This is a genomic window from Pseudonocardia adelaidensis (genome assembly GCF_039543345.1).
Lineage (GTDB): Bacteria > Actinomycetota > Actinomycetes > Mycobacteriales > Pseudonocardiaceae > Pseudonocardia > Pseudonocardia adelaidensis.
Map to the genome: position 1 here is coordinate 1 of NZ_BAABJO010000022.1, position 56,464 is coordinate 56,464.

A 56,464-nucleotide genomic window follows, 5' to 3' on the forward strand; every position below is an offset into this window, starting at 1 on the left:
GGCGCTCACGACCGACCGGGGACAACGGGGCGTTACGGTGGAGCACGAGGGCCTCCTTGCTCGGTGCAGATGTCGCAATCCACACCGGACCTGGAGGCCCTCCCTCACATCAAGATCATCCCGGTCGTGTCGTTCCTAACCTCTGTGGTCAGTACAGCTAGTCGCCGGCCGCCTGCCCGCTGACCGGCACCCCGCCCACCGTGAACGACAGCTCGCCGAGGTTCATGTCCGGGAGGTGCACCCGGCAGGGGTACACGAGCGCCTCGCCCGGGCTCAGCTTCTTCCGCGCCGGCGCCATCTCAATCGCCACCGGCTGTCCCCGGAACGTGACGTCGTGGGGGCCCAGGGTCGCGTTGTCGACGGTGATCGGCGTGTCGCCGTGGTTCTGGACCAACAGGGTCACGTCCACGCCGCCTTTGATCTTGGTGAGCACCGACATCACCTCGAGGCCCTCGACGTTGACCGTCGGCTGCGCGAACCCGACCGGCGCCACGGGCGCCGACGTCGTGGTCGGGGCGGCGGGTGCGGTGGCGGGGGGCGGTGGTGCGGCGACGTCCGCGGCCCGCGTGCCGGCGCCGGCCAGTGTGGCGCCGACCCATCCCAGCCCGAACGCGACGAGAACCGACACCAGCAGCGCCGGCGAGACGCCGGCGTAGCCCCCGCGACGGTGTGTGGGGTGGCCCACGTCACAATCATATTCCTGCGGGAAGGCGTGGGCCCGGCCACCGCCGGAAGCGGGCCCCGGGGGCGGCGGGGATACTGGGGTCGTGAGCGTCTCACTGGGCATGCCCGCACCGCCCGTCCCGACCCTTGCCCCCCGTCGCAAGACCCGGCAGCTGCACGTCGGGGCGGTGGGCGTCGGATCGGACTTCCCGATCTCGGTGCAGTCGATGACCACCACCCTCACCGCCGACGTCAACGCCACCCTCCAGCAGATCGCCGAGCTCACCGCGGCGGGCTGCGACATCGTCCGCGTCGCGTGCCCGAGCCAGGACGACGCCGACGCGCTGCCGGCGATCGCGAGGAAGTCGCAGATCCCGGTCGTGGCCGACATCCACTTCCAGCCCAAGTACGTGTTCGCCGCGATCGAGGCGGGCTGCGCCGCCGTGCGGGTGAACCCGGGCAACATCAAGAAGTTCGACGACAAGGTCAAGGAGATCGCGGCCGCGGCGAAGGACCACGGCACGCCGATCCGCATCGGCGTCAACGCGGGCTCGCTCGACAAGCGCCTGATGGAGAAGCACGGGAAGGCCACCCCGGAGGCGCTGGTGGAGTCGGCGCTGTGGGAGGCGAGCCTGTTCGCCGAGCACGACTTCCACGACATCAAGATCTCGGTCAAGCACAACGACCCCGTCGTCATGGTCCGGGCCTACGAGTTGCTCGCCGAGTCCTGCGACTACCCGCTGCACCTCGGCGTCACCGAGGCCGGTCCCGCGTTCCAGGGCACGATCAAGTCGGCCGTGGCGTTCGGGGCGCTGCTGCGCCAGGGCATCGGCGACACGATCCGGGTCTCGCTCTCGGCCCCTCCGGTCGAGGAGATCAAGGTCGGCGCGCAGATCCTGCAGTCGCTCAACCTGCGGCCGCGCAAGCTGGAGATCGTGTCCTGCCCGTCGTGCGGGCGGGCGCAGGTGGACGTCTACAAGCTCGCCGACGAGGTCACCGCCGGCCTCACCGGCATGGAGGTGCCGCTGCGCGTCGCCGTCATGGGCTGCGTGGTGAACGGCCCGGGCGAGGCCAGGGAGGCCGACCTCGGCGTGGCGTCCGGCAACGGCAAGGGGCAGATCTTCGTCAAGGGCGAGGTGATCAAGACCGTGCCGGAGCACGCCATCGTCGAGACCCTGATCGAGGAGGCGATGAAGATCGCCGAGTCGGTGGAAGGCGAGGGCGCCCCTCAGGTCACCGTCGGCTGAAGGGGCCGATCCCGTCGTGGGCACGAGCACGAGCGTCTGGCATCGTTGGGGGGTGCTTCGTCTCGCCGGAGCGCGGCTCCTCGACGACCGGGACCGCGCAGGTGTGCGTGCCGTCCTGGACGACGATCCGGTGGCCGCCTGCATGGTCGCCGCTCGCGTCGAGTTGGCGGGTCTCGACCCGTGGCGCCTCGGGGGTGAGCTGTGGGCCGTCGGCCCGCGCTTCGACGGGCTCTGCTTCTCCGGGGCCAACCTCGTCCCGCTGCGCGGTGACCGCGCCGCGCTGCGGAGCTTCGCCGACCGTGCGCGCCGCCACGGCCGCACCTGCTCGTCGCTGGTGGGGCGGGCGGAGCTGGTGCTGCCGCTGTGGGACGACCTCGCGCCGCACTGGGCGCCTGCGCGGGAGGTGCGCGCCGACCAGCCGCTGATGGCGCTCGCCGGGTCGCCCGCCGTCGTGCCCGACCCGTACGTGCGCCCGGTGCACCCGTCCGAGCTGGACAGCTACCTGCCGGCCGCCGTCGCGATGTTCACCGAGGAGGTCGGCATCGACCCGCGGCTGGGCGACGGCGGGGTCGGCTACCGGGCGCGCGTCGCGGAGCTGGTGTCGGCCGGGCGGGCCTTCGCCCGGTTCGAGAACGGCGAGGTCGTGTTCAAGGCCGAGATCGGGGCGTTGTCCGGGCAGGTCGGGCAGATCCAGGGCGTGTGGGTGCACCCGGACCGGCGCGGGCACGGGCTCGGCACCGCCGGCACGGCCGCGGTCGCCGAGCGGCTGGCCGCCATGGGACGGGTGTCGAGCCTCTACGTCAACGGGTTCAACCGGGTGGCGCGGGCCGCGTACACCCGGATCGGGTTCACGCAGATCGGCAGCTTCGCCACCGTCCTCTTCTGACCCACGGGCGGCGACCAGCGATAACGTTCCGCGGGTGAGCATCCACGAGCCGCCCGCGATCGACACCACGGTGGCCCACTCGCCGCGGGTCTGGAACTACTGGCTGGGCGGCGAGGACCACTACGAGGTCGACCGCAGGGTCGGCGACCACTTCCGCCGGATGTTCCCGCCCATCACCGACATCGCCCGTGGGTCGCGCAGCTTCCTCGGCCGGGCGGTGCGGCACCTCGCGGGGGAGGCGGGCGTCCGCCAGTTCCTCGACATCGGCACCGGCCTCCCCACCAAGGACAACACCCACGAAGTGGCGCAGCGGGCCGCGCCGGACGCGCGCGTCGTCTACGTCGACAACGACCCCGTCGTGCTGGCGCACGCCCGCGCGCGGATGCCGGGGGCCACCACGCACATCGACGCCGACCTCCACGACACCGCCCGGATCCTCGACGTCGCATCCAGGAGCCTCGCGTTCGAGCGCCCGGTCGCCCTGATGCTCATGAACATCCTCGGCCACGTCCCCGGGTTCGGCGACGCGCGCCGGATCGTCCATGAGCTGATGTCCGCGCTGGCGGCCGGGAGCTACCTCGTGGTGGCCGACGGTGTCACCGACGGCGGCCCGTTCGACGCGGCTGTCGACATGTGGAACCGGGCGGGGTCGCAGCCCTACGTCCTGCGCACCCCGGAGCAGATCGCGCAGTACCTCGACGGCCTCGAGCTGCTCGAGCCGGGGGTTGTCTCCTGCCCGCTGTGGCGTCCGGAGCCGAGCGGGATCGGTACGGCCGTGGCGGTCGACGAGTTCGGGGCCGTCGGCCGGAAGCCGTAGGGTTTCTCGGCCGCTACCGGACGGGGCCGTCTCAGGCCGCCGGACACGGGTGCGGCACCTCGACCTACCCATTCGTCGAGGTCCTCTGCCGCTTCGAGCGGCTCACGCACCAGGTGGGCGCGCCACCCGCCGTCCGCGGAGCGCAGCCGTCGCCGGAAGCGGGCCTCGGCCGGGGTGAGGCGGTCCCGCGTCGCCGACGCGGACAGGCCGAGCATGTCGCCGATGCGCTGCCAGCTCGCGCCCCCGACCCGTTCGACGACCACGGCGGCGTCGAGGAACCGGCGCGCCGCCACGAGGACCTGTGCGGCGTCGGCGAGCGCGGTGGTGACGTCGTCGATCGGGACCATCCCGCGGGCGAGGTCGGAGAGCTCGCACGCCTCGAAGGACGTCGCGAGCCTGGCCCGGGACACGTCGGCGCAGGTCACGGGCTCACCCGCGCAGGAAGTAGAGGACGGTCATGGTAGCGGCGGTACCGAGCACGACGGCGCGCAGCAGCCCGGCGGGCAGGCGCCGGGCGACGGCGGCGCCCGCGACGCCGCCGGCGACCGCGCCGACCAGCATGCCGACCAGCAGGAGCGGGGCGCGCAGCACGTCGGACGCGCACAGGAACAGCACCGTGGCGGCCACGTAGACGGCCGCGACCTGCGTGACCCGCGTCGGGTTGCTCGCGGCCGGGTCGAGGCCGACCCCGATGGTCCACACGGCGAGCATGAGGATGCCGACCGCGCCCCCGAAGTAGCCGCCGTACACCGAGAGGACGAACTGCCAGGCGAGGACGGCCCGGGGGCCCATGCCGACGGGACGTCCCAGGACGCCGCTCACGGCGCGGAGGGCGTGGCGGCCGAACGCCAGCACGACGGTGGCGAACGCGAGGAGCCACGGCACCGCGGCGTCGAACGACGCCGAGGGCAGGACGAGCAGCAGGACCGCCCCGACCGTGCCGCCACCCGCGCTGGCCGCCGTGAGCGCCCACGTGGCCGTCGCGCCGACGGGCCGGACGTCCCGGCGGTACATCCACGTGCTGGCCAGGGAACCGGGCACGAGGGCGACGGTCGACGCGGCGTTCGCGGTGACCGGGGGCAGCCCGGCGGCTACGAGGGCCGGCAACGCCACGAACGTGCCGCCCCCGCCGACCGCGTTCAGGGCGCCTGCGGCGATCCCGGCCACCAGGACGAGCACCATCGCGGACACCGGCCGAGGATCGCCCGTGGGCGGGGAGATCCACAATGCGCGATCCCCGAATCCAGCCTCAGTCAGCGCCTTAGGCTGGCCGCGTGCGGTACGACCTGGACGACCTGCGGCTCTTCCTGCACATCGTGGCGGAGGGCTCGATCACCGCGGGCGCGCGGCGGATGCACCTCAGTCTGCCTTCGGCCAGTGCGCGGGTCCGGGCCCTCGAACACCACGCCGGGGTGGACCTGCTCGTCCGCGGGCGGCGCGGGGTGCGGCCCACGCCCGCGGGCACCACGCTGGCCCGCCACGCGCGCGACGTCCTGACCCAGGCCGCGCGCCTCGAGGGGGCCGTCGGCAGCTACAGCCGCCGTCCGGCCGCGTCGTTGACGCTGCTGGCAGGCGGCTCCGCGATGTACGGGCTCGTGCCCCGGGCGCTGGTCGCGTTCCTGCGCGAGCACCCCGACACCGACGTCGAGGTCCACGAGAGCCGCACCCCGCACACGCTGCGGATGCTCGCCGACGGCGCAGCCGACCTGGGGGTGGTGATCGACAACGAGGCAGGCGACGGCGGCGTCGAGACCGAGCTGCTCGGCGACGACTCCATCGTCGTGATCGGCCAGTCCGGCGGGATCCTCGCGGGACGGACCTCCCTCGCCTACCGGGAGGTGGCCGAGCACCCGCTCGTCGGGCTCGACGCGGAGTCGTCGCTGCGGCGCTGGATCGAGAAGAACCTCGGCCCGCACGCCCCCGCGGCGCGCTACCGCACGACCGTGGCCGACATCAACGTGCTCGTCGGCCTCGTGGCGGCCGGTGTGGGGCTCGCCATCGCTCCGCGCCGGGCCGTGGAGGGCGACCGGCGGCTGGACGTGTGTGCGCTGCAGGACCTGTGGTCCCGCCGCCACCACCTGCTGGCCTGGGGAACCGCGGAGCGGACGCCGGCGGTGTCGGCACTCGCGGGGAACCTGCGGTCGGCTGCCGCAGCACCATGAGCGTGCTCTACTGTGTACAGCGTACTGCTCGAGTCGTACAACGTATTCAATTCTAGGATGTCCGGCAATGCCACGAGACGAGACGGCGCGTCGGACCGACGGCGGTGCGGCCGTGCGGCGCAGCCTGCAGCTGATGTGGGGCGGCGCGCCCGAGCCGACCCGCGGTCCGAAGCCGGGCCTCTCGGTTGCGACCATCGTGCGCGCGGCGATCGACCTGGCCGACGCCGAGGGGCTCGTCGCGCTGTCCATGCGGCGCATCGCGGGCGCGCTCGGGGTCGGCGCCATGTCGCTCTACCGGTACGTCCCCGGCAAGTCCGAGCTCGTGGACCTCATGGTCGACGAGGTCTACAGCGAGGACATCGCGGACGCGGAGGCCGCCGAGGGCGGATGGCGGCAGCGGCTGGAGGCCTGCGGCCGCCAGGAATGGGCGCTCTACCTCCGGCATCCGTGGATGCTGCAGATCGCGCAGGGGCGCCCGATGCTCGGGCCGAACTCGATGCGCTCCACCGACATCGCACTGCGTGCCATCGACGGCATCGGCCTCTCCGAGGAGGAGATGCTCGGCGCCGTCGTCGTGCTCAGCTCGTTCGTCGCCGGCCTGGCGAAGACCACCATCGAGGCGATGCAGGCCGCCGACCGCACCGGCATCAGCGACGAGGAGTGGTGGGAGATCCAGTCCGAGTACGTCGGGCCCGCGGTGGTGGCGGGCGAGCTGCCGATGCTCACGAAGGTCGGCGAGGCCGGGGCGTTCAACTCGATGTTCGACCACTTCGAGTTCGGGCTCCAGCGCGTGCTCGACGGGCTCGAGGTGCTGATCGAGCACAGGCGGCCGACCGAAGGCTAGACGAGCATCTCCGAATCGATCAGTGGGCCGCCGCCGCCCACCCGATGCGCGGCGATGCCCCGGCGACCCGCGCACGCGCCCCGGCTCGCGTGGGCGAGCCCGCGCGCCTCGGGACGGATGCGATCGACACCCGCCCGTTGCGCCGGGTGCGGGCACCCAACCCAGCCACCCCTCGCCGCGGCGTCGATGCACCGATCCGGTGATCATGTGGGCCCGGATGCGGGAGCGGACACGACGTGCGGCGGCCTCGGGTACGGCGGAGCGGGATCACACGCCGCTGTCACAAAGGCTCGCCTAAGATGAACGCGCAACTGTTCAACGTTCACCTACGCGAGTCGAGGAGACCTCCGTGATCCGTGCGCTCCCCCCGTCCGCCCGCGATGCCGCGCTGCTCGTGGCCCGGCTGCTGCTCGGCGTGGTGCTCGTCGCGCACGGTTGGCAGAAGGTCCTCACCAACGGTCTCGGCGCCACCGCCGAGGGCTTCACGAAGATGGGCGTCCCGCTCGCGCCGGTCTCGGCCGCGTACGCGGGCGTCGTCGAGCTGGTCGGCGGGGCGCTGATCCTCGTCGGCGCGGCCACCACCGTCGTCGGCGTCCTCGTCGTGCTGGACATGCTGAGCGCAGCCCTGATCGTCCACGTCGGGAACGGCGTGCTGGTCACCGACGGCGGCTGGGAGCTCGTCGGCGTGATCTCCGCGGCAGCGCTGGTGATCGCCGCGGTCGGTGCGGGCCGCTACAGCGTGGACCACGCCCTGGCGTCGCGCCGCAGCCCGGCGACGGTCTGAGCGCCCGGCCCCCGAACGCCGGCATGGTGGCTCCACCGGCGGATTCGGCCGGTGAAGCCACCATGCTGCCACTCGAGGGGCAGGGGCCTCAGCCGAAGAGCTTCTCCTGCTCCTCGCGCAGCTGGTCGACCAGGCGCCCGGGGGGCAGCGTGACGTCGGCGTAGGTCAGTGCCTCGTCCTTCGCCACGTCGCGGGTGAGCACGCAGCCCTCGGCCACCCCCATCGGCAGGAGGCGCTCCGCGCGCGTCACCGGGGTGGACTCGGCCACGCCGTAGGTGTCGTAACCACCCAGCCCGTCGAGGGTGTGGCCGGCCTTGAGGTCCTGCTTCGCCGTCGCGACGACGTCCACGTGCGGGCCCGCGGGCGGGGAGAGCGCGGCGTCGGCGAAGTCGACCGCGCGCACCACCGAGTTGGGCACCTCGAAGTGGCACAGGTGGTAGGGCGTGTAGAAGCTGTACAGCGGGCCCTCGCCGAGCTTGTACAGGTTCAGGTAGTGGCGCTGCTTCGGGTCGTCGTGCGTGCCCAGCACGAACACGCCGGGACTCGGCTTCGACTTCACCACGTAGTCGACGATGCCGCCCTTCTCGCGCAGCTCGTCGACGTCGTAGCGACCGGTGAGCTCGTCGACGTGGCCCTCGTGGTCCCAGCCGTTCATGCCGCGCCTGGGCACCGTGAGCCCGAACGCGTTGGCCACGATCGCCTGCTCGAAGGAGATCTTGGTGCCGTCGGCGAAGCTCGTGACCATGTACGGGTCCTGGCCCCACTTCTCGGCGAACACCTTCTGGGTGGTGGGCGTGCGGTATTCGTCCTGGAGGCCCTTGATGTTGCCCGCCACCAGAGGGGTGACCCCCAGGCCCTTGACGAAGCGCATCAGGTTGGCCTGCACGCCCGGCTGGTCGCCGTCACAGCCGGTGAGCACCACGCCCGCGGCACGCGCCCGGTGGGCGAGCAGCGGGCCGACGGTGCCGTCGAGCTCGGCGTTCATCGTGACGATCGGCAGGCCGCGCTCGATGGCCGCGACGGTGACCCGGGCACCGAACTCCACGGCGCCGGTGACGTCGACGACGCAGTCCAGGTGCACGGCCTTGATCAGCTCGAACGCGTCCTCGAGGACGGCCGGGGCACCCTTCTCGATCGCGGCGTCGAGCTCCGTCGCGCCCTCCACCCGCACCGGCTCCACGCCGGCCTCGGCGTAGGCGCGCTCGGCGTTGGCGAGGGTCCGGTTGGCGATCGCGACGAGCCGCATCCCCGGCACCGAGTTCACGATCTGGTTGGCCAGCCCGCGCCCCATGAAGCCCGCGCCGATCATGCCGACGCGGATCGGGCGGTCCTCTGCCTCGCGCCGGGCGAGCGCGGTGTCCAGGATCAGCATCAGCGGGCCTCCACCGAAACTTCGGAGAGCAGCGGCCAGGCGGCGTCCTTCTCCGAGATCACCGCGGGCGGGCGTGGCCACTCGACGCCGATGGCCGGGTCGTCCCACCGCAGGCCGCGCTCCGCGCCCGGGGTGTAGGCGGTGGAGACCTGGTACATCACCTCGGCCTTGTCGGTGAGCGTGATGTAGGCGTGCGCGAAGTTGCGCGGCACGTACATCGCCGTCCGGTTGTCCTCGGTGAGCTCGGCCCCGAACCACTTCAGGTAGGTGGGCGACTCGGGGCGCAGGTCGACGATCACGTCCCAGATCGCGCCCCGGTAGCAGCGGATGAACTTCGTCTCGGCGTTCGGCTCCAGCTGGTAGTGGAACCCGCGCAGCGTGCCCGCCTTGTGGTTGAACGAGATGTTGGCCTGCTCGACCAGCGGTTCGAGGCCCGCGTCGATGAACTCCTGACGGCAGAAGGCCCGCGCGAAGAAGCCGCGGTCGTCCTCCAGGAGCTTCAGGTCGACCAGCGCCGAGCCGGGGAGCGGGGTGGTGTGGATCTGCATGTCGGGAGGCTCGTCCTCTTCACGTCGTCCTTCTGGTCCGCCCGCAGACTAGACCGGGCGGGCGATGCCCCTTCATCCGTCGTCGCCGGCGGTCGTGTTACGGCACCGTGGGGAGATGGCTGCATCGACACCCCCGTCCTGGACCACCGGCACGGTGCCGAACTCCTTCGCCGCGCTGCCGGCCGGGCGGCTCGGCACGCTCGGCGGGCAGCTCATGCGGCTGCTCAACCGGGCCCAGCAGCGCGAGATCGCGCAGCTGCTGGGGCCGCTCGACGGGCTGGACGTCCTCGAGGTCGGCCCCGGGCCGGGTGTGCTGCTCGGCATGCTCGCCCGCACGGCGCGGCACGTCACCGGCGTCGAACCCTCGCGCGAGATGCGGGCGCTCGCGATCCGCGCGCATGCCGGCGCGATCGCGGCCCACCGGCTCGACGTGCGGGCCGGAGACGCGGCCGCCACCGGTCTGCCCGACGCCGCGGTCGATCTCGTCGTGAGCGTGAACACGGTCGCGATCTGGCCCGACCTGGACGCCGGGGTGGCCGAGCTGCGGCGCGTCCTGCGCCCGGACGGGCGGCTCGTGCTGAGCTGGCACGGCGGGGAGCGGCCCGCCCGCACGGCCCGCGCGCTCGTGCTCCGCGAGGAGCTCCTGCACCGCATCGAGGATGCGCTGCGCGCCCGCTTCCGCGACGTCCGACGCACGCTCACCCGCCGGTGCACGGTCTTCGAGGCCCGCGACACGGCCGGGTGAAGCCCGGCGGCGTCGGGGCCCATCGGCATACTCGCCCCGTGCCGCGCGCCCGCCCGATCACCGCCCTGGCCGCCGTGCTCGGCGTGCTGCTCGCCGCAACGGGCTGCGGTCTCCTCACCGACACCGGGCCGGAGGACACCGCCACGGCGTTCCTCGCGGCGTGGTCGGCGGGCGACGACGCGCGCGCCGCCTCCCTCACCGACGACCCGGCCCGCGCTGGTGAGCTGCTCGCCGCCACGCGCAAGGCGCTCGCCCCCGAGGGCCTGGCCGCCACCCTCGGCCAGGTCCGCACCGACGCCGACGGCGCCACCGCGGCCGTCGACGTCACGTGGCAGCTCGGCAGGCAACGCAGCTGGCACTACCTCGGCGAGCTGGAGCTGAGCCCGGCACCCGACACGGAGGAGGGCTGGCGGGTGCACTGGGCACCCACCGTGGTGCACCCCGACCTTGCTGCGGGCCAGCGGCTCGCGCTGCGCACCGACGAGCCATCTCCGGCACCGGTGGTCGACCGGTCCGGGGCGCCGCTGCTCGCGGCCACCACGGTGGTGGCCGTGCTGCTGGACCGGCGCGCCACGGGCGACCTGCCTGCGGTCACGGGTGCACTCGCCGCGGCACTGTCCCCGTTCGACCCGCGGATCACCCAGGCGTCCATCGCCGACGGTGCCGCCCGCACCCCCGACGGGCAGGCCTACACCGTCGCCGTGCTGCGGGAGACCGACTACGCCCAGGTCAAGACCGCCATCCACCACCTGCCCGGGGTCCGGTTCACCACGTCGGAGCGGCTGCTCGCGCCCAACTCCGACTTCGGACGGCAGGTGCTGCCCGGCGTCCGGGACGAGACCGCGGAGCAGCTGGAGGGCGTGCCCGGGTGGTCCGTCTCGATCGTCGACGGCAGCGGCGACTCCGTCCGCACGCTCGCCGAGCAGGCGCCGCAGCCGGGCACCACCGTGGCCGTCGGGATGGACCGCACGATCCAGTCCGCCGCCGAGGACGCCGTGGAGCCGGTGGTGCAGCAGGCGATGCTCGTGGCCGTCTCGGCGTCCACCGGCGATGTGCTGGCCGTGGCGCAGAACCCGGCCGCCGACGCCGAGGGGCCGCTCGCGCTCACCGGGCGCTACCCGCCGGGGTCCACGTTCAAGGTGGTCACCGCCACGGCCGCGATGGCGGAGGACGGGGTCACCGTCGACACGCCCGTCGCGTGCCCGGGCACCACGGTGATCGGCGGGCGGCTGGTGCCCAACGCGGGCCGGTTCGACCTCGGCACGGTCCCGCTGCTCACGGCCTTCGCCCACTCGTGCAACACCACGTTCGCGCAGCTCGCGGTGCAGCTCGACCCCGGCGCCCTGCCGGCGGCCGCGCTGCGGCTCGGGCTGGGAGCCGACTACGCCGTCCCGGGCGTCGCCACGATCACCGGCTCGGTGCCGGCGTCCGCCGAGGAGGTGTTGCGGGCCGAGAACGGGTTCGGGCAGGGGCAGGTGCTCGCGAGCCCGTTCGGGCTCGCGCTCGCGGCCGCGGTGGTGGCGCGCGGCGAGCCGGTGGTGCCCCAGCTCATCCGGGGACGACCCACCGAGGTACTGGTCCCCGCCACCGCGCCCGACCCGGCGGCGCTCGCGCCGCTGCGATCGATGATGCGCGCGGTCGTCACGGACGGCACGGCCACCGCGCTGGCGGGCCTGGGGGAGGTCTACGGCAAGACCGGCACCGCGGAGTTCACCGCCGACGGCCGGGCCCACGGCTGGTTCATGGGCTACCGGGGCGACGTGGCCTTCGCCGTGCTCGTCGTGGACGGGGCATCGTCCACGCCCGCCGTGCAGGTCGCGCAGCGCTTCCTGTCCGCGATCGGCTGAAGCGTGTCGTGCGACACCAACGGGGGTCTTGCCCCGGCGCTTACGCTGGATGCCATGTCGCCCCGGCGGATACCCGCGCTCGCGATCGTGGCAGACGTCGTCGCCGTCGTGGTGTTCGCCGCCATCGGCCGGATGAGCCACGCGGAACCCGACGACGTGCTCGGCCTCCTCGCCACCGCAGCACCGTTCCTGGTCGGCGTCGCGGCGATGTGGGTCACCCCGGTCGTGCGCGCCAACCCCATCGGGATCGGGGCCACCCTCACGGTCTGGGCGGGCACCGTCGTGATCGGGCTGCTGGTGCGGGCCGGGTTCACCTGGAGCCTCCCGCTCAGCTTCGCCGTCGTCACCGCCGTCGCCCTCGGCGTGCTGCTGATGGGGTGGCGCGCGCTGTCGGCCGCCGTGTCGCTACGGGCCCGCCAGCGCGCCCTGCGCTGACCCGATCAGCCCGGGGACGCCCCGAGACTCACGGCCCGCCGCGCTCCGCCGACGTCTCGGCGGGCTGGCGCGCGGGGTTGCTGCGCCCACGCAGCGTCAGCATGACGACCCCGGCCAGCAGCAACGCCACCGCCAGGACGATCGACGTCGACAGGAAGCTGCCGCCGCTCAGGTCCTGCAGGGCGCCGCCGACGTACGGCCCGACGAACCCGCCCAGGTTGCCGAGTGCGTTGATCAGACCCATGGCGGCGCCCGCCAGCGCCACCGGCATCGCGCGGGACGCACTCGCCCAGAACGGGCCGTCGTAGGCGAGCGCCCCCGCCATCGCGAAGCTGATCAGCAGGATCGACAGCCACGGGATGTCGCCGAGCAGGATCGACGCCACCAGTGCGACCGCGGCGATGGCCATGGGCAGCATGACGTGGAAGGCGTAGCGGCCGTTGCGGTCGGCGGCGTGCGCGTTCAGGTAGAGCCCGACGATCGCGAAGATGTACGGGATGGCTGTGACGAAGCCGACGAGTGTCGAGCTGCCCCCGGTGATGGTCGTGACGACGTGCGGCAGCCAGAGGTTCAGGCCGTAGAAGCCCACCTGGATCAGGAAGTAGACCACGACGAGGCGCCAGACGACGCTGCTGCTGAACACGGTGCGGAGACCGGCGGCAGGCGGCGCGTCGGCCTCGTCCCGGGCGAGCCCCGTCTCGATGTACTCCCGCTCGGACCGGGACAACCACTTGGCGTCGGCCGGCCGGTCGGTGATCAGGAGGAACCAGAGCGGCGCGGCGATCACGAACGGGAAGACACCCTCGACGAAGAACAGCATCCGCCAGTCGGACCAGGACAGGATCCAGCCCGAGAGGGGAGCGGTGATGATCGAGGAGATCGCGATGTTCATCATCCACACGCCGTAGGCGCGTGCCCGCTCACGCGCCGGGAACCAGTGGCTGATGAGGACGAGGATCGCGGGCCAGATGCCCCCTCCGCCACGCCGAGCAGGAATCGGACGACGAGCAGCTGTTCGAAGTTCTGCACGAGCCCGGACACGACCGCGAAGACACCCCAGACGAGAATCATGATCCCGACGAACTTCTTGGCGCTCCAGCGCTCGGCGAGATGCCCGCCGGGGATCTGCAGGAACAAGTAGCCGATGAAGAAGATGCCACCGGCGAGGCCCTGCTGGGCCTTGTTGATGCCCAGATCGGTGCCCAGGCCCGCGAACGCGAATCCGTTGTTCGTGCGGTCCATGAACGAGATGATGTAGACGATGATCGCGATGGGAATGATCCGCCACCATCGCGCGTTCCCGACGTTCCTGACATTGCCTGCGATGTCAGCCATCGCTGGACCTCCTGTACCCGGCCGACGTTGGCCGCTGCCTGCTCGGGCGGCAGGTGGTCCGGCGGGCCGGGCGGGGCCGCTCCTCTCGTCGTGCGGCCCGGTTGTGTCCCGGTCCGGTGACTGCGTCGTTCCCTTCGGTCGTCGTTCCCTTCGGTCGCCCGATGGGGAATTGCTCGATTCGTCCCCCCGGGTCAGATGCCGCCCTGCGCGCCGCTTACCCGATGCTCGCGCGAATGAACCCGATACTTCTGCCTGTCCTGCCGGTCAGATGGCAATCATCGGGATTGCCCTTTCTGCGGCTTTTGTTCTGCCGGTGCGGAGCCTGGTCGACGTCGACGCAGTGCCTCGATCGGCATCGGTGCCGAGCCGGATGACCATTGCGCGGAGCCCGTGGACGTCACCGGGTGAGCGACCCGCTCCGGGGTCGCGCGGGCCTGCCTAGACTGGCGCCATGCCCGCCCGTACGCTGCTCGCCCCCGGTACCGTGTCGCCGATCCGGCCGGTGCCCGCGCACATCGCCCGCCCGGAGTACGTCGGCCGGAAGCGCCCGGAGCGCAACACCGATCCGTGGGTGCAGACGCCCGAGGTGATCGAGCGCATGCGGGTGGCCGGGAAGATCGCCGCGCAGGCGCTCGAGGCCGGCGGAAAGGCGGTGGCGCCCGGCGTCACCACCGACGAGGTCGACCGGGTGGTGCACGAGTTCCTCGTGGCCCACGACGCCTACCCGTCCACGCTGGGCTACAAGGGCTTCCCCAAGTCGTGCTGCACCAGCCTCAACGAGGTGATCTGCCACGGCATCCCGGACTCCACGGTCATCCAGGACGGCGACATCGTCAACATCGACGTCACCGCGTTCATCGGCGGCGTCCACGGCGACACCAACGCCACGTTCCTCGCCGGGGACGTGAGCGAGGAGGACCGCCTCCTCGTCGAGCGCACCCGCGAGGCCACCATGCGGGCGATCAAGGCCGTGCGCCCGGGCCGCGAGCTCAACGTCGTCGGCCGGGTGATCGAGTCGTACGCCAAGCGGTTCGGCTACGGGGTGGTGCGCGACTTCACCGGCCACGGCATCGGCCGCGCGTTCCACAGCGGCCTGGTCGTGCTGCACTACGACGAGCCCAGCGTCGACACCGTGCTGGAGCCTGGCATGACGTTCACGATCGAGCCGATGATCACGCTCGGCTCGATCGACTACGACATCTGGGACGACGGCTGGACGGTCGTCACCAAGGACCGCGCCCGCACCGCGCAGTTCGAGCACACCGTGCTGGTCACCGCCGACGGGGTGGAGATCCTCACGCTGCCCTGATCGGATGACGTCCTGCGCCAGGCGCACATTGGAGCCAATAGCGCTGTTCTGCAGCCGCTGTGAGTGCAGTACGGCTCCACGGTGCGGTCAGGCCTCCCGGTGGGCGGCTCGGTACTCGCTGGGGCTGCAGCCGTGCACGGTGCGGAACTGCCTCGAGAAGTAGAACGCGTCCGCGTAGCCGACGGCCTCGGCGATGTCGCCGATGTCGCGGGACGAGGTGATGAGCAGCTCGCGGGCCCGGGCCATCCGCAGCCGTTTCGTGTACTCGACCACCCCGCCGCCGGTGGCCGCGCGGAAGAGCGCCGAGAAGTGCGAGGGGGACAGGCCCGCCGTGCGGGCGAGCTCGGCGACGCTCAGCGGCTTGGCGAAGTTGCGGCGCAGGTAGTCCTGGGCCTGGCGCACCGGCTCGGTGCGCTGGCGCCCGCCCGCCACCACGTCGGCGGCCAGCTGGGCGAGCAGCGCCCACCCGGCGCCCGCCGCCGAGATCAGGCTGGGGAGCGTCTCGTCGCGTTCGAAGCAGGTGATGGCGTCGTCGATCGTCGCTACGGCCCGGTAGGCGTCGTGCAGCTCCACGAGGACCTCCCGCTCGTCCGGAGCGATGACGGCCAGCAGCTCCGGCACCTGGGTGCCGGCCGCGTGCAACCACCAGATCGTCCATGGGCGGTCCGGGTCGGCGAGGTAGACGTGCGGCCGGCCGGGCGGCACCACGAGCGCATGGCCCGGCCCGACGACGGTGGTGCGGCCGTCGGTCTCGCAGCGCCCGTTCCCGTCGACGCAGACGATCACGATCGCTTCTGGAGCGCCTTCCGCCCGACGTCGGCCGTGGTTCGCGGCGCGGGGGAAGTAGCCGGCGTCGGTGACGAGCAACCCCGACGTCGGCGGCCTGCGCAGGGCCGACGCGACGAGCGGCCGGGGGAGCACGCGCAGCCGCTGGCCGGGGAAGCCGTCGGGCAGGAACACCGGCCCAGCCTAGGCGGGTCGTCGAATCGTCCAGGCATCTCGGTCGATTCGCCCATGCCGCTGCGGAGCGCGCGCTCGTAGCGTCGCGGCGTGCTCGAAGGTGAGTCCCGGCTGCAGCTCCCGGACCGGCCCGCCGCGCTGGCGGACACGGGGGTCGCCGCGTGGCGGGAGCGGGTGACGATCGACAGCTACCTGCCCGAGCCGCCCGATCGCTACCCCGCCTACCTGGAGCGTCGCGTCTACCAGGGCTCGTCGGGCCGGGTGTACCCCTTGCCGTTCCACGACCGGATCAGCGCGACGAGCGTGCCGCACGAGTGGGACGCGGTGCACCTGGAGAACCGCTGGCTGCGGGTCATGGTGCTGCCCGAGATGGGCGGGCGCATCCACGTCGGGTACGACCGCAGCGCGGGCTACGACTTCTTCTACCGCAACGGTGTGATCAAGCCCGCCCTCGTGGGGCTCGCCGGGCCGTGGATCGCGGGCGGGGTCGAGTTCAACTGGCCGCAGCACCACCGCCCGGCCACGTTCCTGCCCACGGACGTGGAGATCGAGGAGGAGCCGGACGGGGCGGTGACGGTCTGGTGCTCCGACCACGACCCGTTCGCCCGCATGAAGGGCATGCACGGGATCCGGCTGCGGCCGGACCGCGCGACGGTCGAGCTGCGGGTGCGGCTGTACAACCGCAGCGAGGTCACGCAGACGTTCCTGTGGTGGGCCAACGTCGCGGCCCGCGTGCACGATCGGTACCAGTCGTTCTTCCCGCGGGACGTGCGCGAGGTGGCCGACCACGCCAAGCGGGCGGTCACCGGGTTCCCGGCGGCTGATCGCCCGTACTACGGGATCGACTACGCGGCCCGGCGCGCCACCGGCGGCGACCGCCTCGACTGGTACCGCAACATCCCCGTCCCGACCTCGTACATGTGCGTGGGCAGCCGGGAGGGCTTCTTCGGCGGCTACGACCACGCCGCCCGCGCCGGCTTCGTGCACGTCGCCGACCCGCACACCGCCGTGGGCAAGAAGCAGTGGACGTGGGGCAACGCCGCGTTCGGGCACGCGTGGGACCGCAACCTCAGCGACGACGGCGCCGCGTACGTCGAGCTGATGGCCGGGGTGTTCACCGACAACCAGCCCGACTTCTCGTTCATCGCGCCGGGCGAGACGAAGGTGTTCTCGCAGGTCTGGTACCCGATCCAGGAGATCGGCCCGGTGCACGCCGCGACCGTCGACGGCGCGGCGCGGGTGGAGGTGGAGCCGGACGGCGTGCGGGTCGGGCTGGCCGTGACCGCGGAGCGCCCCGGCTGCCGGATCCGCGTGGAGGACGGCTCCGGCGTCGTCCTGGCCGAGGTGGCGGCGGACGTGGCGCCGGGTGCGCCGCACCGGGCCCGGATCGCGCTGGACGTGCCGGACCGCCTCCGCGTGCGGGTCCTGCACGGCGACGCGGAGCTCGTCGCCTGGGACTCCCGCGTCCCGGAGACGCCGGACGTCGTCCCGGCCACCGAGCCTCCGGCTCCGGCCGACGTGGCCTCCGTCGAGGAGCTCGCGCTGATCGGCGCCCACCTGGAGCAGTACCGGCACGCCACTCGCTCGCCCGAGCCGTACTGGCGGGAGGCGCTGCGCCGCGACCCCGGGCACGTGGCGAGCAGCGTCGGGCTGGCCGGGCGGGCGTACCGGCGGGCCGAGTTCGCCGAGGCCGAGGCCCTGCTGAGCGCCGCGGTCGACCGGCTCACCAGCCGCAACGCCAACCCCGCCGACACCACCGCGCTCTACCTGCTCGGCCTCGTGCTGGAGCGGCTGGGCCGGCCGGACGAGGCCTACGCCCGCTACGGGGCCGCGGCCTGGGCGCGGGTCTGGCGGGCGCCCGCCGGCTACCGGATGGCCCGCATCGACGCCGCAGCAGGCCGGGACGCCGCCGCGCTCGCCCGGCTCGCCGACGTGCGGCGCGCCGAGCCCGAGCACCTGCAGGCCCGCGCGCTCACAGTGCTGCTGCTGCGCCACACCGGCCGCGCCGCGGAGGCGGCCGAGCTGCTGCGGGACACGCTCGCGCTCGACCCCCTCGACTGGTGGAGCCGCGACCTCGCCGGTCTCCCGCTCACCACCGACGCCCAGACCTGCGTGGACGTCGCGCTCGAGTACGCGGGCGTCGGCGAGACCGAGGCCGCGCTGCGCGTGCTCGACGTCGCCGCGGAACGAGAGGCGCATCGCCCGCTCGGGCAGACCGCGGCCGGCCCGCTCATCGAGTACCACCGCGCGTTCCTCGGGGGCGGGACGGCCCGCACCGCGGCCGCGACCTGGTGCTTCCCGTTCCGCCTCGACGACATCGCGGTGCTGGAGCACGCGGGTACGCGCGACGCGCGGGCCCTCGCCCTGCTCGGGCACTGGCGGTACGCCGTGGGCCGCGCCGACGACGCGATCGCGGCCTGGCGGGCGAGCGCATCGCTGGACCCGTCCGATCCCGTGGTGTGGCGCAACCTCGGCCTCGCGGCCTGGAACCACCTCGGCGACGCCGACGAGGCCCGGGCCGCGTACGACCGGGCCCTCGCGGTGGCGGGGGACGACGCCCGGCTCGTCTTCGAGAGCGACCAGCTCGACGCCCGCCGCGGCGTGCCGCCCGAACGGCGGCTCGACCGGCTGCTGGACGTCCGCGGGCTCGTCGAGACCCGGGACGACGCCACCGTCGCGCTGGCTCACCTGCTGCTCACCGCCGGCCGGCTCGAGGAGGCGCGCGCGCTGCTGCTCGGGCGCACGTTCCAGCCGTGGGAGGGCGGCGAGGGCGAGGTGCTGCGGGTCTGGGACCGGCTGTGCCGGCTCGCGGCGGCCCGTCCCGGCGCCAGCGCCGTGGCGGCGCTCGACGCCGCGCTCGACCCGCCCGCGTCCCTCGGCGAGGCCCGGCACCCCCTCGCCGGCACCGCGGCCCTGCAGCTGCTGCGCGGCGACGCGCTCGCGGCGGCGGGGGACGAGGACGCCGCGCGCGCCGCGTGGGAGCTCGCCGCTCGCGACGGCGACTTCCTCGCGATGTCCGCCGCCCCGCACTCCGAGGCCACCTACTCCTCGGTGCTGGCCCTGCGCAGGCTCGGTCGCGACGCCGAGGCCGCGCGCCGCACGGAGTCGCTGCGCGCGTGGGCCGACGCCCTCGAAGCCTCGCCGGTCACCGTCGACTACTTCGCGACGTCGCTGCCGTCGATGCTGTTGTTCGCCGAGGACCCGGTGGAGGCGCGCAGGCGACGCGTGCAGTTCCTGCGCGCGCAGCTCGACGTCCTCGACGGAGCTCCCGAGCGGGCCCGCGAGCGCCTCGACGCACTGCTTCACGACGACCCCCACCACCTGGACGCGCTGGAGCTCGCCGGCGCCCTGCACCCCCTCCTGGAGGAGGCTCGATGACACTCCCCACGCACCTGCCCGAACGCCTGACGATCACCCTGTGGGACTTCTCCTGGTACGTGCGGACCGGGCCGGGAGAGCCGTTCGAGGACCTCGACGCCGCCTTCGCCCAGGCCGTCGAGCGCGGCTACAACACGGTGCGGATCTGCGCGATGCCGTTCCTGCTCTTCGGGTCCGGCCTGGACACGTCCGCCGTGGCGCTGGAACGCCTCGGCGGCGAGTACGCGCAGCGCATGCGCTGGTACGACGTGAAGGCGCCGACCACGATCGACGCGAAGGCCCACCTGCTGGAGCTGTTCCGCGCCGCGCGCCGGCACGACTGCTACGTGATCGTCTCGTCGTGGGAGTACCAGCAGAGCTCGTCGTTCGCCGCCGAGTCGGCCTGGTGGGACGCGCTGCGCGCGGTGCCGCCGGCCGAGCGCCCCGAGCGCCTGGCCGCGGCGCACGCCGACCTGATGGACCTGCTGATCGCCGAGGGCCTCGACGACCGCGTCGCGTTCACCGAGATCCACAACGAGGTGCAGGTCGGGCACCTGGCGGAGGGCATGGAGCGCGAGCACGCCGTGGTCGAGCTCGGCCCGCTGCTGGAGAAGGCGGTCGACGCCTTCAAGGCACGCCACCCCGACCGGCCGTGCACCGTGAACTACGGCGGCGTGCCGCACGCGAGCATGCGCGGGATCCCGCGGAACATCGACGTGCTGGTCGTGCACCCCTACGTCTACGGGGTGCTCGGCGCGCTGATCGACGAGTTCGGGCTGCGCGGCCCGGTCGAGGACTTCCCACAGGAGTCCGCGGCCGCCCTGCTGCGGCCCGGCGCGCCACCCGTCGCCGAGTGGACCGTGGAACCGCAGCACCGCTGGCGGCTCGACGCGACGATCGTCAGAGCCGCGGAGGTCTACGTCCACGACTGGGCCGACCCCGACGCGTTCGACCGCTGGCTCTACGACCACTACGGCGAGCACCGCATCGCGATGGACGAGAAGCTGCGCCTGTGGCTCGACGTCGCCGCCGACTGGGCGGCCGCGCACGGCGTGCCGCTCGTCCTCGGCGAGGGCTGGGTCGGTTACACGCCGCTGTACGGCACGTTCGAGGAAGGCCCCGTCGGGGCGCAGATCTGCCGCGACGCGGTGCGCTACGCCCGCGACCGCGGCGCATGGGGCACGGTCGTCTGCTCCAACGCCGCGCCCCAGCACCCCATGTGGGCGGACATCACCCTGCAGCAGGAATGCAACTCCCTTTTCACCGGAACCCGGAGGTAGTCATGGCAGCAACGGAGCTGTCCCGTCGCCGTTTCCTGCTCGGGGCCGCGAGCCTGTCGAGCGTGCCGCTGCTGGCGTCCTGCGTCGGCTCGGGCGGCGGCGAGACCGGCGGCGGGCAGGCGTCCGCGACGATCACGCTGCAGTCATCGGTCCAGGACACCGCGCCGAAGGCCGCCCTCGAGAAGATCGTGGCCGACTACTCCGGCGCAGGCTCGCCGGTGACCATGAACTCGGTCGCCACCGAGCAGTTCCGGGCCCAGCTGTCCACCTATCTGTCCTCGGCCACACCGCCGGACGTGCTCACCTGGTACGCGGGATCGGTCGCGAACTCCTACGCCGCCGAGGGCCTGCTCCTGGACGTGTCGGACCTGTGGACGGGCGACGGCGCGTGCGCTGGTTTCTCCGGTGCGCTGCGGTCGCTGTCGACGTCGGCCAACGGCCAGGCGATCTTCGTGCCGACCACGTACTACTGGTGGTCGGTCTTCTACAAGAAGTCGGCGTTCGCGAAGTGGGGCATCGAGCCCCCGACGACGTGGGACGGGTTCATCGCGCTCTGCGACGACCTGAAGCGCCGCGGGATCCACCCCCTCACCAACGGGATCGGCACCACGCCGTGGATGGCGTCCGGGTGGTTCGACTACCTGAACCTCCGGATCAACGGCGCCGACTACCACCGCGCGCTGCTGGCCGGGCAGCGGTCGTTCACCGATCCCGAGGTCGTTGCGGTGCTCCAGGAGTACGCCCGGCTGATCCCGTACTTCCACCCGAACCAGACCTCGTGGGACTCGCAGCAGGCCGTGACGCCGATGGTGAACGACGAGGCCGCGATGTACCTCGTCGGGGCGTTCGCCACCCAGTACTTCCCGGAGGACCAGCGCGACGACCTGGACTTCTTCTCGGTGCCGCCGATCAACCCGTCCGTGCCGAGCGCCGAGGAGGCACCCACCGACGGCTACTTCGCGGCGGCCCGCACGGACAACCCGGACGGCGCGAAGGCGTTGCTGTCCTACCTCGCGTCGCCGGAGGTGCAGCAGCGCTACATCACCGAGTCCGGGACGTCGAACCTGCCGACGTCACCGCAGGTCGACACCTCGCAGTTCGCCCCGATCGTCCAGAAGGGCATCGAGCTGCTCAACTCCACATCGGAGATCACCCAGTTCTTCAACCGCGACTCCAGCGACGCCCTCCAGACGACGGCGGACACCGCGCTCACCCGGTTCCTCGCCGATCCGAGCGACATCCCGGGGCAGCTGCGGGACTGGCAGGCGGCCGCCCAGCAGGTCTTCACGTCATGACCGCCGTGCAGGACGCCCCGGTGCGGACGGGCGCGCCGCCGCGGCACGGAGGTCGGCGGCGGCGGGTGCCGCCACTGGTCTGGGCTTTCCTGCTGCTGCCGCTCGCCGTCGAGCTGTTCTGGGTGTTCTGGCCCGCGCTGAACAGCTTCTCGCTGTCGTTCACCGAGTGGAACGGCGTGGGCGCGGCGAAGCCGGTCGGGTTCGAGAACTACGAGCGCATGCTCGCCGATCCGATCTTCGCCACCGCCTTCCGCAACAACGTGATCTGGGCGATCGGGTTCGGCGGGCTCTCGGTCGCGGGTGGGCTCGCGCTCGCCGTGGCGCTCAACCGGCCCGGCCGCGGCGTCGGGATCTACCGCAGCGCGATCTACCTGCCGATGGTCATCTCGCTCGCGGTGACGGGCCTGTTCTGGCGGGTCATGTACCAGCCGGGCGGGCCGATCGACGCCGGGCTGGGCGCGATCGGGCTCGGTTCGCTGCAGCAGCAGTGGCTCGCCAACCCGGACACCGCGCTCTACGCCGTGCTCATCGCCGCGGTCTGGCGGCAGGTCGGCTACATCATGGTGCTCTACCTCGCCGGGCTGAAGGGCTGCGACCCGTCGCTCGAGGAGGCCGCCGCCGTCGACGGCGCCAACGCGTGGCAGCGGTTCTGGCGGGTCGTCATGCCGCAGCTGCGCGGCGTCAACACGGTGGTCTTCGCGGTCACGGTGATCGACTCGCTGCGCACCTTCGACATCGTGTGGGCGATGACCCGCGGCGGGCCCTACAACACCACGCAGCTGCTCTCGACCTACATGTTCCAGCAGGGGTTCACGCTCGTGAACCTCGGCTACGGCTCCGCGCTCGCCGTGGTGATCTTCGTACTCGCAATCGCGTTCATCATCACCTACCTGGTGCGCCAGGCCCGGGCCGAGGAGGGCTGACGTGCGCAGTCGATCGCCCTGGTTCCACGCCGTCATGATCCCGTTCACGCTGCTGTGGCTGGCACCGATCATCTTCGTCGTGCTCGTCGCGCTGCGCGAGTTCGACGACATCGCCGCCCGCGGCCTCGGCGCCCTGCCCGCGGGCCTGACGCTCGACGGGTTCGCCACGGCACTGGCCGGCGGCGAGGTGGCCACCGCGCTGGTGAACAGCGCGGTGGTGACGGTCTGCGCCGTGGTGGCGTCGCTGGCGCTCGCGGCGCTCGCCGCCTACGCCCTCTCCCGCCACCGCATCCCGGCCCGGCGCACGATCCTGCTCGTGATGCTGGCCGGCAACCTCCTGCCGCCGCAGATCCTGCTCATCCCGGTGTCCCGGATCGCCCAGGGCATGGGGATCTACGACACCCTGTTCGCGCTGGTCGTGGTGCAGGTCGGGTTCGGGTTGGGGTTCTACACGTTCGTGCTGCACGGGTTCATGCGCGGGCTGCCATCGGAGGTGTTCGAGGCGGCGCTGCTCGACGGGTCGGGCGCCGGGCGGACGTTCTGGAGCATCGTGCTGCCGCTCTGCCGTCCCGCGCTCGCCGCGCTCGCGGCGCTCGCGACGACCTGGATCTACAACGACCTGATCTGGGCGATGACGGTCCTCCAGACCGACACCAAGTTCCCGATCACCGCGGCGCTGCTCAACCTGCAGGGCGGCTACTCGAACTCGTGGAACGTGATCGCGGCCGGCTCGCTGGTGGCGGCCGTGCCGACGGCGATCGTGTTCTTCGTGTTCCAGCGGCACTTCGTGTCCGGGCTGCTGGTGGGCACCGGCAAGTGACGGACTGGGAGCTGCCGACGGCGACGTCGGCCTACGTCGTGCGCGCGACGGACGCCGGGCCGGTGCTCGCCCACTGGGGGCGACCGGTGCGGGTCGTCCCGCCGCGGGGCACGTTCGAGACGCCCGCCGACATCGCGCCGCTGGAGTTCGCGGCGGCGGGCACCCGGCACGCGCAGGGGAGCGAGCTCCTCGTGCCCGGCGGCGCGGCGCTGCGGTTCGTGCCCGGCTCGGTCGTGCACTCCGGCTGCCGGCTGCAGGCGCTGCTCCGCGACGACGACCTCGGACTCGAGGTGGAGCTGCACGTCCGCACGTCGCGGCGGCACGACGTCGTCGAGCGGTGGGCGCTGCTGCGGGCCTCCCGCGACGTCACGATCACGCGGGCGTTCGGCGCGGGCTGGAACGTGCCGGTCGGGCCGGGAGCGCGGGTGGGCACGCTGGTCGGGGCCTGGTCGCGCGAGTGCACACCGGCCGAGGTCGACCTGCCGGCCGGGCAGCTGTCGATCGGCAGCCGCCAGGGCATCACCTCCCACACCTACGCACCGGTGGTGACCCTGCGGTCCCGGGACGCCGCTGACGCCTACGGGATCGCGCTCGCGTGGAGCGGCTCGTGGCGGCTCACGGTCGACGCGGTGCCCTTCCGCGAGGTCGTGCGCGTGAGCGGCGGGGTGGACGACGAGGCCGCACCGATCATGCTCGGGCCGGGGGAGGAGTTCGAGACCCCGCACCTGCTCGGCGTGTGGAGCCCGGACGGGCCGGCGGGCGTCGCGCGCGCATGGCACGCCTACCAGCGCGGGCTCGCCCGCGGCCCCGAGCACCGGCCGATCGTCTACAACTCCTGGTACGCCACCACGTTCGACGTGCGGGTGGAGCACCAGCTCGCGCTCGCCGACGTCGCCGCGGACCTCGGCGTCGAGGTCTTCGTCGTGGACGACGGCTGGTTCCGCGGGCGCACGAGCGACCGGGCCGGGCTCGGCGACTGGTTCGTCGACGAGCAGAAGTTCCCCGACGGCCTCGGCCCGCTGGTCACGGGCGTGCTCGACCGCGGGATGCGGTTCGGGCTGTGGGTGGAGCCGGAGGCGGTGAACCCGGACAGCGACCTCTACCGCGCCCACCCCGACTGGGTGCACCAGCCGCTCCTGACCCTGCGCAACCAGTACGTGCTCGACCTCGGCAGGCCGGAGGTGGAGGCCTGGGCCGGTGCGATGCTGCGCAGGCTGCTCACGGAGCACCCGATCAGCTACCTGAAGTGGGACATGAACCGGGCGATCACCCTCGGCGGGTCGATCGCGCACACGCGGGCCTACCACCGGCTGATGCGCATGCTGCGTGAGGAGTTCCCGCACGTCACCGTCGAGGCGTGCGCCGGCGGCGGCGGGCGGGTCGACAACGCCGTGCTCGCGCTGTCGGACGTCGTGTGGCCGAGCGACGAGACCGGCCCGCGCGACCGGCTCGCGATCCAGCACGGCTTCCTGTCCGCCTACCCGCCGCACGTCATGAGCTCGTGGGTGACCGACGAAGCGGACCGGCTCGACACCGCCCGGACGAGCCTCGAGTTCCGGTTCGTCGTCGCGATGGCCGGGGTGCTCGGGATCGGGGCCGACCTGCTCGCCTGGTCGCCGGCCGTGCGGGCGCGGGCGCGCGATCTGGTGGCGCTGTACCGCGAGATCCGGCCGGTGGTGCACGGCGGCGAGGTGACCCGGCACGGTGCGCCGGGCGATCCGGCGTACGCCGTGCAGTACACGATGGACGACCGGGTCGTGCTGCTCGCGTGGGCCCGCCCCGGCGCAGGCCCGCTCCGGGTGCGGACCGGGGTGCGGTGCCGGGGCGCGGCCGCCGACGGGGTCGTCGAGGTGCCGTTCCGGCTCGCCCCGGACTGCGACGTGGTGGTCCTCGACCGTGCCTGACCTGGATCGGCGGCCCCGCCCCCTGACCGTCGAGGTCGACCTCGCCCACGGCGGTCGCTGGACGTCGCTGCGCACCCCGGAGCGCGAGTGGCTGTGGCGCCACCCCGACCCGGCGGTCGGGGCCGCGCGGGCCGCGGTGGGGCCGGGCGCCGCGTTCGTCGACGCCGGGGGAGTGGAGGAGTGCCTCCCGACCGTGCGCGGCGAGCCCGACCACGGCGCGGTCTGGAGCCGCCCCTGGTCGGCCACCGGCGTCAGCGCCTGCGGGTTCCGGCTCGACCGGCGGATCCGCGCCGACGGGGCGGTCACCGTCGACTACACGATCACCGGGCCGCCGCACGCGCCGGTCGTGCACGCGGTGCACGCCCTGCTCGACGTCTCGCCCGCGGCCCGGCTGGACGCCCCGGGCGTTCGCGCCGCACACCTCATCGATCAGGACGCGGTGGTGCCGTGGCCCGGCGGCCTCGACCGGCTCGGCCCGGACGACGGCACCGCGACCGCCGCCGTGCTGCCCGGCTGCGCGGCCGTGACCGTGGTGGACGGCCCCGACGCGCTCGAGCTCACCTGGCGTGCCGCGGACCCCGCGCTCCTGCTGTGGCGCAACCTGCGGGGCTGGCCGGCCGGGGCACCCTACCGCTCGATCGGGGTGGAGCCGATGATCGGGACGGCCGCTACCCCGTCCGGCCCGGGCGAGCCCGCGCGGCTGGACGCCGACGGTGTCCTGCGGTGGCGGCTCACGGTGCGGGCGTGGCGCGCGGTGGGCCCCTGAAGGTCAGGCCGCGGGGGAGCCGAAGATCTCGCGGAGCCGGCGCAGCGTGTCCCGGATCGACCTGGCGTTGCCCTTCGGGAAGCCGAGGAGCTCCATCCCCTTCGCCACCGGCGAGCCGCCGTAGTCGAACGTCTCGGTGACGCGGGTGCCGCCGGGAACGGCTTCGAGCTCGTAGCGCCAGATGGCCCTGGCGGCGTGGCACCACCCGATGCGCCGGTCCGGCTCGAACTCCACCACGCGGTTCGTGATCCGGTACGGCAACTTGATCTTCATGCGCATGCCGAACCGGTCGCCGAGCGCGAGCCGCTCCGGGCCGGACACCGCCCCGCGGACCGTCCCGGAGCCGTCGAACTCGTGGTGCCGGTGCGGGTTCGCGAGCAGCGCGAACACCTCGTGCGGCGGAGCGGCCACGACGGTCGATGCCATGACGGTGCGCCCGACGAAGGTGGCGCGGTCGTCGTCGCTCATGCCGCCCGTCCGGTGGTCGATGTCATGGGCGGGAGTCTCCCGGTCGCGGGCGGGGAGGTCGTGATCGGGCCCGGATCGGGCGTCAGCGCCGGGTGAGGGCGAACACCCCCCACCCCAGGTACTCGCGCTGGTAGCGCACGTGCCGCAGGGGCGCCGCGTCCAGCTCGGCGCGCATCTCGCCGACCAGCTCGTCGTCGGGGTTGGCGTCGATCCAGCGCCGGACGTTCAGCCATTGCGCGGCGGCGTACCGGTCCCAGCCGTCCTGGTCGGCCAGCACCATCTCGACGAGGTCCCACCCGAGGTCGCGGACGCTCTCCACGAGCTCCGGGAGCGACCCCAGCTCGTCCTCGTCGCGCACGTAGCAGCCCTCGACGGTGGCCCGGTCCGGCGGGTCGAGCCGCCAGTAGCACTCGCCGACCAGGACCGTCCCGCCCGGGCACAGGCTGCGTTCGAGGAGCCCGATGGTGCCCGCGGTGCCCCCGCCGATCCACGTGGCGCCCACGCACGCGGCGACGTCGACGGGCTCCCCGGCGACGTACCCGGCGGCGTCCGCGTTGCCGAACTCGACCCGGTCGGACACGCCCAGCTCCGCCGCCCGCGCCCGCGCGGCGGCCACGAACGTCTGGCTGATGTCGACGCCGACGCCGGTGACGCCGTGGTCGCGGGCCCAGATGCAGAGCAGCTCACCCTTGCCGCAGGCGAGGTCGAGCAGCCGCGTGCCGGGCCGAAGGTGCAGCGCCTCGCCGAGGGTGGCGAGCTTCTCGGGGGTGAGCGGGTTGATGATCCGATGGCTGCTCTCGCGGACGAGGAAGGCGCGGGGGAGCTCCACGGCCGGGACCGTAGCGGGAGGCGGTCCCCGGGGGCGACGCTTTTGCGGAGGTCCGTGGGACCGGGGTCACACACGGCCGAGTGCGATGATCGGGGTACCCCAGTCGAGCCGGAGGAGAACGTCGTGACGCAGGACCGACCGCTGTCGGAGTGGCAGAAGCTGCGCCTGACGTTCACCCGGCGGTGGCGGGACTCCGGGTTCTGGTACGGCCTCGCGATCGCGCTGATCTGGCCGTTCGCGATGTTCGGCACCAAGGTGGCGTTCCGCGGCGGTGAGCACGTCCCGCGCTCGGGCGGCGCGCTGCTCGCGATCAACCACGTGTCGTTCGCCGACCCGATCTTCGACGTGGCGTTCACGATCTGCCACGGCCGGATGCCGCGGTTCCTGGCGAAGTCCGAGCTGTGGAGCACCCCGGTCGTCCGCTCGGTGCTCGGGGGCGGCAAGCACATCCCGGTGTACCGGGCCTCGGCCCGCGCTGCCGATGCCTTCCGCGACGCGATCGCCGCCATCGAACGCGGCGAGATCGTGGCGTTCTACCCGGAGGGCACCTACACCGCCGACCCCGACGGCTGGCCGATGAAGGCCAAGAACGGGATCGGCCGGATCGCCCTGCTCACCGGCGCGCCCGTCATCCCGGTCGCGAACTGGGGCACCCAGGACGTCCTGCCGCCCGGCAGCGGCCGCCCGCGCCTCTTCCCCCGCCGGAGGGTCACGGTGGTCGCCGGCCCGCCGGTCGACCTGTCCGCCTGGCTGGGCGGCCCGCGCACCCGCACGGCCCTCGACGGGGCCACCAACGCGATCATGTCCGACGTCACGCGGCTGGTCGGCGAGATCCGGGGTGAGACCCCGCCAGAGGTCGCGTTCGACCTGGCGCGCCAGGGGCCCTCGCTGGAGGACGAGCGCCCGGCGAGCTGAGGCCGCCGGATGCGCGGTGATCGACGAGTGCGGTTGTCGAGCCGCAGAGGTGCGGGTACGTGACCATCCTCGCAGATCATGCGCACGAGTTGGGCGATGCAGGTGGCAGGTTGTCCGTCGAGCGAATGCCAGGGATACCGCAGGAGGTCCCAGCTGTTGCGCGTGAGCGCGTTGCCCTTCCTGCGGTCCGAGTGGAAACGCTCCGCGTCGACGTGCCACGCCCACCCATCGACCTCGATCGCCACCCGCTCGGCCGGGAAGGCGAGGTCGATTGCGGTTGCGGAGCCGCACCGATACGGCTCTGCAACCGCAGACGACGATCATGCGCGCCGCCCCACCGCCATCAGTTACGCGGCGGCGCGGGCCAGCTTGGCCAGCCGGCGCTGGGTGGGCCAGCGCACCGAGTGGGCCCAGCCCAGCTTCTCGAACGCCCAGATCACCCGCGCGGAGATGTCGACCTGCCCGCGCTGGACGCCGTGGCGGGCGCAGGTGGGGTCGGCGTGGTGCAGGTTGTGCCAGGACTCACCGAAGGACAGGACGGCCAGCGGCCAGACGTTGCGGGAGTGGTCGCGGGCGGCGAAGGGCTGGTCGCCGATCATGTGGCAGATCGAGTTGATCGACCAGGTGACGTGGTGCAGCAGCCCGACCCGCACCAGCCCGGCCCAGAAGAACGCGGTGAGCGCGCCCCACCACGACAAGGTCAGGAGCCCGCCCAGCGCGGCCGGCACGAGCAGCGTGAGGATCGACCACAGCCCGAAGAGGCGGTCGACGCCCCGGATGTCCTTGTCGGCCAACAGATCGGGGGTGAACCGCTCGCGGTTGGTCAGGTCGCGGTCGAACAGCCAGCCCATGTGGGAGTGCCAGAAGCCCTTGGCGAGGGCGGCCGGGCCGGTGCCGAAGAGCCACGGCGAGTGCGGGTCGCCCTCCTTGTCGGAGAAGGCGTGGTGGCGGCGGTGGTCTGCCACCCACGTGATGACCGGGCCCTGCATCGCGAGGCTGCCGGCCAGGGCGAGCGCGATCCGCAGGGGCCGCTTCGCCTTGAACGAGCCGTGGGTGAAGTAGCGGTGGTAGCCGACCGTGACGCCGAGCCCGCTCACGACGTAGAACACCCCGGCGATCGCGACGTCGACCCAGGTGAGGCCCCACCCCCAGGCGAACGGGATCGTGGCGACGAGCGCCAGCAGGGGGAGGACGACGAAGACGTAGACACCGATGTGGGGCGCAACGCCGCGCCGCCCGGCGAGGATCGGGCGGGCGGCACCCGCCGGTCGGGTCGGGCTGTCGGCAACGGTCATGGGCATGCTCCTCGGGCAGTAGTAATTAAGGGTCACCTTACCCGGTCGGGGTCGGATCTAAAGGTCGAGACCGAGCAGTGCGTTCTCCACCACTTCGGGCAGCGCCGGGTGGATCCAGTACTGGCCGGTGGCCATCTCCCGCGCGCCCAGTCCGAACGACATCGCCTGGATGAGCGGCTGGATCACCGTGGACGCCTGCGCGCCCACGACGTGCGCACCGAGGATACGGCCGGTGCCGCGTTCGGCGATCACCTTGCAGAAGCCGGTGGTGTCCTCCATCGCCCAGCCGTACGCGACGTCGCCGTACTCCTGGACCGCGGCGGTGTAGTCGAGGTGGCCGGCGCGGCACTCGGCCTCCGTGCGCCCCACGGCCGCGATCTGCGGCTCGGTGAAGATCGCCGAGGGCACGAACCGGTGGTCGCTGCTGCGCGGCGCGTCCGGGTGCAGCAGGTTGTGCGCCACCACCTTCGCCTCGTGGTTGGCGACGTGCTTGAGCTGGTAGGCGGAGCTGACGTCGCCGAGCGCGAAGATCCCCTCGACGGTGGTGCGCTGCCGGTCGTCGACCACCACCCGGCCGTCGGGATGGGTGGCCACCCCGGTCCGGTCCAGGTCGAGGCGGTCGCCGTTGGGGCGGCGGCCGGTGGCGACGAGCAGCAGGTCGCCGCGCACGGTGGTGCCGTCGGAGAGCTCCAGCGCGATGTCCCCGTGGTGCCCGCGCACGGCCGTGACCTCGTGGCCGAGGTGCACGTCCCAGCGGCCGTGGACGATCTCGGTGAAGCGCTCGCAGACCGTCTCGTCCTGGTGGCGGAGAATGCTGCTGCGCCCCACGATCGTGACGCGCGCTCCCAGCGCGGAGAAGACGTGTGCGAACTCCACGCCGATGTAGCCGCTGCCGAGGATCACCACGTGCTCGGGGAGCGCGTCGATCCGCATCACGGTGTCGGACGTCTCGTACGGCACGCCCGACGCCGCGACGACGTCGGGGATCACCGGCCGGCTCCCCGCGGCGAGCACGATCCGGTCGGCGGTGAACGCGTCGGTGCCGGACCCGTCGGTGCGGGAGACCGCGAGCTCCTTCGGCCCGGTGAAGCGGGCGTGACCCTCGTAGACGGTGACGTTCGGGCTGCGCTCCACGCGGTACTCGCGCCCACCCGCCGAGATCGGGTCGATCCGCCCGAAGACGCGGTCGCGGATGTCGGTCCAGCGCACCTTGTCCACCGTGGCGTCCACGCCGTAGCGGCTCGCGTGCCGGACGGCCTGCGCAATGTCAGCGGCGTAGACGTACATCTTGGTGGGGATGCAGCCGACGTTCAGGCAGGTGCCGCCGAAGACGCCGTGCTCGACGAGCGCGACGTCGAGGTGCGCGAAGCGGTCGTCGACGATCGAGTTGCCGGAGCCCGTGCCGATGACGACGAGATCGTGGTGGCGCACGGGCCCAACGCTACGTGCCCGTCTGCGAGAAGTGGTGCCGGTCCACCGGTGACTTCCAGCGCCCGCCCCACTTCCAGCCGATGCGTTCGAACGCCGCGACGACCGGGCCGCCGTCGACGATCATGCCCGGCAGGCCGCGGTCGCGGTCCAGGTAGGCGGACGCGAGCTCGGGCAGCACGAGGTCGCCCTTGCTGTAGGGGTTCTGGAACGGGTTCACGTCAACGGCGAGGCCCAGGGCGTGCGCCGACCACCGGGTGAGGCCGGTGGCGGGGCGGCAGACGAACGCCGTGGTGTTGTTGTCGTCGCCGGTGGGCGGGGCGGTGAGCTCGTCAGGCTCGACGACGCGCATCTCCTCGATCGGGAATCCGGCCTCGTAGAGGTCGCCGAACGCGGCCGCGACGTCGTCGGCGACCCGGGCGGCGACGATCAGCTCGCCGGTGTGCGGGGCTCCGTCGAAACCGTGGAAGGCGACGGTGACGTACCGGAGGTCGGCCGGCTGCACCGGGCATTCCGGCTTCCAGGTCGAGCGGGCGAGCACGTCGTCGGGCACCGGCCCGACCGTGGACGCGAACCGCCCGTCGGCGGGCGGCGGAAGGATGTCGCGGGTGGGCAGCCTGCGGTCCACCAGGTCGGGTGGCGTGGGCTGGGCGACGCCGTAACCGTCGGGGCGCAGGGGGAGCGGGGGACGCTCGGCGGTCGACGCGGTGACGGCGGCGACGGTGACTGCTGCGGCGGCGGCGACGATCACGGGTCGGAGCACCCGGCGAGCGTCGCACGGCCGTGGGCGGCGCGCGCTCCCCCGATCTGGTAGGCAATTCGGGATGAGCGAGCGTCAGCGAGCGAATCATAAGCACAGCGCCCGCGCGAAGCGCCGCCCGAGCGCCAGCGAGGGCGAGCGATGAGCAGCGAGACGGAGACGGCCACGGTGCACCGCGCCTGGGCGGCGGACCTGCGGCCGGGCACCCTCTACGAGCTGCTGCGGTTGCGGGTCGACGTGTTCGTCGTGGAGCAGGCCTGCCCGTACGCGGAGCTCGACGGGCGCGACCTCGAGGAGAGCACCCGGCACTTCTGGCTGGGCGGCGAGGGCACCCCGGAGCCCCTGCTCGGCTGCGTGCGGCTGCTGCGGGAGCCGACGGGCGAGTTCCGGATCGGCCGGCTCTGCACCGCGCGGTCGGTGCGCGGACGAGGGCTCGGCCGGCAGCTGATGGAGGCGGCGCTCGCCGAGGTCGGTGACCGGGTGTGCCTGCTGGACGCGCAGGAGCACCTCGCGGGGTTCTACCGCCGGTTCGGCTTCGGGCAGGTGGGCGAGGCCTACGACTGGGACGGCGTCGCGCACGTCCCGATGCGGCGGTCCTGAGCACCAGGATCGTCCTGAGTACCAAGATCGTCCTGAGTACCAAGATCGCAGAACGTCGCGTGAACGATGCTGTTGCGGGATACTCACGGACGGTGTCGAGCGAGCGAGGTGGGCGGATGACCGACGACCCGACCCGGGCGATGAACGTGCGCTCGCCCGCCTACGGCAGGGTCGGCCCGGCCGACCCGCACGCCGACCCGTCCACGCAGCCGACGATGCGCCCCGTCGTCGCCGACGGCCCCACGGTGCCGACGCCCAGCGAGCCGAAGGCGCGGGCGGGCTGGCCGCCGGAGGAGCCCGCGGCGCGCTCGCGCTCCGGTGTCCTGTGGACGGGCCTGATCCTCTCCGCGGTGGTGCTGCTGTTCCTGCTGATCTTCATCCTGCAGAACGGCACACCGGTGCAGATCAACTTCCTGGGCGCATCGGGCACCCTGCCCATCGGCGTCGCACTGCTGCTCGCGGCCGTCGCGGGGCTGCTGCTCGTCGCGATCCCGGGTGGCCTGCGGATCCTCCAGCTGAGAAGGGCCGCGCGCCGTCGCTGAAACGCCGTGCGCGGATACGAGTGCTCCAGCACCCGTATCCGCTCACGGGTGGGTGGTCAGGAGTCGCGGCCGCCGACCTCGATCTGCCATGGCGCGAGCTCCTTGCCCGGGGCGAGCTCGGTGGCGTCGGCGCTCAGGTTGACCACCACCACACCGTCGTCGGCCCGGAAGGCGAGCAGGTCGGGCCGGGACGGCGAGCGGCCGATCTCGACGTCGCCGGTGGCCATCCGCGGCACGAGGAACTGCCAGGACTGGGTGAGCGGGAGCGGCTGGCCGCCGTCGTCCTTGGTGGCGTCCGTCCACAGCGCGGGGGAACCGAGCTCGTCGGCCTGCGGGCCCCACAGCAGGGCGCCCGCCGTGCCGGACTCGGCCATGGCGGCGATGGCGGCGAGGTTGACGGCGGCGTTGGCCGGGCTGGCCGGGTCGTCGCTCTCACCCGCCGGGACCTCGGGGTAGTACTCGGCCCACCAGATCGGCAGGTCGGTGCGCTGCTGCAGCCAGCGGGCCAGGTCGGCGTACTTGCGGGCGCCGTCCAACGGGGGGAGGCCGTCCTTGTCCCGGATGTTCGAGGCGGCGTCGACCGCCAGGAAGTCGGCGCCGACGTTGTTCTGGAGCCAGTAGTCGACCACGTCGAGGGTGCGCTGGTCGGCAGCGCCCCACGGCCCGGTGACGGTGGTGGAGGTGTCCTGGGCTCCCTGGTCGAGGCTGATGAGCACGACGTACGGGCCGCCGACCTGCACGTCGGGCCGCACGTCCTTCACGGCCCGGTAGACCTGGTTGTAGAGATCGGTGTACCCCTCGTAGTCCCAACGGCCCTTCGCGTCGCTCCAGAAGCCCTTGAGCTCGTTCCACACCATCACCCGCTCGACCTGCGGGTAGCGCTTCACCGCCTCCGCGGCGAGCTTCGCGAAGTCGCCGAAGTGCTCCGGCTCCGGCGCCGCCTCGAGCTCGTCCCAGTCGGTCTCGCCCTCCTCGCCGCCCTTCATCCAGTCGGGCGAGCAGCAGAGCGTCAGCATGCTCTTCTGCCCGGTCTCCTCGGTGAGCTTCATGCGCCGGTCGAGCGTCTTCCAGTCGTACTCGCCCGGCTCCGGTTCCGGGTTGTCCGTGCCGAAGCCCATGAGGTGGTGGTTCTGCCAGATCGCGCTGTCGGCGGCGAGGATGTCGACCCCCCGCTGACGGGCCTCGGCGGGCTCGGTGTCGTCGAGGCTGTTCTGGGTGTGGGTGACGCCGAGCTCGAGCGGGGCCGCCTGCTTCGTCCACGTCCAGTCGCCCTCGAGCTCGATGGGCGGCAGCGTCGCGTTCGGGGAGGGCAGCATCGGCGACGCGACGGGGTCGGCCGAGCAGGCGGCCAGCGCCGCGGTGAGCACCGCCAGCACAGCGGCGAGGGAGCGGGGAGCGCGCACGAGCACCTCGGTGTCCGGTTCGAGTAGATCCGTCATGAAAGGTGGCAGGCGGTCACTGTGGAACGGCTGAGAAAACGCCTGCGCAGCGGCCGTTGCGGGCCGACCTCGGGATCACATCTTGGTCACGGCGTCAGGCGGCGGCCGCGCGCCTGCGCCGCCCGGGCCCGCCGGAGCGCCTGCCGCCGCCCCGCCGCGGGGTCTGCGCCTGCCGGGGCGGCTCGACGACCGGAACACCGGACGGCAACCGCGCACCCGTGATGCGGGCCAGCTCGCCGTCGCCCGCCCGCACCTCGGTCTGTGCCGCGCGCACCCCCGCGAGCCGCATCATCCGCTCGACGTCGCGCCGCTCGTCGGGCGTGACGAGCGTGACGACCGTTCCCGAGTCGCCGGCCCGCGCCGTGCGCCCGGCCCGGTGCAGGTAGTCCTTCGGGTCGGCGGGCGGGTCGACGTGCACGACGAGGCTGACGTCGTCGATGTGGATGCCGCGCGCGGCCACGTCGGTGGCCACGAGCACCGGGGTGCGGCCTTCCTTGAACTCGGCGATCGCCCGGTTGCGGGCGTTCTGCGCCTTGCCGCCGTGCAGCGCGCCGGCGGCCACGCCCTCGCGCCGCAGGATCTTCACGAGCCGGTCGACGCCGTGCTTGGTGCGGGCGAACAGGATGGTGCGCCCGTCCCGCGCGGCGACCTCGGTGACGATCCGCGGCTTGGCGGCCCTGTCGACGAGCAGCACGTGGTGGTCCATGGTGGCCACCTGGGCCGTGGCCGAGGCGACCGCGCGGGTGACGGGGTCGGTGAGGTACTGGCGGACCAGCGCGCCCACCTCGCCGTCGAGCGTGGCCGAGAACAGCAGCCGCTGACCGTCGGCCGGGGTGAGGTTCAGGATGGCCCTGACCTGGGGCAGGAAGCCCATGTCCGACATGCGGTCGGCCTCGTCGAGCACCGTGATCGCGACCTGCGACAGGTCGCACGTGCGCTGGTTGGTGTGGTCGGTGAGCCGGCCGGGAGTGGCGACGACCAGGTCGACGCCGCGCGCCAGCTCACTCGCCTGCCGGTTGAACGACAGCCCGCCCACGACGACGGCCGTGGACAGGCCGAGCGCCCGTGCGTACGGGGCGAGCGCGTCCTCGACCTGCTGGGCCAGCTCGCGGGTGGGGACGAGCACCAGCCCGCGCGGTTGCCGGGGCCGGGGACGCCCGGCGCGCAGCTCGGCGAGGCGGGAAAGCAGCGCGAGGCCGAACGCGAGCGTCTTGCCGGAGCCGGTCTGGCCTCGGCCGAGCAGGTCGCGGCCCGCGAGGGTGTCGGGGAGCGTCGCGGCCTGGATGGGGAACGGCTGCGTGAAGCCGCCCGCGGCGAGCGCGCGCACGACGGGCTCGGGCAGGCCGAGCTCGGCGAACGAGGGCATGCCCGACTCGGGAGCGGCCCACAGCTCCTCTGCAGGCGCGACGGGGGCGAGCGCGGGACGGTTCTGCGGGGTGCGGGAGCGGCCGCGGGGGGAGCGGGTGCGGCCGCCGTCGGAGCGACGCGACCGCGGGCTCGCCGAGTTCTCCGAGCGAGCCTGCGAGCGAGCAGACGGCGCGGCACGGCGAGGGGACGGGGATGACAAGAAGGACCTCCGGGACGTGGCACGTCGCACGGAGAAGCAGCGCCGGACGGCGGCTGGGATCTCGGGACGAGCCCGGGCGCGGTGTCGCGCCCTGATGGGTACTGCGGGCTGCGCCCGCTTCAGAGCCGTGACGGGCCGGGCGCTCGTGAACAACAGTAGCCGAGCGCCCGGCCGCGGACGTTGCCGTCGGCGGGCTATTCCTGTGACACCCCACCACCTCCGGGCATTCCCGCCTCCGCCCGCAGCTCCGCGAGGAGGGCGTCCGGTGTGCCGACCTCGCCCGGCAGCCCGCGGGCGGTGAACCACTCGCCGATCCGCCGGACGTCACGGGCCAGGTACTCGGGTCCCTGCGGGTTGCCCACGACGTCCACGACCTGCGGAAGGTCGATCAGTACCAGCCGCCCGTCGTGCACGAGGAGGTTGTACGCGGACAGGTCGCCGTGGGTGAGTCCGTGGCGGGCCATGCCGAGCAGGGCGTCGACGAGCTGGTGCCAGAGATCACACAGCTCGTCCCGGCCGGGACGCAGCTGGGCGAGCCGCGGCGCCGCCGTGCCGTCGTCGCTGCCGAGGAACTCGAGCAGGAGCTCGGTGCCGCTGCACTGCACGGGGTAGGGCACCGCGACGCCGTCGGCCCAGAGGCGCGAGAGCGCCGCGAACTCCGCGCTCGCCCACCGCCCGGCGAGGATCTCGCGGCCGAAGGCCGTGCGGTTCGCCATCGCCCGCGTCTCGCGGGACCGGCGCACGCGCCTGCCCTCGAGGTAGCCGGCGTCGCGGTGGAACATGCGGTGCTCCGGGGAGCGGTAGCGCTTGGCGGCCATCAGGCTGCGCCGCCCGGTACCCGGCACGGCGCGCTCGACGAGGTGGACGTCGGCCTCCTTGCCGGTCTTGATCACGCCGAGCTCGGTGTCGACCGCGGCGTGCTCGGTGACCACCCAGTCCGGACGCGGGTCCGGCCCGTGCTCGGCGCCGTCCCACGTCGACCAGCGGTCGCCCTCGGGCGGGCCGTCGGGGTCGATGCCGAGCCGCTCGTCCAGCGTGGACAGGTCGGGCTCGCGGCGCCGGGGCGCGGGGGCGTCGTCGTCGAAGCGGCGACGGCGCGGCTTGCGGGAGGCCTTGGATTCGTAGATCGCCTCGGATTCGTAGATCGCCTCGGATCCGTAGATCTCGGAATACGACTCGTGGTCGGGCAACGCGGGGCTCCAGGGGGAGTGTGCGCCCCGCCGATCGTCGTCAGCGCGGGGCGGGGATCGGACGAGGGCATGCCACGTCCCGGACAGGGATCGACATGTCGCACCTCCTCCTGATCACGCCGGCTCCGGCGACCTGCTGCGGGAGCCTTCCGGAGCCCGGGAGTCCCGCACAACCGGTTTACGCGGGGATCACGATCTCCAGGGCGTTCCCCCTGCGCTCCACCCGCATCCCCGCCCTGCGCGCGATCGCCGCGACGCCGGCGGCGTCCGCGGGCTCGGCGCGGGAACCGGCGAGCACGCGGGCGAGCCTGCCCTTGTGCGCCTTGTTGAAGTGGCTCACGACGCTGCGGCTGCCGTCGGGCCGCTCCGCGAGGACGTTCACCGTGACGGCACCCGGCACCCGGCCCAGCGCCGCGTAGGAGCCCGACCGCAGGTCCACCACCAGGTCCGACGCGGCGAGGGCCGCCAGCTCGGGCTCCAGCACCGGCTTCCACCGGGCGGCGAGGGTGCCCCCGGCCGGGAGCGCGGACCCGGCCGACAGCCGGTACGCCGGCACCGGGTCGTCGGCGCGCAGCAGCCCGAACAGGGCCGACCCGACGACGAGCCGGGCCCGCGCCCGCGCCGCCGCCGTGCCGCGCAGCGACCCGGCGTCGAGCGCGTCGTAGAGCACCCCCGTGTAGCGGTGCAGCGCGGGCATGGTGGGCGACGTCCACAGCGCGGCGTTGCGGGCGATCTCGGCGTCCTGGGCGGCGGAAAGTCCGAGGGCGGCCCGGCACGCGCGCTCGTCGGCGGCCAGGTCGACGAGCTCTTTCACCAGCGCCGTGCGCACCGCGTCCAGCGCCGGGTGGGAGAGCGCCTCGAGCCGCAGCGGCGGCCCGTCGCCGCCGTCACGCTTGGTCTCCGACGGGGGAAGCAGGACCAGCACGGGCTGGAGCCTAGGTTGTGCGGCCGACGACGCGCCGATTACCGTCGTCGACGTGATCGGGTTCGGGTACGTCGGTTCCACGCGGTGACCGCGGTCGACACCGAGCTCCCCCTCGCCACTGGTGCGTGGCGGGATGGCGACGAGCCAGGGCGCAGGCAGTGGATCACGCTTCCGGAGCCGTTGCCGCTGGAGGCCGGGGGCTCGCTGCCCGGCGTCCGGCTCGCGTACGAGACGTGGGGCGCGCTGAACGCGGACGCCTCAAACGCCGTGCTCGTGCTGCACGCCCTCACCGGTGACAGCCACGTGACCGGCCCCGCCGGGCCCGGCCACCCGACCCCCGGTTGGTGGGACGCGCTCATCGGGCCGGGCCGGGCGCTCGACCCGGCGCGCTGGTTCGTCGTGGCGCCGAACGTCGTGGGCGGCTGCCAGGGCAGCACCGGCCCCGCATCGCCCGCCCCGGACGGCAGGCCGTGGGGCAGCCGCTTCCCCCTCGTCACCGCGCGGGACACCGTGGTGGCCGAGCGCGTGCTCGCCGACGCGCTCGGCGTGGACGCCTGGGCGCTCGTGATCGGCGGCTCCATGGGCGGGATGCGGGCCCTCGAATGGGCGGCCACCGAGCCGGACCGCGTCACCCGGCTGTGCCTGCTCGCCTGCCCGGCGGCCACCACTGCCGACCAGATCGGCTGGGCCGCCCCGCAGCTCGCCGCGATCCGCGACGACCCGGGCTGGCGGGGCGGCGACTACCACGACGCCCCGCCCGGGCAGGGCCCCCACCGCGGGCTGGGCGTGGCCCGGCGGATCGCGCACCTGAGCTACCGCAGCGCGTTCGAGCTGGGCGAGCGCTTCGGCCGCGACGCCCAGGCCGGCGAGGACCCGTGGCACGGCGGGCGGTACGCGGTGGAGTCCTACCTGGACCACCACGCCCGCAAGCTCGTGCGCCGCTTCGACGCGATGTCCTACGTGCGGCTGACCGAGCTGATGAACGCCCACGACGTGGGCCGGGGCCGGGGCGGCAGCACGGCGGGCCTCGCCCGCGTGACGGCGCGGACGCTCGTGGCCGGCATCAGTTCCGACCGGCTCTACCCGCCGGAGCAGCAGGCCGAGCTCGTGGCCGGCATCCGGCGGGCCGCGCCGCTGCAGGTGATCGACTCCCCGTACGGCCACGACGGGTTCCTCGTGGAGGCCCCCGCCGTGGGTGCGCTCGTCACGGAGCTGCTGGAGAGCTGACCCCCTCGTGCTCGCCGATGCAGAACTCGTTGCCCTCCGGATCGGTGAGGGTGGTCCAGGCGAAGACCGACGGGTCCCCGCGCTCGCCGAGCTCCGTGGCCCCGAGCCGGACGAGCCGCTCCACCTCCGCCTGCCGGCCGCCCACCGGCGCTCCGAGGTCGAGGTGCAGCCGGTTCTTGCCCGACCGCGGCTCCGGCACCAGCTGGAAGGCCAGCAAGGGCCCACCCCGCGGCGGCGGGGCCAGCATGATGAACGCGTCGTCGTAGTTCTGGGCGACGGTGGTGTCGAGTGCGGCCGACCAGAACGTGGACAGTGCCGCCGGGTCTGCGCAGTCGACCGTGACCATGCCGATGGAAAGAGCCATGGCGCGGACGCTAGCGACGATCACCGCCAGAACGGGCCGCCCGGCGCCCCCGTGCCGGCTCGTGCGCACCGGCTCCGCCGACGCTGCCCGCCGACGGGTGGCGTGCGGCGGAACGGGGCGGGGGAGCGGACAAGGGGTGCGGCAGGTGGCGTGGAGTGGGCCGGAGGCCGGGCTTCCCGGGCGTGATCGATGTCTCGGCGCGAGAACGGGCGAACCCAACCCGGAACGCGCCGAACTGCTGATCAAGTCCGGCGTCGGCATCCGTACGCTTCTCGCGCCGCCGTGAGCCCGGCCGCGCGGGATGGGGCAGGATCGGTCCGTGCCCGACCGCCCCTACGTGCTGCTCTCCGCCGCCATGTCGGTGGACGGCCACATCGACGACACGGGGCCGGAGCCGCTGCTGCTCTCCGACGCCGCCGATCTCGACCGGGTCGACGAGGTGCGGGCGGGGGTCGACGCGATCCTGGTCGGGGCCACCACGCTGCGCCGGGACGACCCGCGCCTGAACGTGCGTTCCGCGGGGCGCCGGGCTGCCAGGGTCGCCGAGGGACGCGCCGCGTACCCGCTCAAGGTCACGGTCACCGGTTCCGGGGACCTCGACCCCGCGGCGCGCTTCTTCACCACCGGCGACGGGCCGAAGCTCGTCTACGCCGCGACACCGGGGGTGGGCACCGCGCGGAAGGCCGTGGGTGCGGTCGCCGACGTCGTGGACGCGGGCGACCCGCTCGACCTGCACCGGCTGCTGGCCGACCTCGCGGACCGCGGCGTGCGGCGGCTCATGGTGGAGGGCGGCACCGCGATGCACACGCTGTTCCTCACCGCGGGCGTCGCCGACGAGCTGCAGCTTGTCGTCGCCCCGTTCTTCGTGGGCGACGCGAGGGCACCGCGGTTCGTCGGGCCGGGGCGCTTCCCGCACGGCGCGGCGCACCGGATGCGCCTGGCGGAGGCCCGCCCGATCGGCGATCTCGTCCTCCTGCGCTACCTGCTGGGGGACGCCGATGAGTGACGACAGGGAACTGCTGGCACGGGCGGTCGAGCTCGCGCGGCGGAGCCCGCCGTCGGACACGGCGTTCTCGGTGGGCGCGCTCGTGGTCGACGCGGGTGGCACCGTGCTCGCGGAGGGGTGGTCGCGCCGCCGGCACCCGCACGACCACGCGGAGGAGTCCGCCCTCGCCGACCTGGGTCCGGGCTGGCGCGCCCCGCCCGGCACGACGGTGTACAGCTCGCTCGAACCGTGCAGCGCGCGGTCGTCCCGGCCTCGGACCTGCACCGAGCTGATCCTCGCCGCCGGCGTCGACCGCGTGGTGTTCGCCTGGCGCGAGCCGGGCGTGTTCGTCGACGGGGAGGGCGCCGAGCTGCTGCGGGCGGGCGGCGTCGACGTGGTGGAGCTGCCCGAGCTCGCCGACGCCGCCCGCGAGCCCAACACCCATCTGCGAGAGGCGCGCTGAGGGAAGCGGCGCTCGCACACGAACCGTGGTGCCGGCACACGAACTGCAGTTGGTGTGTGAACGCAGAGGTTGGTGTGCGAGCGTCCTGGCCCGCGCGCAACCGCCTCCACCGGGCGTCGCTACCCTTTCCCAGGTGCTGACCCGGATGTCGTCGCTGTTCCTGCGGACCCTGCGCGAGGACCCGGCCGATGCGGAGGTACCGAGCCACAAGCTGCTCGTCCGCGCCGGCTACGTCCGCCGCGTCGCGCCGGGCATCTACACCTGGCTGCCGCTGGGCCTGCGGGTGCTGCGCAACATCGAGCAGGTCGTGCGCGAGGAGATGGACGCCATCGGCTCGCAGGAGATCCAGTTCCCCGCGCTGCTGCCGAAGGAGCCCTACGAGGCCACCGGGCGCTGGACCGAGTACGGCCCCAACATCTTCCGGCTCAAGGACCGCCGGGGCGGGGACTACCTGCTCGGACCCACCCACGAGGAGCTGTTCACGCTCGTGGTGAAGGGCGAGTACTCGTCCTACAAGGACTACCCGGTGATGCTGTACCAGGTCCAGACCAAGTACCGGGACGAGGCGCGGCCCCGCGCCGGCATCCTGCGCGGCCGCGAGTTCCTCATGAAGGACTCCTACTCCTTCGACCTCAGCGACGAGGGCCTCGCCGAGTCCTACCGGCTGCACCGCGACGCCTACGTCCGGATCTTCGACCGGCTCGGCCTCGAGTACGTCGTCGTCGAGGCGACGTCGGGCGCGATGGGCGGCTCGGCGTCGGAGGAGTTCCTCGCGGTGGCTCCCACCGGTGAGGACACCTACGTGCGCAGCCCCGGCGGCTACGCGGCGAACGTCGAGGCGGTCACCACGCCCGCGCCGCCCGCGCGGTCGATCGAAGGGCTGCCCGCCGCGCAGGCGCACCACACGCCCGACACCCCGACGATCGAGACCCTCGTCGACTTCCTCAACGAGAAGGCGGACCTCGGGCGCACCTTCACCGCTGCCGACACCCTCAAGAACGTGCTGATCAAGACCCGGCACCCCGGGGCCGACGAGTGGACGCTGCTCGCGATCGGGGTGCCCGGCGACCGCGAGGTCGACATGAAGCGGCTCGAGGCCGCGCTCGACCCCGCCGAGGTCGCCCTGCTGGACGAGGCCGACTTCGCGGCCAACCCGTTCCTCGTCAAGGGCTACATCGGGCCTGCCGCGCTGGCCGCCAACGGCGTGCGCTACCTCGTCGACCCGCGGATCGTGCCCGGCACGGCGTGGGTCACCGGCGCCGACAAGCCCGACCACCACGTCGTCGACCTCGTCTGCGGCCGCGATTTCACCCCGGACGGCACGATCGAGGCCGCCGAGGTGCGCGAGGGCGACCCCGCCCCCGACGGCTCCGGCCCACTGGAGACGGCCCGCGGCATCGAGATCGGGCACGTGTTCCAGCTCGGCCGCAAGTACTCCGACGCGGCCCAGCTCGACGCGCTCGGCGCCGACGGCAAGCCGGTGCGGATCACGATGGGCTCCTACGGCATCGGGGTGTCGCGGCTGGTCGGTGCGATCGCCGAGCAGAGCCACGACGGGTCGGGCCTGATCTGGCCGCGCGCCGTCGCGCCCGCCGACGTCCACATCGTGATCGCCGGCAAGAGCGACGAGATCGTCGCGGGCGGGGAGCGGCTCGCCGCCGATCTCCACGCCGCGGGCGTGCGCGTTCTCCTGGACGACCGCAAGGCGACACCGGGCGTCAAGTTCGCCGATGCCGAGCTGATCGGTGTGCCGACGATCGTGGTGGTCGGGCGGGGCCTCGCCAACGGCGTCGTCGAGGTGAAGGACCGCCGCAGCGGTGAACGGCAGGAGATCGCGGTCGAATCCGCGGTCGCACACCTCGCCGAGGTGGCGGGCGCGCGCTGACCTGCACCTGCTGAGCGGCGACCGGTCTGGTCGGGTGTCACCCGTTCGTGGTCGACTGGGCCCGTGCAACGGTGGGTCGGGTCCGGTCACACACCGGACTCGCACCATCACCACCTGCAACGACGGTGGTGCGGCTGTGATCGTGGATCACGCGCCCCGTACCGTTCCCGTCGATCGTCTGCAGTAGTGCACGACCGTGACCGTCACCTGGCCGGTGGCGGACTGGCCGTCCCGCCGGTCCGCCTGCGGCCTCCGCGGGGGAGGTAGACCCAGTGGACTTCGACGCGCTGCGCGCCGCAGTCGTGCCCGGTGCCGGTGTCGTGGGGCGCTGGCCAGGTGTGGTCTGCGTGGCCGAGTGCGCCGACCGGAACGTCCTGCGCCAGCTCCTCGACGTGTGCGCCACCGCGTCCGGGCACGAGCCCGGCCGGGCGCTCGCGCGCAAGCTCGCGATGTGGCTCGGCGGCTCCGAAGCGCCCGGCGACGGGCTGCGCTTCGGCACCGTGGCCGTCACCGGGGGAGACCCGCGTGGCGGCTCCCAGCGCGGCGAGCAATGGGCGGTGTTCCTCTACGGCTCGGTGGGGCTGGTCGTGCCGGACCGGCAGGTGGCGCTCTCGGGCGCCCAGTCGGTGGCGTGGACCGACCGGCTGCTGCCGCGCCCCGACGCCCCGGTGGTGCTCGCGCTCGAGGGCGGGCCGATCCCACCCGGCCTCGTCGACGGCGTCCACGACCTGCGCGCCGGCGTCGTGCCCGGTGCGGGCGCCGTCCTCGTGCCGAGCGGGGACCACGGCTCGGTCGACGCCGCGGACGAGTCGGCGCGCGCCCGCCAGCCCGACTCGCGGTGGCTCGACGTCAGCGGCGCGGAGCGGCAGTGGGGCGCGGAGCCCGCGCCCACCCCGTCCGCCGAAGGGGTCTACCCCGGCGACGGCACGGGCAACGGCCTCCCGTCCCGGGGCGGCGTCGGCTCCCTCGAGAGCCACCAGGCCGCCGATCCCGGCACCGCCGCCGAGCGTCCGTCCGGCCGCCCCCACCTGCGCCCGGTGCCCTCGGGCACGAACGGTGTCGCGCACCGCGGGTGGATCCCGCGCCGCGGCTCCCTCGGTGATCTGGGCCGTGATCTGGGCCGTGATCTGGGCCGTGATCTGGGCGTCCGCGATCTCGGTCGCGACCTCGGCCGCGTGTCCGACACCGGCCGCGACCGGCCCGCCGGGCCCGTGGACGACTCCGGGGACGCCCACCAGGACCGTCCCGGGGAGCGTCCCGATCCCGACGCCCCCCACGAGGGCGGCCGCAACGGTGTCCGCAGTGCGGGCGGCCTGGTCAACGGCGCCGCGTACGACCTCCTCGGTGGGCCGGAGGCCCCGGCCCAGGAGACGGACCGCAGCCCGTGGAGCGACGACCGCGACCGGGACGCCGGCCGCCCGGATCGGATCGAGGGCTGGTTCGCCACCCCCACCGAGGGCGGCACGGAGTCCGGGCTGACCGCGATCGGGCCGTCCGACCGGCGTCGCCGCCGGCACCGGTTGCCCGACGACGAGGCCGCCGCCGGGGCCGAGGCCGCCGGCGGTGAGCCCGATCCCGGCGCGGACGATCGCGCGGAGGTCGCCGACGAGCGCGGGGCGGACGACTACGCGAACGTCGATCCCGGGTCCGACCCCGGCGGCTTCGGCTCGGGGTCGGCGGAGGAGACCCGGATCGGTTCGATCCCTCCGATCGCGCCCGAACCGGCCCCGCCCGCGGACGACGGGCCCCTCGACGACTCCGGCGACGGCACCCCCCGGCTCGGGGTCCCGGCCCAGGAGGCACCGGCGGCGGAACAGGTCCACCCGCTGGCCGACCCGGACGTGGACTCACCGCACACCACCGCGCTGCGGTCGGAACGGATCCTGGGCGCGGCACCCGAGGAGCAGGAGCACCCGCCGCTGGACGACGGGGCCGCCACGAGCGGGCTCGTGGTCGAGAACCGGCCGGAGGAGCACCAGCGGCCGCCCGTCGGCCTGCTCGTGTTCGACGACGGCGCCACCTACACCGTCGACGCCGAGTACCTGATGGGCCGGATGCCGGAGGCCGACCCGCGGGTCGCGTCCGGTGCGCTGCGCTCGCTCGCGCTCGAGGATTCCTCCGGCGCGGTGTCGCGCGTGCATGCGCAGATCGTGGTGAACGGGTGGGAGGCGCTGCTCGTCGACGTCGGCTCCCGCAACGGCACGTTCGTCTCGCCGCCGGGGGAGCAGGGGTGGACCCAGCTGCCCGCGGGGGAGACGCACCGGCTGGTGCCGGGCACCCGGGTGCGGATCGGGGGCCGCAGCTTCCAGTTCGAGGCGCCGTCCGGAGCGCGGTAGCCCTAGCGAGAGGAGGGCGCCGGGTTGGACCCGTCCACGACGCTCGCCCCCGCGTCGATCGCCGACTACGAGGTCGTGGGCCTGCTGGGCGAGGGCCCGCACGCGCGCTGCTACGTCGCCCGGCCGCCGGCCCGTTCCGGCGAGCTGGTCGCGGTGAAGGTGTTCACCGAGCGCGTGGGCGAGCCGGCGTTCGACCGGGCCGTACAGGAGCTGCGGGCGGTGGCGGCCGTCGGGTCGCCGCACGTCGTGCCCGTATTCGACGCGGTGCTGGGGGAGAACTTCGCGTACGCGATGGAGTACCTCCCGCTCGGCTCGCTCGCCGAGCAGCAGGCGATCCGGCCGGCCAGCGCCGAGGTACTCGCGGCCCTCGAACACGCCGCCCGCGGCGCGCACGCCCTGCACGAGGCCGGGATCGTCCACGGCGGGATCCACCCCGGCAACGTCCTGCTCGCCGAGGAGGCGAACGGCACGCTGGGCGGGCGGCTGGCCGAGCCGGGCCTGGCCCGGGTGCTGATGCCCGGCGCGGTGGTGCCGGGCGCGGGCCGCGGCGGCGTGCTGGAGTTCCGCGACCCGGATCTGCTCGACGGCGCGAGCCCGTCGCGACGCACCGAGGTGTGGGCGCTCGGGGCCACGATCCACCGGGTCCTGTCCGGTGGGGGCCTCTACGGCGAGCTGCCGGGACACCCGCTCGGGGCGATCCGCGAGCTGCGCTCCACGAGCCCGCAGGTTCGGCCCGGCCTCGAACCGGGGGAAGCCGCTGTGGTGCGCGACTGCATCGCCGAGGGCGCCGGTCGCCTCCGCACCGCGGCCGACGTGGCCGACCGCCTCGCCGCCCTCCGCCTGCGGGCTCAGCCGGGCAGGTAGGAGAGGCGGACGGAGCGCACGGGGTTGTCGCCGTTCGTGTCGACCAGGCACACCGACTGCCACGTGCCCAGCGCGGTGCTGCCGTCCAGCACGGGCACGGACATCGACGGCGCCACGAGCGCGGGCAGCACGTGGTCGCGGCCGTGGCCGGGGCTGCCGTGCCGGTGCGTCCAGCGGTCGTCCGCGGGGAGCAGGTCGCGCAGGGCGGTGAGGAGGTCGGTGTCGCTCCCCGCGCCGGTCTCGATCACCGCGAGGCCCGCGGTGGCATGCGGGACCCAGACGTTGAGCAGCCCGTCCCGGGCACCCGCGGAGCGGAGGAAGGCGGCGATCTCGTCGGTGAGGTCGACGAGGGTCTCGCGGCCGCCGGTCCGGACCTCGATCAGCTGGCTGTCCACGCCCGTAGTGTCCCCCGCGTGCGCGTGTCATTCGGCGAGGAGTTCGACGTTCCGGACGGATACCTGAACACGGCCAGCATCGGCATCCCCTCCGTCGCCGTCGGTGAGGCGGTGACCTCCGCGGTCGCCGGGTGGCGGGCGGGTGCCGGCCGGGCCGGCGAGTACGACGAGCCGGTGGCCCGGGCCAGGGCGGGGTTCGCCGACCTCGTCGGGGTCGGTGCCGACCGGGTGGCGATCGGGCCCGCGGTGTCCGCTCTCGTCGGGCTGGTCGCGGCGGCCCTGCCCGCGGGCGCGCGCGTGCTCGTCGCGGGCGGGGAGTTCACGAGCGTGACGTGGCCGTTCGCGGCGCAGGCCGAGCGGGGCGTCTCGGTCACCGAGGTCGACCTCGCGCAGGTGGGCCCGCGCGCGGGGGAGTTCGACCTCGTCGCGGTGAGCACGGTGCAGTCCGCCGACGGCCGGCTGGTCGACCTGGACGCCCTGCGCGCGGCCCGTGCGGGCGGCACCCGCGTCGTCCTCGACGCCACGCAGTCGCTCGGCTGGCTGGACGCCGACCTGTCCTGGGCCGACGCCGTGGTGGCCGCGGGCTACAAGTGGCTGCTCAGCCCGCGCGGGGTCGCGTGGATGGCGATCCACCCGGAGCTGGCGGCCGCCCCGTCGGCGGCCGGCTGGTACGCGGGCGCCGACCGTTGGTCGGACGTCTACGGCCTGCCGATGACCCTGGCGGCGGACGCGCGGGCACTCGACACGTCGCCGGCCTGGTACTGCCACGTCGGCGCGGCGGTGGCACTGCCGTGGCTGGCGGGCCTCGACCGGGCCGCGGTGCACGCCCACTGCGTCGGACTCGCCGACGCGTTCCGCGCCGGACTGGGGATGGAACCGGCCGGCTCGGCGATCGTCTCCGTGCGCCGGGAGGGCGCGGGGGAGCGGCTGGCCGCCGCCGGTGTGGTGAGCGCGGCCCGCGCGGGCGCCGCCCGCCTGGCGTTCCACCTCTACAACACCGAGGCCGACGTCGCCCGCGCCCTGGAGGCACTCCAGCCGTCCGGATAGGACTTCACACACCCAGCCCCGACTTCGCACAAGGCCCGCCTTGTGCGAAGTTCCTACTGGATGTGCGAAGTCGGCTGCGCGGCCACGAGCAGGGGCCGGCTACGGCTGCCCGGGGAACACCGGGATGGTGGGTGTCTGGTCCACCGCCGCGCGCCAGCGCGCGCAGCGCAGCGTGCCGGCGCTCATGGTGTCCAGTGCGGCCTGGCGCAGGGCCCGGTCCTGAGTGCGTTCGAGCAGCGACCGCCATGCGGCCAGCGCATCGGTCTCGGCGACCACGGCGAGCTGGGCGGCCGACGCCGGGTCGGTGACCGGTCGCGGCGTGGCGTAGGCGGGTTGCGCGGAGACGGCCGGGGCGCCGAGCTGGGTGAGCGTCTCCTCGACCTGGCTGCGCAGCTCCCGGTGCGCGTTCTCGTCCTCGCGGGCCCGCGTCGCGTCGGCGCCGGAGAGGAAGGCGATGGCGAGCGCGTAGCACCAGATGGCGGCGTGCTCGGCGGCGAGCGCGTTCTGCAGCGCCGCCACGGCGGTGTCGTCGATCCGCGGGTTCGCCGAACTCACTTGAGCACCTCCGCGTACGCGCTGCAGCACGCGGCCACGGAGGCGACGAGCCCGACCCGCTCGGGCGGCAGGCCGAACGCGGCCTCCCCGGCGGCCCGTCCCGACGCGAGCACCGCGCGCTGCACCTCGGTGCGGCCCGGGCGGGACGTGGGCGGGGGAGCCGGGGCGGGGGTGGGCCGGTCCGGGTCCAGCCGGGTGATCTCGGCCTCGAGCGCGGCGGCGTGCCGGGTGCGGGCGTCGACGAGCGGCTGCAGCGCCGCGGCGAGGCCATGGTCGGCCGCCACCGCGGCGGCCGCGAGCGCGGCATCGGCGCGGGCGGCGTCGGCGAGGGCGATCAGCGGGTCGGGCCCGCTCGGCCCGGTCGCGCGGCCGAGCGAGCAGCCGGCCACCGCGGGTGGGAGGAGCAGCAGCCCGGCGAGCACCCGCCGGCGGCTCCACGCCGCTCCTGCCACCACGTCTCCTCGACGTCCCCTCGACCCGTGCGCGCGGCTCGTCCACCGCTCGCGCCGGGCGCACATCCTGCCAGGCGGCTGTCCGGGCGCGGTCGGGTGCCGGGGGGTGCACGGGCGGTAACGGCGTGCAGGAGCCCGATCGGGGTCGCGATACCCTGACAGACCCACACCGTTCCTAGGAGTAGACGCGATGCCCTCCCCCCGCCCCGCGCAGGAAGCCGGGGCCGAGCCCGGCCAGCTGCACGGCGTGTTGGCGCCGATCGTCGCGGACGCCGGCTTCGAGCTCGACCAGCTCGACGTCCGGGCCGCGGGCCGCCGCCACACCGTCAAGGTGGTGGTCGACTCCGACGCGGGCGTGGGCCTGGACGACATCGCCGCCGTCTCCCGGGCGATCTCCGCCGAGCTGGACCGGCACGAGCACCTCATCGGGGGCTCGTACACGCTGGAGGTCACCTCCCCCGGCGTCGACCGCCCGCTCACGGGGCAGCGGCACTGGCGGCGGGCACACCTGCGCCAGGTGGCGGTCCGGATGCACGACGGCACCCGGTTCACCGGGCGGGTCGGTGCGGCCGGCGAGGAGGCCGTCACGCTGCTCGTCGACGGGCGGCGGCGCGAGGTGCGCTACGCCGACGTGGCCCACGCCGGCGTGCAGGTGGAGTTCCGGCCTGCGCCGGAGCACGAGGTGGCGCTGCTGCAAGAGGAGGGTACGGCGTGAACGTCGACATCGCGGCGCTGCGCACCATCGAGCGCGAGAAGGACATCCCGTTCGACACGGTCATCGAGGCCATCGAGACCGCGCTGCTCACCGCGTACAAGCACACCGACGGCCACCAGCCGCACGCGCGGATCGACATCGACCGCAAGACGGGCGCGGTGCGGGTGCTCGCCCAGGAGCTGGGGCCCGACGGGGCCGTCGACACCGAGTGGGACGACACCCCGGAGGGGTTCGGGCGGATCGCCGCCACCACCGCGCGGCAGGTGATCGTGCAGCGGCTGCGCGACGCCGAGCACGAGCGCACCTACGGTGAGTTCGCCGCGAAGGAGGGCGAGGTCGTCGCGGGCGTGATCCAGCGCGACGCGCGCGCCAACGCCCGCGGCGTGGTGATCGTCCAGCTCTCCGGCGGCACGGAGGGCGTGCTGCCGCAGGCGGAGCAGGTGCCCGGCGAGCGCTACGAGCACGGCGAGCGGATCCGGTGCTACGTGGTGGGCGTCAGCCGGGGAATGCGGGGGACGCAGATCACGTTGAGTCGCACGCATCCCAACCTCGTGCGCAAGCTCTTCGCGCTCGAGGTCCCGGAGATCGTCGACGGTTCCGTGGAGATCGTCGCGGTCGCCCGGGAGGCAGGCCACCGGTCCAAGATCGCGGTCCGGTCCACCGTGTCCGGCGTCAACCCCAAGGGGGCCTGCATCGGCCCGGTGGGTGCCCGGGTGCGCGGCGTGATGAGCGAGCTGGCCGGAGAGAAGATCGACATCATCGACTGGTCCGAGGACCCCGCCACGTTCGTCGGCAACGCGCTCTCGCCGTCGAAGGTGGTTTCGGTCACGGTGCTGGACGCCCGCACGAAGACCGCACGGGTCGTCGTGCCGGACTTCCAGCTCTCGCTCGCCATCGGCAAGGAAGGGCAGAACGCCCGGTTGGCGGCCCGCCTCACCGGTTGGCGCATCGACATCCGCAGCGACGCCGACCCCCGCGGGGCCATCGACGCGCCCGAGACGGAGTCGGTCGGCTGAGCCGTCGATCACCCCGCGATGCAGGAGCGGGCGCAGCCCCTGCGCTACACTCCACACCGGCCCACCACCCGGGTCCGGCCCCCGCACGACCGGCCCCCGCCCCGGATCAACGATCCGCCGCGGGACCCGTCCGGACATGCGTCGGTTGTCGGCGCCGGGACGTGGCCGACGGTCTGTTGAGGGTCGTCGCGGTGGACGGGATCCTGATCCCGGACCCGCGGCGCAGGCTCCCCGGGCGTGGTGCGTGGTTGCACCTCGCCCCGGAGTGCCTGGACCGTGCCGAGCGACGCTCGGCGTTCCCGCGGGCGCTCCGCGTCCCGGGACCGCTGGACACCGCGCCGGTACGGGCCCACATCGGCACCGTGCGCGACAACGGGGCCCGGGAGACACCCGGGTCCAGCACACCAGGAAGCAAGGTCGACCCGTCATGAGCCAGTCGTGAAGATCGCACCATGAACGTGCTTCGACACTAGGTTCGAGGTCGAGCGGTGCCGCCGCCCGGCCTCCGGAAACAAGGAGTGCAGTGGCAGGCAAGGCCCGCGTGCACGAGCTCGCGAAAGAGCTCGGAGTCAGCAGTAAGCAGGTCCTCAGCAAGTTGCAGGACCTCGGGGAGTACGTGAAGTCCCCCTCGTCGACGGTCGAGGCACCGGTCGCCCGCAAGCTTCGTGAGTCGCTCGCCGGTGGCGGCGACTCCGGCGACGGGCGTCGTCGCGGTGGTGGCGGCCGCCCGCGTCCGGGCGGCGGCGCGTCGACTCCCGGCGCCCAGCCCCGGCCCGGCGGCCCGGTTCCCGGTCCGCCCCGTCAGCAGGAGCGCCCCGCCCAGTCCCCGTCGACGCCCGCACTGGGCGCCGAGCGGCCCAGTGGCCCGCGTCCGGGACCCCGTCCCGGCCCGCAGGCCCCCGCGCCGCAGCCCGAGGCCCCGCGCAGCGAGCCCCAGGCCCCGGCCGCGCAGCGTCCGGCGGCCCAGGAGCCGGACACGCAGCGTCCCGCGGCGGCGGCGGATTCGCCCGCCCCCGCCCAGCAGCGTCCCGGCTCCGGTCCGCGTCCCGGTCCGCGTCCGGGCCCGGCACCCGCCCAGCAGCGCCCGGCCGCAGCGGCCGAAGCTCCCGGCGTCGTGCCGCCTCGGCCCGCGGCCCCGCGTCCCGGCCCGCGCACGCCGCGGGTCGGCAACAACCCGTTCGGTGTCGGCTCGGGCGCCCCGCCGCGCCCCGCTGCGCCGCGTCCCGGCCCGCCCGGTGGCGGGCAGGCCCCCGGGCAGGGCGGCCAGGGGCAGGGCCAGGGTGGCCCGCGCCCCGGTGGTCCCCGCCCGGCGGCCCCGCGTTCCGGTGACGCCGGTCGCGGTGGCCCGCGTCCCTCGCCCGGCAACATGCCCCCGCGGCCCAACCCCGGCATGATGCCGGCGCGTCCGGCGGGTGGCCGTCCCGGCGGTGGCGGCGGTGGCCGTGGCGGCCCCGGTGGTCGTCCCGGTGGTCCGGGCGGTCGTCCCGGTGGTGGCGGTCGTCCCGGTGGCGGTGGCGGTGGCTTCCGCCCGGGTGGCGGCGGTCCCGGTGGGGGCGGTGCCCCGGCCGGTGGCGGCTTCCGCGGTGGTGGCGGTCGTCCCGGTGGTGGCGGTCGTGGTCGCGGCGGTGCCGCGGGTGCGTTCGGCCGTCCCGGTGGACCGGCGCGCAAGGGGCGCAAGTCGAAGCGGCAGAAGCGCCAGGAGTTCGACTCGATGCAGGCGCCCTCGGTCGGCGGCGTCCGCCTGCCCAAGGGCAGCGGCGAGACGATCAAGCTGCCGCGCGGCGCGTCGCTCACCGATTTCGCCGACAAGATCAACGCCAACCCGGCGTCGCTGGTGCAGGTGCTGTTCCACCTCGGCGAGATGGTGACGGCCACCCAGTCGGTCTCCGACGAGATCCTCGAGTTGCTCGGCACCGAGATGAACTACGACGTCCAGGTCGTCAGCCCGGAGGAGGAGGACCGGGAGCTGCTCGACAGCTTCTCCATCTCCTACGGCGAGGACGCGGGCGGCGAGGAGGATCTCGTCTTCCGGCCGCCGGTCGTCACCGTCATGGGTCACGTCGACCACGGCAAGACGCGCCTGCTGGACACCATCCGCAAGGCGAACGTCGCCGAGGGCGAGGCGGGCGGCATCACCCAGCACATCGGCGCCTACCAGGTGCTGACGGAGCTGGACGGCCAGGAGCGGCCGATCACCTTCATCGACACCCCGGGCCACGAGGCGTTCACCGCCATGCGTGCCCGCGGCGCGAAGTCCACGGACATCGCGGTGATCGTGGTCGCGGCCGACGACGGCGTCATGCCGCAGACGGTCGAGGCGATCAACCACGCCCAGGCGGCCGACGTGCCGGTGGTGGTCGCGGTCAACAAGATCGACAAGGAGGGGGCCAACCCCGCCAAGATCCGCCAGCAGCTCACCGAGTACGGGCTGGTCGCCGAGGAGTACGGCGGCGAGACGATGTTCGTCGACATCTCGGCGCGCGAGAACATCAACATCGAGCAGTTGCTCGAGGCGATCCTGCTCACCGCCGACGCCGCGCTCGACCTGCGGGCCAACCCGAACATGGAGGCCCAGGGCGTCGCGATCGAGGCGCACCTGGACCGCGGTCGCGGCCCGGTGGCCACCGTGCTGGTGCAGCGCGGCACGCTTCGGGTCGGCGACTCGGTGGTCGCGGGCGACGCCTCCGGGCGTGTCCGGCGCATGCTCGACGAGCACGGCGAGGACGTCATCGAGGCGCTGCCTTCGCGGCCGGTGCAGGTCATCGGGTTCACCTCGGTGCCCGGCGCGGGCGACACGTTCCTCGTCGTCGACGAGGACCGGGTGGCCCGCCAGATCGCCGACCGGCGCCGCGCCCGCGAGCGCAACGCCGAGCTGGCCAGCCGCCGCAAGCGCGTCAGCCTGGAGGACCTGGACGCCGCGCTGAAGGAGACCAACACCCTCAACCTGATCATCAAGGGTGACAACTCGGGTACCGTCGAGGCACTCGAGGACGCGCTCATGAAGATCGAGGTGGGCGACGACGTCGAGCTGCGGGTCATCCACCGCGGCGTCGGTGGCATCACCGAGGGCGACATCAACCTCGCGATCGCCGACAACGTCATCGTGCTGGGCTTCAACGTCCGGGCCGAGGGCAAGGCCACCGAGCTCGCCAACCGCGAGGGCGTGGAGATCCGCTACTACACGGTGATCTACCAGGCCATCGAGGAGATCGAGCAGGCGCTCAAGGGCATGCTCAAGCCGGAGTACGAGGAGGTCGGGCTCGGCACCGCGGAGGTCCGCGAGGTCTTCCGGTCGTCGCGGTTCGGCACCATCGCCGGCTGCCTCGTGATGGGCGGCGTGATCCGGCGCAACGCCCGGGCCCGCCTCCTGCGCGACAGCGTGGTGGTGGCCGACAACCTGTCGATCGCCTCGCTGCGGCGGGTCAAGGACGACGTGGTCGAGGTCCGCGAGGGCTTCGAGTGCGGTCTCACGCTCGGCAACTTCAACGACATCAAGCAGGGCGACGTCATCGAGACGTTCGAGATGCGCGAGAAGCCGAGGAGCTGACGAACAGGTGGGGGGTCGGACTCGTCCGGCCCCCCACCGTTTTCGGAGAGTCATGTTCGTCGGAGCGTTGGAGCTGGACGTCCTCCTCGGGGACGTCCGCTCGCTCAAACAGAAGAGATCCGTGGTCCGGCCGGTCGTGGCCGAGCTGCGCCGGAAGTTCGAGGTGGCCGTCTCCGAGGCGGGGCACCTCGACCTGCACCGGCGCGCGCTGCTCGGCGTCGCCTGCGTCGCGGCCGACCCCGGCCACGTCACCGAGGTGCTCGACCGGTGCGAGCGGCTCGTCGCCGCGCGCCCCGAGCTCGAGCTGCTCTCGGCCCGGCATCGCATGCTGGGCCCGGAGGACGAATGAGGTCGTGAGTGGGTACGAGTGCTCCGACTCCCGTACCCACTCACGGCCCGACGGAGGAGGGCTGTAGTTGTGGTGGATCACGCCCGCGCGCGGCGGCTGTCCAAGCGGATCACGCAGATCGTGGCGGCCGCTCTCGAGCACGAGGTCAAGGACCCGCGGCTGAAGATGGTGACCATCACCGACACCCGGGTCACCGGCGACCTGCGCGAGGCCACCGTGTACTACACGGTGCTCGGGGAGCGGGTCGACGCCGACCCCGACGCGGCGGGCGCCGCCGCGGCGCTCGCGAGCGCCACCGGCGTGCTCCGCTCGATGGTCGGCGCGGGCACCGGGATCCGGCACACCCCGTCGCTCGTGTTCGTGCCCGACCAGGTGCCGGACGAGGCCCGCCGCATGGAGGAGCTGCTCGCCCGCACCCGGGAGTCCGACGCCGAGGTGGCGCGGCTCGCGGCCTCGGCCCGTCCCGCGGGCGACCCCGACCCGTACCGCGTCCCCCGGGACCGCGACGGGGCCGAGGAGGAGTGAACGGGATCGCTGTCGTGGATCGCGCGGTCGCCGAGGCGGCGGCGGCCCTCGCCCGCGCGCGCGAGGTCGTGCTGGTGGCGCACGTCGACCCGGACGCGGACGCGCTGGGAAGCGCGTTGGCGCTCGGCACCGCCCTGCACCGGCGGGGCGCGGGCGTGCAGGTGGCGTTCGCGTCGCCGGAGCGGGTGCCCGAATCCCTCGCGCCCCTCGACGCCCTCGGGCTGCTGGTGCCCCCGGCGGACGTGAGCGCGGCGCCGGAGGTGCTGGTCAGCTGCGATGCGGCCGACCCGGGGCGGCTCGGCTCGCTCGGGCGGCTGCTCGACACGGCCCGGTGCACCGTGATGCTCGACCACCACGGCACCAACCCCGGCTTCGGCGACATCCGGGTGCTCGACCCCGCCGCCGAGGCCACGGTGGTGCTCGCGCACCGGGTCCTCGTCGAGCTGGGCGCGCCCCTCGACGCGGACGTGGCCCGCTGCCTCTACGCCGGGCTCGTCACCGACACCCGCGGCTTCCGCACCGCGGGACCGGCGGCGTACCGGCTCGGCGCCGAGCTGGTGGAGGCGGGCGCCGACCCGGCCGCCCTGACCAGGACGCTGATGGACAGCCACCCCTTCGCCTGGTTCGAAGGCCTCGGCAGGGCGCTCGAGCGGGCCGTGCTGGAGCCATCGGGGCTGCTGCACACCACGATCCCGCTGGCAGACGTGCTGCGGTACCGGTCCGAGGAGATCGACAGCGTCGTGGACGTGCTCCGGACGGCCGTGGAGGCCGAGGTGGTGGCCTCCGTCATGCAGGTGGAGGAGCGGCGGTGGCGCGTGTCGCTGCGCTCGGCAGGCACGGTGGACGTCGCCGCCGTCGCCACCGCGCTCGGCGGCGGGGGACACGCGATGGCGGCAGGGTTCACCCGCGAGGGCAGCGAGCAGGAGGTACTCGCGGCGATCCGCGCCGCCTGGCCCGGTGACGTTGCGGCCCCGTGACGTTGCAGCAAAGCCACCTTCATGCCACCTCGTTGCGTGAAAGTGGCTTTGCTGCAATACGGGACCAGGGCGCCCGCTACCGTGAGCGGGACCCAGCCAATCGGAGGAAGGCCCTGCATGACGCCCGACACCGCTCCCGCCGCGGACGCGCGGTCCGCCCGCCGCGCGTTCCTCGCGGCGGCGCTGCGCCGCCCGGCCACGATGGGCGCGATCGCGCCGAGCTCCGCGCGCCTCGGCGCGGTGCTCGCGTCGGTGGTGCCCCGCACCGGGGAGCCGACGGTCGTCGAGCTGGGTCCGGGCACCGGCGCGGTGAGCGCGGTGATCGCGGGGAAGCTGCCCGAGGGTGCCCGGCACCTGGCGGTGGAGCTGGACCCCGAGATGGTCGCGTACCTGCGCCGCACGCGGCCCCGGCTCGACGTGGTGCAGGGCAACGCCGCCGACCTGGGCAAGCTGCTCGCCGAGCGCGGGATCGCGGAGGTCGACGCCGTGATCTGCGGGCTCCCGT

At 73.8% G+C, this 56,464-nt stretch carries 53 protein-coding genes and 1 pseudogene (1 of these 54 cut by a window edge); 35 read left to right on the top strand and 19 right to left on the bottom strand.

The genetic code is table 11. From position 1 onward, the window contains the following. Positions 1-157: 157 nt before the first annotated feature. Positions 158-685, bottom strand: a complete 528-nt coding sequence (locus ABEA81_RS25970; protein WP_345607984.1) for a hypothetical protein — start codon at positions 683-685, stop codon at positions 158-160. A gap of 82 nt (positions 686-767) precedes the next feature. Between ABEA81_RS25970 and ispG the strand changes: the two genes are divergently transcribed. Genes ispG through ABEA81_RS25985 form a run of 3 tightly spaced genes read left to right on the top strand, consistent with a single transcriptional unit; the run spans position 768 to position 3,613 of the window. Continuing rightward, the gene (gene ispG / locus ABEA81_RS25975; protein WP_345607986.1) at positions 768-1,910 is read left to right on the top strand and encodes a flavodoxin-dependent (E)-4-hydroxy-3-methylbut-2-enyl-diphosphate synthase; all 1,143 of its coding nucleotides are present in this window, start codon (positions 768-770) and stop codon (positions 1,908-1,910) included. Between the two features lie 52 nt (positions 1,911-1,962). After that, positions 1,963-2,796, top strand: a complete 834-nt coding sequence (locus ABEA81_RS25980) for a GNAT family N-acetyltransferase (RefSeq protein WP_345607988.1) — start codon at positions 1,963-1,965, stop codon at positions 2,794-2,796. 34 nt (positions 2,797-2,830) lie between these two features. Beyond that, positions 2,831-3,613 (top strand): SAM-dependent methyltransferase, encoded by a 783-nt coding sequence (locus tag ABEA81_RS25985; RefSeq protein ID WP_345607991.1) that lies wholly within the window; start codon positions 2,831-2,833, stop codon positions 3,611-3,613. A 429-nt stretch (positions 3,614-4,042) separates the two neighbouring features. On the opposite strand, the gene ABEA81_RS25990 is transcribed toward ABEA81_RS25985, so the two are convergent. Continuing rightward, positions 4,043-4,795, bottom strand: coding sequence for a sulfite exporter TauE/SafE family protein (locus tag ABEA81_RS25990; RefSeq protein WP_345608249.1), 753 nt, complete (start codon positions 4,793-4,795; stop codon positions 4,043-4,045). A gap of 92 nt (positions 4,796-4,887) precedes the next feature. Here ABEA81_RS25990 and ABEA81_RS25995 point away from each other — a divergent pair, with 92 nt between their 5' ends. The 3 genes from ABEA81_RS25995 (at position 4,888) to ABEA81_RS26005 (ending at position 7,403) form a co-directional block, all read left to right on the top strand. After that, entirely contained in the window at positions 4,888-5,775 is an 888-nt protein-coding gene (locus ABEA81_RS25995) for a LysR family transcriptional regulator (protein ID WP_345607993.1), read from the top strand. Positions 5,776-5,842: 67 nt separating this feature from the next. Continuing rightward, on the top strand, positions 5,843-6,619 hold the full coding sequence (locus ABEA81_RS26000; RefSeq protein ID WP_345607995.1) for a TetR/AcrR family transcriptional regulator: 777 nt from the start codon (positions 5,843-5,845) through the stop codon (positions 6,617-6,619). 349 nt (positions 6,620-6,968) lie between these two features. After that, a complete protein-coding gene (locus ABEA81_RS26005; protein WP_345607997.1) occupies positions 6,969-7,403 on the top strand; it encodes a DoxX family protein in 435 nt (144 codons plus the stop codon). Between the two features lie 88 nt (positions 7,404-7,491). Here ABEA81_RS26005 and ABEA81_RS26010 read toward each other — a convergent pair whose 3' ends face one another. Next, positions 7,492-8,775: an NAD(P)H-dependent oxidoreductase gene (locus ABEA81_RS26010; RefSeq protein WP_345607999.1), complete on the bottom strand. Its 1,284-nt coding sequence runs from the start codon at positions 8,773-8,775 to the stop codon at positions 7,492-7,494. Next, positions 8,775-9,323: a dTDP-4-dehydrorhamnose 3,5-epimerase gene (gene rfbC / locus ABEA81_RS26015; protein WP_345608001.1), complete on the bottom strand. Its 549-nt coding sequence runs from the start codon at positions 9,321-9,323 to the stop codon at positions 8,775-8,777. The genes ABEA81_RS26010 and rfbC overlap by 1 nt, the downstream gene beginning before the upstream one ends. Before the next feature lie 115 nt (positions 9,324-9,438). Between rfbC and ABEA81_RS26020 the strand changes: the two genes are divergently transcribed. From ABEA81_RS26020 to ABEA81_RS26030, 3 genes are read left to right on the top strand one after another with little or no spacing between them, the layout of a single operon-like run. Continuing rightward, entirely contained in the window at positions 9,439-10,068 is a 630-nt protein-coding gene (locus tag ABEA81_RS26020) for a class I SAM-dependent methyltransferase (RefSeq protein WP_345608003.1), read from the top strand. A gap of 38 nt (positions 10,069-10,106) precedes the next feature. Beyond that, positions 10,107-11,915, top strand: a complete 1,809-nt coding sequence (locus tag ABEA81_RS26025) for a penicillin-binding transpeptidase domain-containing protein (RefSeq protein ID WP_345608005.1) — start codon at positions 10,107-10,109, stop codon at positions 11,913-11,915. A 54-nt stretch (positions 11,916-11,969) separates the two neighbouring features. Continuing rightward, complete coding sequence (locus ABEA81_RS26030) at positions 11,970-12,350, top strand: DUF3054 domain-containing protein (protein ID WP_345608007.1); 381 nt, start codon at positions 11,970-11,972, stop codon at positions 12,348-12,350. Between the two features lie 28 nt (positions 12,351-12,378). On the opposite strand, the pseudogene ABEA81_RS26035 reads toward ABEA81_RS26030, so the two are convergent. Next, positions 12,379-13,685 (bottom strand): annotated as a pseudogene (locus ABEA81_RS26035) (MFS transporter). Positions 13,686-14,136: 451 nt separating this feature from the next. Here ABEA81_RS26035 and map point away from each other — a divergent pair. Further along, on the top strand, positions 14,137-14,994 hold the full coding sequence (gene map / locus ABEA81_RS26045; protein ID WP_345608011.1) for a type I methionyl aminopeptidase: 858 nt from the start codon (positions 14,137-14,139) through the stop codon (positions 14,992-14,994). A gap of 87 nt (positions 14,995-15,081) precedes the next feature. Here map and ABEA81_RS26050 read toward each other — a convergent pair whose 3' ends face one another. Beyond that, the gene (locus tag ABEA81_RS26050) at positions 15,082-15,954 is read right to left on the bottom strand and encodes an AraC family transcriptional regulator (RefSeq protein ID WP_345608013.1); all 873 of its coding nucleotides are present in this window, start codon (positions 15,952-15,954) and stop codon (positions 15,082-15,084) included. Between the two features lie 90 nt (positions 15,955-16,044). On the opposite strand from ABEA81_RS26050, the gene ABEA81_RS26055 reads away from it, so the two are divergent. Genes ABEA81_RS26055 through ABEA81_RS26085 form a run of 7 tightly spaced genes read left to right on the top strand, consistent with a single transcriptional unit; the run spans position 16,045 to position 26,299 of the window. Next, on the top strand, positions 16,045-19,332 hold the full coding sequence (locus tag ABEA81_RS26055; protein ID WP_345608016.1) for a DUF5107 domain-containing protein: 3,288 nt from the start codon (positions 16,045-16,047) through the stop codon (positions 19,330-19,332). Further along, positions 19,329-20,591 carry a cellulase-like family protein gene (locus tag ABEA81_RS26060; RefSeq protein WP_345608018.1) on the top strand — a complete coding sequence of 421 codons (1,263 nt, stop codon included), beginning with the start codon at positions 19,329-19,331 and terminating at the stop codon, positions 20,589-20,591. Before ABEA81_RS26055 ends, ABEA81_RS26060 begins: the two co-directional genes overlap by 4 nt. Positions 20,592-20,593: 2 nt before the next feature. Continuing rightward, complete coding sequence (locus ABEA81_RS26065; protein WP_345608020.1) at positions 20,594-21,886, top strand: ABC transporter substrate-binding protein; 1,293 nt, start codon at positions 20,594-20,596, stop codon at positions 21,884-21,886. Next, on the top strand, positions 21,883-22,809 hold the full coding sequence (locus tag ABEA81_RS26070) for a carbohydrate ABC transporter permease (protein WP_345608022.1): 927 nt from the start codon (positions 21,883-21,885) through the stop codon (positions 22,807-22,809). The genes ABEA81_RS26065 and ABEA81_RS26070 overlap by 4 nt, the downstream gene beginning before the upstream one ends. Position 22,810: 1 nt before the next feature. Then, entirely contained in the window at positions 22,811-23,629 is an 819-nt protein-coding gene (locus ABEA81_RS26075) for a carbohydrate ABC transporter permease (RefSeq protein WP_345608024.1), read from the top strand. Then, positions 23,626-25,533 (top strand): alpha-galactosidase, encoded by a 1,908-nt coding sequence (locus tag ABEA81_RS26080; protein WP_345608026.1) that lies wholly within the window; start codon positions 23,626-23,628, stop codon positions 25,531-25,533. The genes ABEA81_RS26075 and ABEA81_RS26080 overlap by 4 nt, the downstream gene beginning before the upstream one ends. Next, positions 25,526-26,299 (top strand): hypothetical protein, encoded by a 774-nt coding sequence (locus ABEA81_RS26085; RefSeq protein WP_345608028.1) that lies wholly within the window; start codon positions 25,526-25,528, stop codon positions 26,297-26,299. Before ABEA81_RS26080 ends, ABEA81_RS26085 begins: the two co-directional genes overlap by 8 nt. Positions 26,300-26,302: 3 nt before the next feature. Here the strand turns inward: ABEA81_RS26085 and ABEA81_RS26090 are convergent, their stop codons facing one another. Both ABEA81_RS26090 and ABEA81_RS26095 read right to left on the bottom strand, forming a co-directional pair. Then, positions 26,303-26,767, bottom strand: a complete 465-nt coding sequence (locus ABEA81_RS26090) for an SRPBCC family protein (RefSeq protein WP_345608030.1) — start codon at positions 26,765-26,767, stop codon at positions 26,303-26,305. Positions 26,768-26,849: 82 nt separating this feature from the next. Further along, positions 26,850-27,596, bottom strand: coding sequence for an SAM-dependent methyltransferase (locus ABEA81_RS26095; protein ID WP_345608031.1), 747 nt, complete (start codon positions 27,594-27,596; stop codon positions 26,850-26,852). Between the two features lie 123 nt (positions 27,597-27,719). Between ABEA81_RS26095 and ABEA81_RS26100 the strand changes: the two genes are divergently transcribed. Then, on the top strand, positions 27,720-28,511 hold the full coding sequence (locus ABEA81_RS26100) for a lysophospholipid acyltransferase family protein (RefSeq protein ID WP_345608033.1): 792 nt from the start codon (positions 27,720-27,722) through the stop codon (positions 28,509-28,511). Between the two features lie 347 nt (positions 28,512-28,858). Here ABEA81_RS26100 and ABEA81_RS26105 read toward each other — a convergent pair whose 3' ends face one another. From ABEA81_RS26105 to ABEA81_RS26115, 3 genes are read right to left on the bottom strand one after another with little or no spacing between them, the layout of a single operon-like run. Then, positions 28,859-29,806 carry an acyl-CoA desaturase gene (locus ABEA81_RS26105; protein ID WP_345608035.1) on the bottom strand — a complete coding sequence of 316 codons (948 nt, stop codon included), beginning with the start codon at positions 29,804-29,806 and terminating at the stop codon, positions 28,859-28,861. Between the two features lie 57 nt (positions 29,807-29,863). Further along, the gene (locus ABEA81_RS26110) at positions 29,864-31,237 is read right to left on the bottom strand and encodes a mycothione reductase (RefSeq protein ID WP_345608037.1); all 1,374 of its coding nucleotides are present in this window, start codon (positions 31,235-31,237) and stop codon (positions 29,864-29,866) included. 10 nt (positions 31,238-31,247) lie between these two features. Then, positions 31,248-31,997 carry a M15 family metallopeptidase gene (locus tag ABEA81_RS26115; RefSeq protein ID WP_345608039.1) on the bottom strand — a complete coding sequence of 250 codons (750 nt, stop codon included), beginning with the start codon at positions 31,995-31,997 and terminating at the stop codon, positions 31,248-31,250. Between the two features lie 138 nt (positions 31,998-32,135). Between ABEA81_RS26115 and ABEA81_RS26120 the strand changes: the two genes are divergently transcribed. Then, positions 32,136-32,594: a GNAT family N-acetyltransferase gene (locus ABEA81_RS26120; RefSeq protein ID WP_345608041.1), complete on the top strand. Its 459-nt coding sequence runs from the start codon at positions 32,136-32,138 to the stop codon at positions 32,592-32,594. 116 nt (positions 32,595-32,710) lie between these two features. Then, the gene (locus tag ABEA81_RS26125; protein ID WP_345608043.1) at positions 32,711-33,136 is read left to right on the top strand and encodes a lipopolysaccharide assembly protein LapA domain-containing protein; all 426 of its coding nucleotides are present in this window, start codon (positions 32,711-32,713) and stop codon (positions 33,134-33,136) included. 56 nt (positions 33,137-33,192) lie between these two features. On the opposite strand, the gene ABEA81_RS26130 is transcribed toward ABEA81_RS26125, so the two are convergent. The 4 genes from ABEA81_RS26130 to yaaA form a co-directional block, all read right to left on the bottom strand. After that, positions 33,193-34,575 (bottom strand): hypothetical protein, encoded by a 1,383-nt coding sequence (locus tag ABEA81_RS26130; RefSeq protein WP_345608045.1) that lies wholly within the window; start codon positions 34,573-34,575, stop codon positions 33,193-33,195. 94 nt (positions 34,576-34,669) lie between these two features. Then, positions 34,670-35,941 (bottom strand): DEAD/DEAH box helicase, encoded by a 1,272-nt coding sequence (locus ABEA81_RS26135; RefSeq protein WP_345608047.1) that lies wholly within the window; start codon positions 35,939-35,941, stop codon positions 34,670-34,672. Positions 35,942-36,336: 395 nt separating this feature from the next. Beyond that, complete coding sequence (locus ABEA81_RS26140) at positions 36,337-37,305, bottom strand: serine protein kinase RIO (protein ID WP_425570665.1); 969 nt, start codon at positions 37,303-37,305, stop codon at positions 36,337-36,339. A gap of 205 nt (positions 37,306-37,510) precedes the next feature. Then, positions 37,511-38,257, bottom strand: coding sequence for a peroxide stress protein YaaA (gene yaaA, locus ABEA81_RS26145; protein WP_345608051.1), 747 nt, complete (start codon positions 38,255-38,257; stop codon positions 37,511-37,513). Between the two features lie 84 nt (positions 38,258-38,341). On the opposite strand from yaaA, the gene metX reads away from it, so the two are divergent. After that, a complete protein-coding gene (gene metX / locus ABEA81_RS26150) occupies positions 38,342-39,484 on the top strand; it encodes a homoserine O-acetyltransferase MetX (RefSeq protein WP_345608053.1) in 1,143 nt (380 codons plus the stop codon). Here metX and ABEA81_RS26155 read toward each other — a convergent pair. Then, positions 39,462-39,848, bottom strand: a complete 387-nt coding sequence (locus ABEA81_RS26155; protein WP_345608055.1) for a VOC family protein — start codon at positions 39,846-39,848, stop codon at positions 39,462-39,464. The genes metX and ABEA81_RS26155 overlap by 23 nt on opposite strands. 319 nt (positions 39,849-40,167) lie before the next feature. On the opposite strand from ABEA81_RS26155, the gene ABEA81_RS26160 reads away from it, so the two are divergent. The 5 genes from ABEA81_RS26160 to ABEA81_RS26180 all read left to right on the top strand — a co-directional run bounded on the left by ABEA81_RS26160 (position 40,168) and on the right by ABEA81_RS26180 (position 46,381). After that, a complete protein-coding gene (locus ABEA81_RS26160; protein ID WP_345608058.1) occupies positions 40,168-40,854 on the top strand; it encodes a RibD family protein in 687 nt (228 codons plus the stop codon). Next, complete coding sequence (locus ABEA81_RS26165; RefSeq protein WP_345608060.1) at positions 40,847-41,296, top strand: cytidine/deoxycytidylate deaminase family protein; 450 nt, start codon at positions 40,847-40,849, stop codon at positions 41,294-41,296. Before ABEA81_RS26160 ends, ABEA81_RS26165 begins: the two co-directional genes overlap by 8 nt. 133 nt (positions 41,297-41,429) lie before the next feature. Beyond that, positions 41,430-43,181: a proline--tRNA ligase gene (locus ABEA81_RS26170; RefSeq protein WP_345608062.1), complete on the top strand. Its 1,752-nt coding sequence runs from the start codon at positions 41,430-41,432 to the stop codon at positions 43,179-43,181. 272 nt (positions 43,182-43,453) lie between these two features. Beyond that, positions 43,454-45,517 (top strand): FHA domain-containing protein, encoded by a 2,064-nt coding sequence (locus ABEA81_RS26175; protein WP_345608064.1) that lies wholly within the window; start codon positions 43,454-43,456, stop codon positions 45,515-45,517. A 24-nt stretch (positions 45,518-45,541) separates the two neighbouring features. Then, the gene (locus tag ABEA81_RS26180) at positions 45,542-46,381 is read left to right on the top strand and encodes a protein kinase domain-containing protein (RefSeq protein ID WP_345608066.1); all 840 of its coding nucleotides are present in this window, start codon (positions 45,542-45,544) and stop codon (positions 46,379-46,381) included. On the opposite strand, the gene ABEA81_RS26185 is transcribed toward ABEA81_RS26180, so the two are convergent. Then, positions 46,366-46,776, bottom strand: a complete 411-nt coding sequence (locus ABEA81_RS26185) for a secondary thiamine-phosphate synthase enzyme YjbQ (RefSeq protein ID WP_345608068.1) — start codon at positions 46,774-46,776, stop codon at positions 46,366-46,368. The genes ABEA81_RS26180 and ABEA81_RS26185 overlap by 16 nt on opposite strands. A gap of 18 nt (positions 46,777-46,794) precedes the next feature. On the opposite strand from ABEA81_RS26185, the gene ABEA81_RS26190 reads away from it, so the two are divergent. After that, positions 46,795-47,823, top strand: a complete 1,029-nt coding sequence (locus ABEA81_RS26190; RefSeq protein ID WP_345608070.1) for an aminotransferase class V-fold PLP-dependent enzyme — start codon at positions 46,795-46,797, stop codon at positions 47,821-47,823. Between the two features lie 99 nt (positions 47,824-47,922). Here ABEA81_RS26190 and ABEA81_RS26195 read toward each other — a convergent pair whose 3' ends face one another. Next, positions 47,923-48,378, bottom strand: coding sequence for a ferritin-like domain-containing protein (locus ABEA81_RS26195; RefSeq protein WP_345608073.1), 456 nt, complete (start codon positions 48,376-48,378; stop codon positions 47,923-47,925). Beyond that, on the bottom strand, positions 48,375-48,830 hold the full coding sequence (locus tag ABEA81_RS26200) for a hypothetical protein (RefSeq protein ID WP_345608075.1): 456 nt from the start codon (positions 48,828-48,830) through the stop codon (positions 48,375-48,377). Before ABEA81_RS26200 ends, ABEA81_RS26195 begins: the two co-directional genes overlap by 4 nt. A gap of 190 nt (positions 48,831-49,020) precedes the next feature. Here ABEA81_RS26200 and rimP point away from each other — a divergent pair, with 190 nt between their 5' ends. The 8 genes from rimP to ABEA81_RS26240 all read left to right on the top strand — a co-directional run. Beyond that, positions 49,021-49,545: a ribosome maturation factor RimP gene (gene rimP / locus ABEA81_RS26205; protein ID WP_345608077.1), complete on the top strand. Its 525-nt coding sequence runs from the start codon at positions 49,021-49,023 to the stop codon at positions 49,543-49,545. Continuing rightward, positions 49,542-50,561: a transcription termination factor NusA gene (nusA, locus tag ABEA81_RS26210; RefSeq protein ID WP_345608079.1), complete on the top strand. Its 1,020-nt coding sequence runs from the start codon at positions 49,542-49,544 to the stop codon at positions 50,559-50,561. Before rimP ends, nusA begins: the two co-directional genes overlap by 4 nt. 191 nt (positions 50,562-50,752) lie before the next feature. Beyond that, positions 50,753-50,992 carry a YlxR family protein gene (locus ABEA81_RS42755; protein WP_425570659.1) on the top strand — a complete coding sequence of 80 codons (240 nt, stop codon included), beginning with the start codon at positions 50,753-50,755 and terminating at the stop codon, positions 50,990-50,992. Positions 50,993-51,084: 92 nt separating this feature from the next. Next, complete coding sequence (gene infB, locus ABEA81_RS26220) at positions 51,085-54,108, top strand: translation initiation factor IF-2 (protein WP_345608083.1); 3,024 nt, start codon at positions 51,085-51,087, stop codon at positions 54,106-54,108. A gap of 52 nt (positions 54,109-54,160) precedes the next feature. Further along, positions 54,161-54,457: a DUF503 domain-containing protein gene (locus ABEA81_RS26225; RefSeq protein WP_345608085.1), complete on the top strand. Its 297-nt coding sequence runs from the start codon at positions 54,161-54,163 to the stop codon at positions 54,455-54,457. 69 nt (positions 54,458-54,526) lie between these two features. Then, complete coding sequence (gene rbfA, locus ABEA81_RS26230; RefSeq protein WP_345608087.1) at positions 54,527-54,982, top strand: 30S ribosome-binding factor RbfA; 456 nt, start codon at positions 54,527-54,529, stop codon at positions 54,980-54,982. A gap of 14 nt (positions 54,983-54,996) precedes the next feature. Then, complete coding sequence (locus ABEA81_RS26235; RefSeq protein ID WP_345608089.1) at positions 54,997-55,959, top strand: DHH family phosphoesterase; 963 nt, start codon at positions 54,997-54,999, stop codon at positions 55,957-55,959. 117 nt (positions 55,960-56,076) lie between these two features. Then, positions 56,077-56,464: the 5' portion of a class I SAM-dependent methyltransferase gene (locus ABEA81_RS26240; protein ID WP_345608091.1), read on the top strand. The gene runs 239 nt beyond the window's last position; the window shows 388 of its 627 coding nt (coding positions 1-388); its start codon is at positions 56,077-56,079; the stop codon falls past the right edge of the window.

What these genes read in the sequence shown, in the direction of transcription:
- rfbC (WP_345608001.1), bottom strand. Translation starts at nt 9,323, where the DNA reads ATGCAGATCCACACCACCCCGCTCCCCGGCTCGGCGCTGGTCGACCTG.
- ABEA81_RS26120 (WP_345608041.1), top strand. Translation starts at nt 32,136, where the DNA reads ATGAGCAGCGAGACGGAGACGGCCACGGTGCACCGCGCCTGGGCGGCG.
- ABEA81_RS26010 (WP_345607999.1), bottom strand. Translation starts at nt 8,775, where the DNA reads ATGCTGATCCTGGACACCGCGCTCGCCCGGCGCGAGGCAGAGGACCGC.
- ABEA81_RS26130 (WP_345608045.1), bottom strand. Translation starts at nt 34,575, where the DNA reads ATGACGGATCTACTCGAACCGGACACCGAGGTGCTCGTGCGCGCTCCC.
- ABEA81_RS26135 (WP_345608047.1), bottom strand. Translation starts at nt 35,941, where the DNA reads ATGCCCTCGTTCGCCGAGCTCGGCCTGCCCGAGCCCGTCGTGCGCGCG.
- ABEA81_RS26090 (WP_345608030.1), bottom strand. Translation starts at nt 26,767, where the DNA reads ATGAGCGACGACGACCGCGCCACCTTCGTCGGGCGCACCGTCATGGCA.
- rimP (WP_345608077.1), top strand. Translation starts at nt 49,021, where the DNA reads ATGCCCTCCCCCCGCCCCGCGCAGGAAGCCGGGGCCGAGCCCGGCCAG.
- ABEA81_RS26125 (WP_345608043.1), top strand. Translation starts at nt 32,711, where the DNA reads ATGACCGACGACCCGACCCGGGCGATGAACGTGCGCTCGCCCGCCTAC.
- ABEA81_RS26105 (WP_345608035.1), bottom strand. Translation starts at nt 29,806, where the DNA reads ATGACCGTTGCCGACAGCCCGACCCGACCGGCGGGTGCCGCCCGCCCG.
- ABEA81_RS25990 (WP_345608249.1), bottom strand. Translation starts at nt 4,795, where the DNA reads ATGGTGCTCGTCCTGGTGGCCGGGATCGCCGCAGGCGCCCTGAACGCG.
- ABEA81_RS26165 (WP_345608060.1), top strand. Translation starts at nt 40,847, where the DNA reads ATGAGTGACGACAGGGAACTGCTGGCACGGGCGGTCGAGCTCGCGCGG.
- ABEA81_RS26225 (WP_345608085.1), top strand. Translation starts at nt 54,161, where the DNA reads ATGTTCGTCGGAGCGTTGGAGCTGGACGTCCTCCTCGGGGACGTCCGC.
- ABEA81_RS26030 (WP_345608007.1), top strand. Translation starts at nt 11,970, where the DNA reads ATGTCGCCCCGGCGGATACCCGCGCTCGCGATCGTGGCAGACGTCGTC.
- ABEA81_RS26020 (WP_345608003.1), top strand. Translation starts at nt 9,439, where the DNA reads ATGGCTGCATCGACACCCCCGTCCTGGACCACCGGCACGGTGCCGAAC.
- ABEA81_RS26060 (WP_345608018.1), top strand. Translation starts at nt 19,329, where the DNA reads ATGACACTCCCCACGCACCTGCCCGAACGCCTGACGATCACCCTGTGG.
- ABEA81_RS26000 (WP_345607995.1), top strand. Translation starts at nt 5,843, where the DNA reads ATGCCACGAGACGAGACGGCGCGTCGGACCGACGGCGGTGCGGCCGTG.
- ABEA81_RS26155 (WP_345608055.1), bottom strand. Translation starts at nt 39,848, where the DNA reads ATGGCTCTTTCCATCGGCATGGTCACGGTCGACTGCGCAGACCCGGCG.
- ABEA81_RS26070 (WP_345608022.1), top strand. Translation starts at nt 21,883, where the DNA reads ATGACCGCCGTGCAGGACGCCCCGGTGCGGACGGGCGCGCCGCCGCGG.
- map (WP_345608011.1), top strand. Translation starts at nt 14,137, where the DNA reads ATGCCCGCCCGTACGCTGCTCGCCCCCGGTACCGTGTCGCCGATCCGG.
- ABEA81_RS26065 (WP_345608020.1), top strand. Translation starts at nt 20,594, where the DNA reads ATGGCAGCAACGGAGCTGTCCCGTCGCCGTTTCCTGCTCGGGGCCGCG.